The organism is Gordonia sp. CPCC 206044 (assembly GCF_048537895.1).
Classification (GTDB): Bacteria; Actinomycetota; Actinomycetes; order Mycobacteriales; family Mycobacteriaceae; genus Gordonia.
The window spans coordinates 1-57,671 of sequence record NZ_JBCLVL010000009.1 but is presented as its reverse complement, the minus strand read 5'-3'; the positions used below and the strand labels follow the sequence as shown (position 1 = coordinate 57,671).

At 66.3% G+C, this 57,671-nt stretch carries 52 protein-coding genes and 1 pseudogene (1 of these 53 running past the window's edge); 20 read left to right on the top strand and 33 right to left on the bottom strand.

From position 1 onward, the window contains the following. Positions 1-110: the 3' end of a TetR/AcrR family transcriptional regulator gene (locus tag AAFP35_RS15660; RefSeq protein WP_419222561.1), read on the top strand. Its footprint begins 475 nt before the window's first position; only the last 110 of its 585 coding nucleotides appear in the window; its start codon lies off the left edge, out of view; the stop codon is at positions 108-110. 219 nt (positions 111-329) lie between these two features. After that, positions 330-1,581 (top strand): annotated as a pseudogene (locus AAFP35_RS15655) (HNH endonuclease). Positions 1,582-1,899: 318 nt separating this feature from the next. On the opposite strand, the gene AAFP35_RS15650 reads toward AAFP35_RS15655, so the two are convergent. Then, positions 1,900-2,880 (bottom strand): AurF N-oxygenase family protein, encoded by a 981-nt coding sequence (locus tag AAFP35_RS15650; RefSeq protein ID WP_419222560.1) that lies wholly within the window; start codon positions 2,878-2,880, stop codon positions 1,900-1,902. Positions 2,881-3,035: 155 nt separating this feature from the next. Here AAFP35_RS15650 and AAFP35_RS15645 point away from each other — a divergent pair, with 155 nt between their 5' ends. From AAFP35_RS15645 to AAFP35_RS15635, 3 genes are read left to right on the top strand one after another with little or no spacing between them, the layout of a single operon-like run. Further along, the gene (locus AAFP35_RS15645) at positions 3,036-3,956 is read left to right on the top strand and encodes a metal ABC transporter solute-binding protein, Zn/Mn family (RefSeq protein WP_419222559.1); all 921 of its coding nucleotides are present in this window, start codon (positions 3,036-3,038) and stop codon (positions 3,954-3,956) included. A 4-nt stretch (positions 3,957-3,960) separates the two neighbouring features. Beyond that, positions 3,961-4,833 (top strand): metal ABC transporter ATP-binding protein, encoded by an 873-nt coding sequence (locus tag AAFP35_RS15640; RefSeq protein ID WP_419222558.1) that lies wholly within the window; start codon positions 3,961-3,963, stop codon positions 4,831-4,833. Beyond that, positions 4,830-5,705 (top strand): metal ABC transporter permease, encoded by an 876-nt coding sequence (locus tag AAFP35_RS15635; protein ID WP_419222557.1) that lies wholly within the window; start codon positions 4,830-4,832, stop codon positions 5,703-5,705. Before AAFP35_RS15640 ends, AAFP35_RS15635 begins: the two co-directional genes overlap by 4 nt. A 10-nt stretch (positions 5,706-5,715) precedes the next feature. Here AAFP35_RS15635 and AAFP35_RS15630 read toward each other — a convergent pair whose 3' ends face one another. Then, entirely contained in the window at positions 5,716-6,042 is a 327-nt protein-coding gene (locus AAFP35_RS15630) for a DUF2599 domain-containing protein (protein WP_419222556.1), read from the bottom strand. 294 nt (positions 6,043-6,336) lie between these two features. Between AAFP35_RS15630 and AAFP35_RS15625 the strand changes: the two genes are divergently transcribed. Further along, positions 6,337-7,440: a beta-mannosidase gene (locus tag AAFP35_RS15625; RefSeq protein ID WP_419222719.1), complete on the top strand. Its 1,104-nt coding sequence runs from the start codon at positions 6,337-6,339 to the stop codon at positions 7,438-7,440. A 10-nt stretch (positions 7,441-7,450) separates the two neighbouring features. Here AAFP35_RS15625 and AAFP35_RS15620 read toward each other — a convergent pair whose 3' ends face one another. The 4 genes from AAFP35_RS15620 to AAFP35_RS15605 are packed head-to-tail and all read right to left on the bottom strand — an operon-like array spanning position 7,451 to position 14,125. Then, positions 7,451-9,133 carry a glycosyltransferase family 39 protein gene (locus AAFP35_RS15620; RefSeq protein WP_419222555.1) on the bottom strand — a complete coding sequence of 561 codons (1,683 nt, stop codon included), beginning with the start codon at positions 9,131-9,133 and terminating at the stop codon, positions 7,451-7,453. Next, positions 9,133-10,647, bottom strand: coding sequence for a glycosyltransferase (locus AAFP35_RS15615; protein ID WP_419222554.1), 1,515 nt, complete (start codon positions 10,645-10,647; stop codon positions 9,133-9,135). The genes AAFP35_RS15620 and AAFP35_RS15615 overlap by 1 nt, the downstream gene beginning before the upstream one ends. Then, complete coding sequence (locus tag AAFP35_RS15610) at positions 10,644-12,170, bottom strand: hypothetical protein (RefSeq protein WP_419222553.1); 1,527 nt, start codon at positions 12,168-12,170, stop codon at positions 10,644-10,646. Before AAFP35_RS15610 ends, AAFP35_RS15615 begins: the two co-directional genes overlap by 4 nt. Further along, complete coding sequence (locus AAFP35_RS15605; RefSeq protein WP_419222552.1) at positions 12,167-14,125, bottom strand: hypothetical protein; 1,959 nt, start codon at positions 14,123-14,125, stop codon at positions 12,167-12,169. The genes AAFP35_RS15610 and AAFP35_RS15605 overlap by 4 nt, the downstream gene beginning before the upstream one ends. Positions 14,126-14,311: 186 nt before the next feature. Between AAFP35_RS15605 and AAFP35_RS15600 the strand changes: the two genes are divergently transcribed. Further along, on the top strand, positions 14,312-15,118 hold the full coding sequence (locus tag AAFP35_RS15600; protein WP_419222551.1) for an alpha/beta fold hydrolase: 807 nt from the start codon (positions 14,312-14,314) through the stop codon (positions 15,116-15,118). Between the two features lie 58 nt (positions 15,119-15,176). On the opposite strand, the gene AAFP35_RS15595 is transcribed toward AAFP35_RS15600, so the two are convergent. From AAFP35_RS15595 to AAFP35_RS15565, 7 genes are all read right to left on the bottom strand, one after another. Then, positions 15,177-16,724: a carboxylesterase/lipase family protein gene (locus AAFP35_RS15595; RefSeq protein ID WP_419222550.1), complete on the bottom strand. Its 1,548-nt coding sequence runs from the start codon at positions 16,722-16,724 to the stop codon at positions 15,177-15,179. A gap of 231 nt (positions 16,725-16,955) precedes the next feature. After that, positions 16,956-17,711: a LamB/YcsF family protein gene (locus AAFP35_RS15590; protein ID WP_419222549.1), complete on the bottom strand. Its 756-nt coding sequence runs from the start codon at positions 17,709-17,711 to the stop codon at positions 16,956-16,958. A gap of 376 nt (positions 17,712-18,087) precedes the next feature. After that, a complete protein-coding gene (gene rlmB, locus AAFP35_RS15585) occupies positions 18,088-19,038 on the bottom strand; it encodes a 23S rRNA (guanosine(2251)-2'-O)-methyltransferase RlmB (RefSeq protein ID WP_419222548.1) in 951 nt (316 codons plus the stop codon). Between the two features lies 1 nt (position 19,039). Beyond that, the gene (gene cysS / locus AAFP35_RS15580) at positions 19,040-20,434 is read right to left on the bottom strand and encodes a cysteine--tRNA ligase (protein WP_419222547.1); all 1,395 of its coding nucleotides are present in this window, start codon (positions 20,432-20,434) and stop codon (positions 19,040-19,042) included. 40 nt (positions 20,435-20,474) lie between these two features. Continuing rightward, complete coding sequence (gene ispF / locus AAFP35_RS15575; RefSeq protein WP_419222546.1) at positions 20,475-20,945, bottom strand: 2-C-methyl-D-erythritol 2,4-cyclodiphosphate synthase; 471 nt, start codon at positions 20,943-20,945, stop codon at positions 20,475-20,477. Then, on the bottom strand, positions 20,942-21,703 hold the full coding sequence (ispD, locus tag AAFP35_RS15570) for a 2-C-methyl-D-erythritol 4-phosphate cytidylyltransferase (protein ID WP_419222545.1): 762 nt from the start codon (positions 21,701-21,703) through the stop codon (positions 20,942-20,944). Before ispD ends, ispF begins: the two co-directional genes overlap by 4 nt. Before the next feature lie 40 nt (positions 21,704-21,743). Next, positions 21,744-22,232 (bottom strand): CarD family transcriptional regulator, encoded by a 489-nt coding sequence (locus AAFP35_RS15565; protein ID WP_419222544.1) that lies wholly within the window; start codon positions 22,230-22,232, stop codon positions 21,744-21,746. A 329-nt stretch (positions 22,233-22,561) separates the two neighbouring features. On the opposite strand from AAFP35_RS15565, the gene AAFP35_RS15560 reads away from it, so the two are divergent. Together AAFP35_RS15560 and radA are read left to right on the top strand one after the other, a co-directional pair. Next, a complete protein-coding gene (locus AAFP35_RS15560) occupies positions 22,562-23,197 on the top strand; it encodes a hypothetical protein (protein WP_419222543.1) in 636 nt (211 codons plus the stop codon). 214 nt (positions 23,198-23,411) lie between these two features. Then, on the top strand, positions 23,412-24,788 hold the full coding sequence (gene radA, locus AAFP35_RS15555) for a DNA repair protein RadA (RefSeq protein WP_419222542.1): 1,377 nt from the start codon (positions 23,412-23,414) through the stop codon (positions 24,786-24,788). 137 nt (positions 24,789-24,925) lie between these two features. Here radA and AAFP35_RS15550 read toward each other — a convergent pair whose 3' ends face one another. After that, on the bottom strand, positions 24,926-25,474 hold the full coding sequence (locus tag AAFP35_RS15550; protein ID WP_419222541.1) for a PaaI family thioesterase: 549 nt from the start codon (positions 25,472-25,474) through the stop codon (positions 24,926-24,928). A gap of 139 nt (positions 25,475-25,613) precedes the next feature. Between AAFP35_RS15550 and disA the strand changes: the two genes are divergently transcribed. Continuing rightward, a complete protein-coding gene (disA, locus tag AAFP35_RS15545) occupies positions 25,614-26,696 on the top strand; it encodes a DNA integrity scanning diadenylate cyclase DisA (protein WP_419222718.1) in 1,083 nt (360 codons plus the stop codon). Between the two features lie 208 nt (positions 26,697-26,904). Here the strand turns inward: disA and AAFP35_RS15540 are convergent, their stop codons facing one another. Together AAFP35_RS15540 and AAFP35_RS15535 are read right to left on the bottom strand one after the other, a co-directional pair. Continuing rightward, positions 26,905-28,035, bottom strand: coding sequence for a CaiB/BaiF CoA transferase family protein (locus AAFP35_RS15540; protein WP_419222540.1), 1,131 nt, complete (start codon positions 28,033-28,035; stop codon positions 26,905-26,907). Next, a complete protein-coding gene (locus AAFP35_RS15535) occupies positions 28,032-29,219 on the bottom strand; it encodes an acyl-CoA dehydrogenase family protein (RefSeq protein WP_419222539.1) in 1,188 nt (395 codons plus the stop codon). Before AAFP35_RS15535 ends, AAFP35_RS15540 begins: the two co-directional genes overlap by 4 nt. 127 nt (positions 29,220-29,346) lie before the next feature. On the opposite strand from AAFP35_RS15535, the gene AAFP35_RS15530 reads away from it, so the two are divergent. Then, positions 29,347-30,354: a LacI family DNA-binding transcriptional regulator gene (locus tag AAFP35_RS15530; RefSeq protein ID WP_419222538.1), complete on the top strand. Its 1,008-nt coding sequence runs from the start codon at positions 29,347-29,349 to the stop codon at positions 30,352-30,354. An 87-nt stretch (positions 30,355-30,441) separates the two neighbouring features. Here the strand turns inward: AAFP35_RS15530 and AAFP35_RS15525 are convergent, their stop codons facing one another. Beyond that, entirely contained in the window at positions 30,442-31,233 is a 792-nt protein-coding gene (locus AAFP35_RS15525) for a hypothetical protein (RefSeq protein ID WP_419222537.1), read from the bottom strand. 128 nt (positions 31,234-31,361) lie between these two features. Next, positions 31,362-32,018 (bottom strand): carbonic anhydrase, encoded by a 657-nt coding sequence (locus AAFP35_RS15520; protein ID WP_419222536.1) that lies wholly within the window; start codon positions 32,016-32,018, stop codon positions 31,362-31,364. Between AAFP35_RS15520 and AAFP35_RS15515 the strand changes: the two genes are divergently transcribed. Further along, positions 32,017-32,913, top strand: a complete 897-nt coding sequence (locus tag AAFP35_RS15515; RefSeq protein ID WP_419222535.1) for an A/G-specific adenine glycosylase — start codon at positions 32,017-32,019, stop codon at positions 32,911-32,913. The two genes, AAFP35_RS15520 and AAFP35_RS15515, sit on opposite strands and share 2 nt — an antisense overlap. 18 nt (positions 32,914-32,931) lie before the next feature. On the opposite strand, the gene AAFP35_RS15510 is transcribed toward AAFP35_RS15515, so the two are convergent. Beyond that, complete coding sequence (locus AAFP35_RS15510; protein WP_419222534.1) at positions 32,932-33,747, bottom strand: alpha/beta fold hydrolase; 816 nt, start codon at positions 33,745-33,747, stop codon at positions 32,932-32,934. 94 nt (positions 33,748-33,841) lie between these two features. Here AAFP35_RS15510 and AAFP35_RS15505 point away from each other — a divergent pair, with 94 nt between their 5' ends. The 3 genes from AAFP35_RS15505 (at position 33,842) to AAFP35_RS15495 (ending at position 36,513) form a co-directional block, all read left to right on the top strand. Then, complete coding sequence (locus AAFP35_RS15505; RefSeq protein WP_419222533.1) at positions 33,842-34,150, top strand: antibiotic biosynthesis monooxygenase family protein; 309 nt, start codon at positions 33,842-33,844, stop codon at positions 34,148-34,150. A gap of 50 nt (positions 34,151-34,200) precedes the next feature. Further along, positions 34,201-34,803 carry an LON peptidase substrate-binding domain-containing protein gene (locus tag AAFP35_RS15500; RefSeq protein ID WP_419222717.1) on the top strand — a complete coding sequence of 201 codons (603 nt, stop codon included), beginning with the start codon at positions 34,201-34,203 and terminating at the stop codon, positions 34,801-34,803. Positions 34,804-35,010: 207 nt separating this feature from the next. Then, complete coding sequence (locus AAFP35_RS15495) at positions 35,011-36,513, top strand: aldehyde dehydrogenase (RefSeq protein ID WP_419222532.1); 1,503 nt, start codon at positions 35,011-35,013, stop codon at positions 36,511-36,513. A 147-nt stretch (positions 36,514-36,660) separates the two neighbouring features. Here the strand turns inward: AAFP35_RS15495 and AAFP35_RS15490 are convergent, their stop codons facing one another. The 12 genes from AAFP35_RS15490 to AAFP35_RS15435 form a co-directional block, all read right to left on the bottom strand. Beyond that, positions 36,661-37,254, bottom strand: coding sequence for a hypothetical protein (locus tag AAFP35_RS15490; RefSeq protein ID WP_419222531.1), 594 nt, complete (start codon positions 37,252-37,254; stop codon positions 36,661-36,663). Continuing rightward, positions 37,254-38,351, bottom strand: a complete 1,098-nt coding sequence (locus tag AAFP35_RS15485; protein WP_419222530.1) for a hypothetical protein — start codon at positions 38,349-38,351, stop codon at positions 37,254-37,256. The genes AAFP35_RS15490 and AAFP35_RS15485 overlap by 1 nt, the downstream gene beginning before the upstream one ends. Beyond that, complete coding sequence (locus tag AAFP35_RS15480) at positions 38,348-39,772, bottom strand: MCE family protein (protein ID WP_419222529.1); 1,425 nt, start codon at positions 39,770-39,772, stop codon at positions 38,348-38,350. The genes AAFP35_RS15485 and AAFP35_RS15480 overlap by 4 nt, the downstream gene beginning before the upstream one ends. Then, entirely contained in the window at positions 39,769-41,022 is a 1,254-nt protein-coding gene (locus AAFP35_RS15475; RefSeq protein ID WP_419222528.1) for an MlaD family protein, read from the bottom strand. Before AAFP35_RS15475 ends, AAFP35_RS15480 begins: the two co-directional genes overlap by 4 nt. After that, positions 41,022-42,269, bottom strand: a complete 1,248-nt coding sequence (locus tag AAFP35_RS15470) for an MCE family protein (protein ID WP_419222527.1) — start codon at positions 42,267-42,269, stop codon at positions 41,022-41,024. The genes AAFP35_RS15475 and AAFP35_RS15470 overlap by 1 nt, the downstream gene beginning before the upstream one ends. A 13-nt stretch (positions 42,270-42,282) precedes the next feature. Continuing rightward, entirely contained in the window at positions 42,283-43,464 is a 1,182-nt protein-coding gene (locus AAFP35_RS15465; RefSeq protein ID WP_419222526.1) for an MCE family protein, read from the bottom strand. Then, positions 43,461-44,519, bottom strand: coding sequence for an MCE family protein (locus AAFP35_RS15460; protein WP_419222525.1), 1,059 nt, complete (start codon positions 44,517-44,519; stop codon positions 43,461-43,463). The genes AAFP35_RS15465 and AAFP35_RS15460 overlap by 4 nt, the downstream gene beginning before the upstream one ends. Next, positions 44,512-45,690, bottom strand: a complete 1,179-nt coding sequence (locus tag AAFP35_RS15455; protein ID WP_419222524.1) for an MCE family protein — start codon at positions 45,688-45,690, stop codon at positions 44,512-44,514. Before AAFP35_RS15455 ends, AAFP35_RS15460 begins: the two co-directional genes overlap by 8 nt. Before the next feature lie 6 nt (positions 45,691-45,696). Then, the gene (locus AAFP35_RS15450) at positions 45,697-46,548 is read right to left on the bottom strand and encodes an MlaE family ABC transporter permease (RefSeq protein ID WP_419222523.1); all 852 of its coding nucleotides are present in this window, start codon (positions 46,546-46,548) and stop codon (positions 45,697-45,699) included. 3 nt (positions 46,549-46,551) lie between these two features. After that, positions 46,552-47,316, bottom strand: coding sequence for an MlaE family ABC transporter permease (locus AAFP35_RS15445; RefSeq protein ID WP_419222522.1), 765 nt, complete (start codon positions 47,314-47,316; stop codon positions 46,552-46,554). Positions 47,317-47,402: 86 nt separating this feature from the next. Continuing rightward, complete coding sequence (locus AAFP35_RS15440; RefSeq protein WP_419222521.1) at positions 47,403-48,293, bottom strand: 3-oxoacyl-ACP reductase; 891 nt, start codon at positions 48,291-48,293, stop codon at positions 47,403-47,405. Positions 48,294-48,389: 96 nt separating this feature from the next. After that, on the bottom strand, positions 48,390-48,578 hold the full coding sequence (locus AAFP35_RS15435) for a ferredoxin (RefSeq protein WP_419222520.1): 189 nt from the start codon (positions 48,576-48,578) through the stop codon (positions 48,390-48,392). 162 nt (positions 48,579-48,740) lie between these two features. Between AAFP35_RS15435 and AAFP35_RS15430 the strand changes: the two genes are divergently transcribed. From AAFP35_RS15430 to AAFP35_RS15415, 4 genes are all read left to right on the top strand, one after another. After that, positions 48,741-49,943, top strand: coding sequence for an acyl-CoA dehydrogenase family protein (locus AAFP35_RS15430; RefSeq protein WP_419222519.1), 1,203 nt, complete (start codon positions 48,741-48,743; stop codon positions 49,941-49,943). A 300-nt stretch (positions 49,944-50,243) separates the two neighbouring features. Then, positions 50,244-51,371: an acyl-CoA dehydrogenase family protein gene (locus AAFP35_RS15425; protein ID WP_419222518.1), complete on the top strand. Its 1,128-nt coding sequence runs from the start codon at positions 50,244-50,246 to the stop codon at positions 51,369-51,371. 3 nt (positions 51,372-51,374) lie between these two features. After that, positions 51,375-52,898: a long-chain-fatty-acid--CoA ligase gene (locus AAFP35_RS15420; RefSeq protein ID WP_419222517.1), complete on the top strand. Its 1,524-nt coding sequence runs from the start codon at positions 51,375-51,377 to the stop codon at positions 52,896-52,898. Between the two features lie 101 nt (positions 52,899-52,999). After that, complete coding sequence (locus AAFP35_RS15415) at positions 53,000-53,509, top strand: N-acetyltransferase family protein (protein WP_419222516.1); 510 nt, start codon at positions 53,000-53,002, stop codon at positions 53,507-53,509. Positions 53,510-53,593: 84 nt separating this feature from the next. Here AAFP35_RS15415 and AAFP35_RS15410 read toward each other — a convergent pair whose 3' ends face one another. Then, positions 53,594-54,730, bottom strand: a complete 1,137-nt coding sequence (locus tag AAFP35_RS15410; RefSeq protein WP_419222515.1) for an NAD(P)H-dependent flavin oxidoreductase — start codon at positions 54,728-54,730, stop codon at positions 53,594-53,596. 19 nt (positions 54,731-54,749) lie between these two features. After that, entirely contained in the window at positions 54,750-56,369 is a 1,620-nt protein-coding gene (locus tag AAFP35_RS15405) for an acyl-CoA synthetase (protein ID WP_419222514.1), read from the bottom strand. 69 nt (positions 56,370-56,438) lie between these two features. On the opposite strand from AAFP35_RS15405, the gene AAFP35_RS15400 reads away from it, so the two are divergent. Continuing rightward, positions 56,439-57,260, top strand: a complete 822-nt coding sequence (locus tag AAFP35_RS15400; RefSeq protein WP_419222513.1) for a crotonase/enoyl-CoA hydratase family protein — start codon at positions 56,439-56,441, stop codon at positions 57,258-57,260. The last annotated feature ends 411 nt before the right edge of the window (positions 57,261-57,671 follow it).

Genomic DNA, 57,671 nt, shown 5'->3' with positions numbered 1-57,671 from the left:
CGCGATGGTTGGTGCGGGTGATCGTCTCGCTCCTGACCAGCCCCGCCGAAACCGTCGACGAGGAGCGAAAACTGCTGCGCAGCTTCGTGATCCCGGTCGTGCTGGGTTGATCTCGGGTACGCCGGGCGGCCGACGATCCGAGCGCTTGCCTGCCCGGAAGTCCTGGTGACACTGTTCGAGAGTTGTCAACACCCTTGTGTAACAACACCACTCACCACCCTGAACCTGTCAGAGGTCCCCGCTACAATTTCAGCAAGGCGACCATCGTGCCACCGAAATGCATTGCAGCCCAGTCGAATACCTGTGAATGAATACTTCCCGCCGAACGCATGTTCGACTACAATCGAGTCATGCCGTTGGACACCCTGATACCCCTGCTGCGTGAGGTGACGATCGACGCCGATGCGTCCGGTCGCCACGTCTTCGACACCACGAAGACATTGATGGACGTGCGTAACCTGGTCGATCATCAGCTGGCCGTGCACGCTGTGGCGATGGATCGTCTCGGAGTGGCACAGCGGTCCGGCGGCCGCACCCGACGACTGCTGATCGAGATGGGGGCTGCTCCGGCCGTCGCCGACCGCTGGCTACGCATCGGAGCCGCCCTCGACCGGTTGGAACGGGTGGCTGCTTACTCTGCGGACGGGGTGTTCTCCGGTGAGCACGTCGACGCCTTGGTGCGGGGGATGGCCCATATCGATCAACGGGCGCCGGAACCGTTGTCTGCGGGGTCGGTGATCGAACACGAGCTGGCGTTGATCGCCCAAGCGTTCTCCGGTGCCACCCCGCGTGAGGTGTTGGCGGTGGCGCGGTCGCGCGGCAATGAGATCGCCGATGACCAGGGTGGGGTGCCGGCGGCCGAAGACCGCTCGATCAACGAGGTGTCGACCACCTCGACTGCCGATGGCCGGTTGGAGGTGTTCGCCAACCTCGACATCGTCACCGGCGAGAAACTCGTCTCCGCCGTCGAACCCCTGTCCCGCAAACGGCCAGAACCCGACGGATCCGAGGACACCCGATCAGCCGGACAACGGCGCGCCGATGCGTTGGACATGATCCTCGATGCCGCGGCCAAAGCCACCAGAACAGGTGACGCCGACATGGTGGTCGCCCCGAAAACACAGGTGAGTGTGACCGTGCCGGCCGATCATCCGGATCGGGCAACCCTGGAATGGTTGGGGCTCCCAGACCACCGCACATTTGGTGGCGTGTGATTCCGCCGTCACGGTGTTCGACCTCGACGAGCACGGTGCACCCCTCGACGTGAGCAGCGCAGCGAGGCTGTTCACCGCGCAACAACGCAAAGCACTCATCGTGCGGGACCAATGCTGTGTGAAATGCGGAGCCGCCGCCGGATTCACCCAGTGTCACCACATCATCTACTGGTCACACGGGGGCGCCACCGGCATCGACAACGGCTGCCTGCTGTGCACCGCCTGCCACGCGCAGATTCACGCATCAGACTGGGAGATCACCATGGGCGCCGACCGACACCCCTGGCTGATCCCACCCGTCGACGTCGACCCCACACGCACACCGCTACCGGCCTACAACCGGCGCACCATGACCCTCGCCGCCTGACGCCATCAGGGATGCGTTCGGCATCCAATCCGCGCCCTTGACACCCACCCACCGCCGATCGAGTAGCCCGCGAGGCGCAAGCCGAGCGAGCGTATCGAGATCACCCTCCCGACATCGCCATATTCATGGCCATCGAAACAGACTGACCCACCAGGACTTTCACCAAGCCTAAACCAGCGACCCGGGACACCTGGGACGTGCACGACCCTTGACAACTCCACAGCGTGAAATAGGAAACCCTTCGGGTGCCCGCTGAGCAGTGAACCGGCGGGCACCCGACGGTGCCCCACTCGACCCGTCGCCCCGGCACCTCATCCGTCAGGCAGCACTCGGGTGATATTGCGGTTCACTGCGATAGCGAGAGGATCGACCCGCGATGCCCAGGCGTCGCCAGGTCCACCGTGACACCGGGTTCATCAGCCCCGATTGGTCGGCGAGCATGCGCACATCGCCGAAGACGCCTGCCAGCATCGACCGTGATTGCGGTGCATCCCAGAACATCTCCCGGAAGACGTCGTCGGGGATGTCGAAGATACGCCGGAAGCGACGCGGAGGGACCATGATCACGCCGCACAGCGTGCGCATGATGATCGGCAACATCAGCGAGAGAACCCACCGCGACACTCGCCCTTTCTCCGGAATCGCCGCGCGGATGTACTCGTGGGCGAACGAGATGTGCCTGGCCTCTTCTGCCACATGCAGTTCGAAGATGGCAGCGGTCGCCGGATGCAGTTCCGTGTCACCTCGCAGCAGATCCTTCTGCACGTGGTCGATCGGCTCCTCGCCGGCCAACACCCCCATGAAGAAGATCGTCGGAAACGCCGTCGCGGCAAGGGGAATGAACGGTGAGATGCGCCGGAAGCCACGTCGCGCTCCGGGCACCTGCACCCCGAGCCGGTTGATGTACTCCTGAAACATCAACGTGTGGTTGCACTCCTCCTTGGCCTCATGCGTGCAGTAACGGAACTCGCGGTCGCCGTTGCGCAACCGAAAGCTGTACTGCATCAGCCCACGGATGAGGATCGACTCGAACTGCAAACCCGTCTTCGCGATGTTCGCCATCCGCCACTTGCCGATCGCGATCTGCACGTCGAGCGGCTGTCGCCGATACCACTCGTGCCCACCGACCGGATCGCCGGCGGGCAATACCCAGCGCCTGTCGTTGTCGACGATCGCCATCGCCGGAGCATCCCAATCGATGTCGACGTACGGATCGAAACTTCGGTGAACCGACGCCACCGACAAGTCGTCGAGGACGTCGTCGTAGGAGAGCTCTGCGGCAGTCGCATGCGTGGACATGTGCCCAAGCCAAGCATCACCACCCGAGAGTGTCAATGATCATTGGCACTTTTACTGATGGCATTGTCGTGCCACCCCGAGCGCGCCCCCCACGGAACCCATCCCCTACACTGTTTTCGGAAACGATTGTCATTTGCGTGAGTGGAGATAACCCCATGAGGCGAACCCTGGCCGCTGCCGTGGCCACCATCGGCGTCAGCGCTCTTGTCCTGACCGGCTGTTCGGGCACCGATGACGGCACCGCGTCGGGCACTCCGAGCGTGGTCGCCTCCACCAACGTGTGGGGTGCGGTCGCGTCCGCAGTTGCCGGCGACAAGGCCGAGGTCACCTCGCTCTACACGAACGCCGAAGGTGATCCGCACGAGTTCGAGCCGTCTGCGGCCGACACCGCGGAGGTCTCCGACGCCGACGTCGCAGTTCTCAACGGCGGCCACTACGACGCCTACATGGAGAGCGCTGTCGCCGACTCCGACGTCACCGCGATCAATGCCTTCGATCTGCTCGGCAGTGACGGCCACGATCACGGCGATCCCGACTCGATGAACGAACACGTCTTCTACGACCTCGCCGTCGTCGGCCAGGTCGCCACCAAGGTCGGCGACGCGCTGGCCGAGAAGGACCCCGACAACGCCGCCGAGTTCCGGGCCAACGCGACCGCGTTCAACGAGAAGATCACCGGACTCCGGGGCGAGTTGGCCCAGATCAAACAGGCTCACGACGGCACGAAGGTCGCCCAGACCGAGCCGCTGGCCGGCTACATGCTCGACGAGGCAGGCCTCGTCGACGCGGCACCCGCCGGATTCGCCCAATCCGTCGAGGAAGGACAATCACCCTCGGCCGCCGACCGCGCCGCGATGGAGGACCTGCTCACCTCCAAGACCGTTCATGCACTCATCTACAACACCCAGGCCGTCGATTCGGTCACCGAAGCCCTGCTCTCCGTGTCCGAGCGCGCCGGTGTCCCGGTGGTGCGATTCACCGAGACGCTGCCCGACGGCGTCACGGACTACATCGCGTGGCAGTCCGGGCAGATCAACGCGTTGAGTGCCGCGCTGGGGACACATGCCGCACACTGACCTCATGGCACAACCCGATCGCGAGGCCTCTGCCGTCACCGACTCCGGACTCGACGACGGCACCGTTGCCCGCTTCGACCACGCACGCCTGGCCTTCGGCCCGCGCGCGCTGTGGGACGATCTGTCGCTGTCCATCTCGCGCGGCGAGTTCATCGCCGTCCTCGGGCCCAACGGATCCGGGAAGACGTCGTTCCTGCGCACACTGCTCGGGCAGTACGAGCTGAGCTCGGGACGACTACAGGTGACCGACGCGATCGGCTACATCCCGCAACAGCACGCCGACGACTCCGATCCGATGGCGCTTCGCGGACGCGACCTGGTCGGCTTCGGCGTCGACGGCCGCCGGTGGGGTCTCGGCTTCCGCGGCCGGGCCAACCGGAAGCGTCTCGTCGACGCCGCCCTCGCCGAGGTCGGCGCGACCGCTTATGCGAACGCCCCGATGGGTCTGCTGTCCGGCGGCGAACAGCAGCGACTTCGCGTCGCGCAGGCGCTGACCGGTGATCCGACATTGCTGCTGTGCGACGAACCGCTGTCGAGTCTGGACCCCACCAATCAGCAGTTGGTCGTCGATCTCATCGACCAACGCCGCCGCAATGCCGACACCGCCGTCGTCTTCGTCACGCACGAGATCAATCCGATCCTGCCGTACGTGGACCGGGTGCTGTACCTGGTCGGCGGCGCATTCCGGATCGGCACGCCCGACGAGGTGATGACCACCGGCACGCTGTCGAACCTCTACGGCAGCGAGGTCGAGGTGCTGCGCGTCAACGGTCGCCTCCTGGTGATCGGCGGCGAGGACGCCCACCACTGCGACCACCAACACGAACCCCCGACGACCCCCGTCCAGCGGGTCGACGGCGAGCGGGCCGCCCAGTGACGGACGGTCTCTCACTCGCGGCTGCCGAAGTCGAGATCAGCAAACTCTGGGACTTCGAACAGACCGCGGAACTGCTCAGTCGTGGCTTCGTCCAGCAGTCGTTGATCGCCATGGCCCTGCTCGGTCTGCTGGGCGGCATCCTCGGTCCGCTCATCGTGTCCCGCCAGATGTCGTTCGCGGTGCACGGCATCAGCGAATTGTCGGTCACCGGCGCAGCGGCGGCGTTGCTTCTCGGGATCAGCATCAATGTCGGTGGCGTCATCGGCGCCGTCGTGGTGGCCGCCGTCTTCGGGTTCATGGGTAACCGTGCACGCGAACGCGATTCGGTGATCGGCGTGGTGATGGCGTTCGGCCTCGGCCTCGGCGTGCTGTTCCTCTCGCTGTACGGGAGTGCGCGCACCGGCTTCGCGATGCTCACCGGACAGGTCGTCAGCATCGGTACCGCCGGACTCACGGCGATCGCGATCACCACGGTGATCGTCGTCGTGGGCATGGCGATCATCTACCGCCCACTGCTGTTCGCGTCGCTCGACCCGCGGGTGGCCCGCGCTCACGGTGTGCCCATCCGCACCCTGTCGGTCGTGTTCGCGGTCCTCATGGGTCTGGCGTGCGCCCAGGGCGTGCAGATCATCGGCGCCCTGCTGGTGATGTCGCTGATGATCACCCCGGCCGCCGCCGCGGCCCGACTCACCGCCAACCCGACGACGGTGCTGGTGATCTCGGTGGTGTTCGCGGAGGTCGCCGCGATCGGCGGTGTGATCCTGTCGCTGGCACCCGGTCTGCCGGTGTCGGTCTTCGTCACCACGATCTCGTTCGTGATCTACGTGATCTGTCGTTGGGTGGGTCACCGACGGCAGTACGCCACCCGCTGAGCAGGGCGCGTCATTCCTCGGGCGCTCCCGGGTTACAGCGGGTCGACACCATCTCCTGCTCGGTGACCACCGGGCGCGACGGTTCGATGTTCCAGCTGGGTTTCTCCGGCGCCACGAGCCGCGCAAAGGTCCAGTGACAGTCGAACTGTGCACGCATACCCGGGGTGTCGGCGTCCGGGTCCATCGCGAGCACCTCGCGCCATGCGACATCTGCACCGCGCGGATCCTCGGTGCGCCGCCCCGATTGGGTCGGGTGGATCTGCAGACTCGGCCCGACGGCGGTCTGTACCCACTCGGCGTGGTCCACGTACGGCGGCGGGTACGACGGTGTCGTCATCGGTGGTGTCGTCATCGGTGGTGCCGACATCGGAGACGACGGCACTGGCGGCGCCTCGGGCCTCGTCGAAGGCCCTGTCGTCGAAGGCTCTGTCGTCGAGGGTTTCGCCACCGACGACACCGTCGTCGGGGTCTCGTCGGACGCACAACCGGTCCCGACGGCGAGAACCGCACCACCGCTCACGGCCAGCACAGCACACCGCCGCCACGTGCCACTCCATCGCATTCCTCCGACGTTAGCGGCACCGCGACGTTCGTCCGGGGGTAACCTTCGCGTGTGCGATGGCTGCGGGCGATGGTTCTCCTCGGTTGCATCCTGATCACGACCGTGTCCCTGGCCACGGGCTGTGCGGCCCCGACGACGCCGGAACAGCCGACCTCGGTGCATCACGGCGATAAGGGGCGCGTCTCGACGACGGACACCGGACTGACACTCGATCGTCGACCGTGGTGGCCCGCCGGGTTCAACGCCTATCAGCTCGGCACCGACTGGTCGGTCAATCGTGGTTGCGGTGCCACCGTCGACCTCGACGAATACTTCGGTCAACTGCCTGCGCGCGCGTTGACGCGCATCAACCTGTTCTCCATGTTCGTGGTGAACAAGAACACGGGGCTCATCGACTTCGCCCCGTTGGATCGGGTCTTCGCCGCGGCCAAACGGCACCGACAGATGGTCCTGCCGGTGCTGACCGGCAGTTCCGGCGACTGCGAGGATCACGAATTCAAGGAACGTGACTGGTACGTCGACGGTTGGCAGCACGAGGAGTCACCGGGCGGCATGACCTTTGCCGACTGGATGACCACAGCGGTCACCCGGTGGAAGAACGAATCGACCATCGCCGGTTGGGAACTCGTCGGCGAGCCTGAAGCGAGCGTCTGCGGTCCGGGTGGCTGCGCATGGCAGAACAGGCAATGTCCGACAGGTGGTGCGCAGGTGTTGCGTACGTTCTTCGACACCGCCGGCGCGCGACTGCACGAACTCGATCCCGATCGAATACTGTTCGCCGGCTTCATCGGTGGCGACCAGTGCGGATTCGAGGGAGACGACCTCTCCACGGTAGGAGCCTCGCCTCAACTCGATGTCCTCGACTTCCACGACTACGGATCGGAGACCACGCTCTACGGCCCGGCGGGCAGCAATCTACCCACCCGCATCCGGCAGGCACGCGCCCTGCGTAAGCCATTGATGGTCAACGAGATCGGCATCCACGCCGGCTCGTGCCTACCTACGTCCACCCGAGCCGCACAGTTCCGGTCCCGCATCGCCGAGCAGCGCGAACTCGGCACCGCTGGAGCACTTCTGTGGGCATTCGTGCCCGACCCTCGACCGAACGAGTGCACCTACGACATCGGGTTCGACGACCCGGCCTGGCAGATCGTCGCCGACGTCGTCGACTGATCCTTGTGGTTCAGCGCTCCGCTCCCTCGAGCAGGGTTCCCGCGGACGTCACGCGGTAGATCCGCCAATTCGGCAGGTTTGCACCCTGATTGCGCGCCTCCAGGACCTGCACGGACACCTGCGCGCCGTTCTCGTACAGGGTCGGATACCGGATGTTCAGTGCATCCGACTCACCACGCCCGGTCTTGGGGACGGCGAGCATGAATCGCACCCCATGCGCGGCCGGGTCGTTGAGGATCTCCGAGAAATCCTGATCCGACGGGATCACGAACTGTTTGGGACGCGTCGACTGGGCGATGATCGCGAAGGCGTAGACGGTGTCGCAGAGTACGCTGCCGTCCGGGAGATTCAGCCGGTCCAGGTATTGCGCGATCGCCCGTTCGGTGGAGAACGATCGTAGTGTGCGTTGCGCATCGAGCGATTTCTTGTCCACCGCATCCGGATTCGGCCGCACCACCGACTGCAGTGCGAACTCCTGCGGCGCGTACTTGGTGGAGGTCATCCCGAGTGCGGTCACCGGCACGGCAACCACCATCGTGACCACGGCGGCGATGCCGAGAAGGCGGTGCCTGGTCGTCCGCGCCGCGACGAGGTCGGGCAGACGCGCCTGGGCGCCGAGCCGCCGGAAGGGAGTCGCACGACGCGCAGGCACGGCCACCAGTGCGACGATCGCCGCCAGCAGGATGACGGTGATGTAGAAGCGCAGGAAGCCGAACGTCGTTCCCCGTACGTAACTGAAGATCTGGAAGAAGAGCACAGCGCCGATCAGTGGAACAGGAGCCAGGATGGGCCCCATACGTCCCCATCGCCGCCGCGCGTTGATGACAACCACCAGCAGCAGAGGGAACAGCGGCGCGAGGATGAGCACCTCGACGACAGAGAAGGTCAATGCCGGGAACGGACCCGACGAACCGCTCCCACCCGAGAGTTCCAGGATTGTGGTATTGCCGTACTGCGAGGCCATCTGCGCGAAGAGATCGCCGGTGATCAACCAACTCGTGAACGCCCAGCCGAGAAACGCGACCGCGCTCGGTAGCGCGATCAACCCCATGTCCAGAATCGCCCGATTGACCCGTTCCTCGGGCACGCTGCGCCGATAACTCACCACCGCCACGACGATGCCCGCCGCGAGCGCTGATGCAGCGCCGTCGTACCGGGTCAGATAGGCGAAGCCGAGAGCCATACCGGCGGTGACCAACTCGTGGACGTCGTCGGTGTCCACCCAACGCATCCCGCGCCGCCCCGCCCACGCAAGAAAGAACAGGTAGGGCGCCTCGCTCATACCGTTCGCCGCGTAGAAGATGATCATCGGGTTCGCGGCAAAACAGACGATCACCGGTGTGGCGATCCATTTCTCGATGCCGCGATCGCGGGCGATCCCCCACACCTGCATCACCGCAGCCGCCATGAACCCCGACGACATGACCGCCGCGGACAGCGCCGACGTGGTCATCGACGGAAACAACGGTGTCAGGGCGGTCATCGGGAGCTGCACGATGGCGGTCAGCGGGGTGAAGATGAAGCCGATCGCCGACACGTGCGGATCGCGGCTGAACAGCACGCTCTGCGCCGATTGGACGCGCGAGAGCGAATCGCCCATGAAGAACCGGACATCCGCGGCCAGGTAGACGCCCACCACGAGGTAGATCAACCAGATGACCGCGAACAGTCCGATGACCTTGCGCCGACTCATCACTGGGTACCTGCGCCCTCGGCAGATGCGGCATCGTCGGTGTCCGCCGACTCCCCCGTCGCCGCGAGCCCGTGAAAGGTCTTCTCCCAGTACGACGGATTGAACAGCATCTGCCACATCCCCTTGATGGCGGCGACACTCATCATGACCCAGTACACCGGGACGATCAGCGCCGACCACATCAACTTGATGCGACCGTCTTCACGGATGGCGATGAGATTCATGTAGATGGCGGCACCGTTGCCGAAGATCAGCGAGATGAGCGACAGGTAGTAGATCGGTCCCGGGAACAGGTCGGCGAAGATCGGTGGCTGCGCCGCAATCCAGACGAGCATGATGAGCCAGAACACCATGTTCATACATGCGATGACCGGTGTGCCCGCAATCAGCACGGTGAACCGATACCACGCAACCGGTCCCAGTATTCGCCACAGGTCGACCGGGTGGCGCATGTGCACCAACCAGGTCTGCATGTAGCCCTTGTACCACCGCGATCTCTGGCGGACCCAGTTGATCGGATCAACATTCGCCTCCTCGAGGGTCAGCGAATCGAGCACCGCGGTCCGATATCCACGCCCCGCGATACGAACGCCGAGATCGGCGTCCTCGGTGACATTGAAGGGATCCCACGCTCCGATGTCGTCGAGCACCTCCCGCAGGAAGTGATTGGAGGTGCCGCCCAACGGGATCGGCGCCCGGCTGACCATGAGGCCGGGTAGCAGATAACTGAACCAGATGCCGTAGTCGGCGGTGAACCACTCGGTGAGCACGTTGTCGCGCGGATTGTGGAAGTTGAGCTTTCCCTGCACGCACACCACGGTGTCGTCGTCGACACTGCGGAACGCCGCCACCGCGCGGCGCAGCTGGAGCGGATCCGGCAGATCCTCGGCGTCGTAGATCGTGACGATGTCCCCGGTCGCGAAATGCAGACCGTAGTTACATGCCTTGGGTTTCGTGCGCGGTTGGGCGGCGGGGACCAACACCACCGTGACCATGTCGTTGGCCTCCACCTCGCGTGCGGCCTCGATAGTGGGCGCGTCGTCTTCCTCGAGCAGCAGCAGCACCTGCAATTTGTCCCGCGGGTACTCCAGCGACTCCATTGCCGCGATCAGGTCGCCGACCACTTCCGGTTCCCCGTACGCGGGGACCAGGACCGTGTACGGCGGCAGATCCGCATCCGGTATGCCGCGCGCGGCCTCGTCGTCGATCACGATGGCGCCGTTGACGAGTCCGCGACGGAAGATCACCAGCCGGTCGACGAGCGCGAGGATGTAGACGACCGTGGCGATCGAGATCAGTCCGGCCGCGGTGCCCACCGGAAAGAGCACCAGCAGCACTACCAGGACGACCACCGTCACCGCGCCGATGATCTTCTGCCCGCGGCTGAACGGAACCGACGCCGACATCTGCGGGTCGATGTCCCGAAGCCGCTCCACGGCGTCGTACAGCGACGACGCCCGATAGTCGGGATCGTCGAGCAGCGCGGCGATGTCGCGGCTGTCGCGCCCGGTCACGACGACGCCCTGTCGATCGCGTCGACCTGCGTGTCGATCAGGTCGGTTGCAAGGCCGACGAGCAGGTCACGGTCCTTCAACTGTGGTTCGAGGTCCACGGTCACCGAGTTTCCTCGAAAGAGCACCGTGAAGAAGGTGTTCAAGTTGCGCAGCACTGTCACATTCGGGGAGGGGAACGCGGCGTCGGGTTCGTGGTTGTCCACCGAGATCAAGATGACCCGTTGTGTCTTGTTTCCATCGGTCCACGACCAGTAGAGGCGGTTGTAGGTGAGGTAATTGGTGTCGTTCACGACGGTCTGCAGATAACCCGTCACGCCGTGCGGCAGGCTCACCGCCACCGGCGCACTGAAGCGTGCCCCGACGAGGTCATAGACGAAGAAGATCGGGTAGACGTCGAAACTCAACGGATTCGCGGTCTCGACGGTGTTCGCCACCACCTTGCGGGACCGTGCGAACTTGTCGAACTCCAGACTGCCCTTCGTCTGGAACAGGTCCTGGGCGAACATGACCGCTCCCGGTCCGTACAGTCGCGATACCCAGTTGTACTGCGCCACCGCCCCTTCCGACCATCCCGACGGAACGATCAGGGGCGGCCGGGTATCCAACCCGGGAACGTAGGTGTCGGCCCAGCGGCCATACGCCGGCGTCGGTACGAAGAACATCGCGATGGCGATCACCAGGATGAGCAGCGCAGGCCTACCGAATCGCGGCACCGACACCGCGATCAGCCGTCGCCCCAGGGGCGACCACGAATCAGTCTGTCGCCGATGGTAATCCACGTACAGCAATGCGCTGGCCACAAGCGCCGCCCCGAGCGCGGGCAGGGTCTGCAGCACCGCTTGCGCCGCATCCGGGAACACCACCCGCAGGAACACCAGGATCAGTACCCCTACCGCGGCGGCGATGCAACCACCGACGAAGGCTCGCATGGCGGTACGTCCCACCGCCACGGCGGTGGCGAATGCCCCGAAGACCACCATCACGAGCCCCGCGAGCGTCGGCGATCCTCCGAGCGAGAGCACGATCAGCCGGTAGGGCACGGGGAAGATGATCAATCCCAGCAGCCATACCCAGCGATACCGTGCCACCGGCCGCAGACCGAAAGCGAGACAACAACTTCCGAGGACAAACGCCCACAGGGCCAACAGGTCGATGTGTGTCGTCAGGTAAGCGCCCGAGTACCGACGGTTCGCCACATCCATGACCAGGGCCACCAGCAGGATCACCGCCCCGACGATGACGTCGGTCTGCCGGTCGCGGATGGGCAGTTCGGCGCCGCGTCGCCACGAGACGCCGATCGCCGCGATGATCACCAGCACGATCGCCGCGGGCAGATAGCTGATGAGCGTGCCCGCACTCATCTCGCGGGCGACCGCGACCAGCGTCTCCCAGAATCCGAAGACCGTCGCCGCCAGGATGAAGGCCCATCGCACGAACACCACGACAGCCGTGCTCTCCGGCAACCGTTCCCGCAGGCCCGGCCCCCGCGCCGACGGGGCCGGAGCCGCGTCGGTGACGGTCACGGTTGCTCCGGACGTCGCCTGCGCCGCATCAGCAACGTTCCGAGGACGATAAGACCCGCCACCACCGCGGCGCCGACGGCGATTGCGACGACGATCGGCCACGACGCGGTCCACCCGGAGTCGGTCTCGGGCGGGTTCACCTCATCGGTCGCCACCCGGACCGGCTCGTGGTCGGCGACCTGCATGATCGCGTCGCCGGACACACTGCCCCATCGATCGTCGGTGCCGAGCCATCGCAACAGCGCATCGAGATCGCCGGAATCCTCGGTAGAGGTCGCGACCAGCACCGTGCGGTTGTCGTCGCGGGCCACTTCTACTGCGCCGTATTGGATTCCGGGATTCAGGGTGACCGTCGAGGCCTGTCTCTCCCCGGACGATGACACCACGCTGAGCGTGCGATTGTCCGTCTGCAGGGGCAGATCGAGGTCGGGCAGTCCCGTGCCGTCGGCCGAGATCAGCACCGCAGGCTGTTCCGAGGAACCGGCCGTGTCGACCGACACGACATCGAAGCCGAGCGGCACCGCCGACAGCGACTGCAGCCCCGCACCTATTTGCACGGCACGCGACACGTCGCCGACATCCCCCTTCGTCCAGGCGAGTTGGGTACGCGGCATCAACGTCTGCGGCAGCGAGGCGAGGCCGCCGGGCTGGGGCGGATCCGCCTCGTCGGATCGGATCTCGCCGGAGGAGTTGAGACTCAACGTGCTGCGATGTCCGGTCCCGCAGCCCTCCCCGAGGTCACTGCGCTCCAAGGTCAACGTCACCTCGGTATAGCGGGTCAGCACGTCGTCGGGGATGTCCACCCACGTGTCGTAGGTTCCGGAGCCGTCCGTCTTGATCGTGTCGATGACGCGGTCGCCGACCCGAACGGAGATCGACGTGTTCGCGTCGCCCGGTCCGGGGCTGTACGAGCCGGACAACTGCACACGAACGCCTTTGGCAGACCTGCCCAGTCGGGTCTGGTCGATGCCGAAGGTGATGGTGGGCCACGCGGCCGACGTGACGGTCTGGTCGGTGACACCGAGATCGGCAAGCGTCTGTACGTCGGGCGCCAATTGCGGTGCGCTGTGCAACGTCCCCGCTACTGCGGAGGAACTGAGCGCGATCGACGCCAGGTTCGAGGTCAGGAACTCCGTCTGCGTGAGCAGTTCCTCCCCCGAGCCCCCGATCACCAGATAGCTGCTGCCGCGGCTTCTCTGCACGCTGACGCCGGGCGGTGCGTCGGAGTTGATGACGATCTGACGCTCCAGGGGTCCTGGGACCGACGGCGGTGTCATCGCCCCGCGCGGCAGTGCGACCGTCCTGATCGGCACCGGGGCCGTGCCGTAGTGCGCGACGACCGCTGTGGCGAGGTTGACCGCCGACGCCCCTTCGGCCTGCTGCACGTCGTCGGGGACGTAGATCGTCAGACCACGGAGTACGGGCGGAAGGAATTCCGCGACGGTCGTGGGGATGGCCTCTCGTCCGGTGTAGGTGATGGTGGCGTTGTTGATGCGAAACGAGGTCTCCGGATCGAACTGACAGATGCCCTCGACGCGCAGGTAGGCGCGCAAGGTCAGATCGGCCGCGTTCTCGCTGACCTCGACCCCGCGCAGCGGCAACTCGATGGGCGCGTTGGGACTCGGATTGATCGGCGTCCGGGAGATGAGTCGGTCACCCTGCAAGACATCGACGTTGCCGCCCGTGGCGAACGACGGCAGTTGCGTGGTCCCGCGCAGCACCGACGGCGAGAGATCCGGCGGCACGGGCACACTCAGACTGACTTCTCCCTGCTGGCCGGGAAAGGTGATCGTCGGTGATGCACCGATGTCACGCAGACTGAGCGGTGCAGGCGGGTCGCCTGGTACCGCTCTGGCGATCGCGGCGGGCCCCACCAGCACCGCGATCACGCTCACCACGGCGACCAACACCGCCGTCGTCGTGACATGCTGACCAGACTTCTGACGAACGTGCATCAGATCCCTTCGGACGTGCTGGTCGGCCCCCGTCGACCGGCAATTCTCGACTCAGAACGCGCTTCCTGGTAGCGAAGTTAATCCACCTCGACGGAGTTGTCCGGGTAACACCCCAGTTGAATGTCGTTGTGATTTCGAGTCACAACCGTTTCCCGATCCGTCGGGACGTCTGGAACGATGGCAGGGGTGTCCAGCGTGACGGCGGGAGAGCAGGTCGACGGAGGTGTCTACGTCGACGTCGGCGGACGTCAGATATGGCATTTCCGGGCGGGCGACCCGGCCGGACAGCCCACCGTGCTCCTTCACGGGGTGTTCGGCGCGGCGTCGACGTGGGGTGCCCAGATCTCCGATTTCGCCGACGCCGGGCTGGCCGTGTTCGTGCCCGAACGTCGCGGGCACGGGCACACCCCCGACCAGCCCGGACCGTTCGGATACGCCGACATGGTCGCCGAGACCATCGCCTACCTCGAACAGGCCGTGCGCGTGCCGGCCCATCTGGTGGGTTGGAGTGACGGCGGCGTCATCGCCCTGCTCGTCGCGCGAGAACGTCCCGACCTCGTCCGGCGCGTGGTCATGGTGGCCAGCTACATCAGCCGCGAGGGGGAGGTCCCCGGCGAGTTCTTCGACATGATCCGATCCCGCCATCCCGCGACGGTCGAGTTCCTACGCAGCGACTACGCCCTCACCTCGCCCGACGGCGCCGAACACTTCGAGATCGTCTACGACAAGACGCTGGCCATGATCGACAGCGAGCCGGACCGGCGATTCGACGAATTCGCCGGGGTCACGACGCCGACGTTGGTGTTGGCCGCCGACAACGGCGCCGCACGTGTCGAACACGCACTCGCCCTGTCGCGCGCGCTCCCCAACGGCAGGCTGGCGGTGCTGCCGGGCACGCACATCCTGCCGGTGGAGTCACCCGAGGTGTTCAATCCCCTGGTGATCTCGTTCCTGACCGCGGAGCCCCCGGCCCGGTGGACGCCGCACCACTGACGCCGTGCACCGTCACCGGATCTGACGGGGGGGGTTGCGTCCACCGGGAGCCGAGTCTTCACGCCCGGGCGTGCACCTTGCGCCACGCGGCACGACGTTCACCGTCGGGATCGGTCTCGATGTGGTCGGGATCGTCGATGACCAAGACCTTGCGGCGAGCGTCATAGGTCGGCCAGCCCACGCCTGGCACGCCCGCGGTCGCGAATGCGCCCCAACGATCCTGGACTGCAGCGATGACGCGACCGGTCGAGCGCCAGTCACCCACCGCCAGTCCCGCGCCGAGTGCGGTTCGATAGGCGCCGAACACCGCGAACAGCTCGGTAGCGTGCGTGGCGCGCATACCGGTGGCCGCCAGTAGCCGGGTGTGGAAGTCGTAGCGGTACATGTAGGTGGGCGCGACGGCGCTGTGCCCTTCCGCGAACGCCGTCGTCGGCGCCCAGAAGACGGAGTCCGCGGAGAGTTCGACCAGCCCCTCGTCGGAGCCGTTGTAGAGCGCAGCGATCTCCTTGCGGTCCTGCTCGTCGTTGACCCGCACGAGAGCCTTCTCCGCGTCGGGAAGGACGCTCCACAGCTTGCTGAACAACTGTCCCTCGGCCTGATTGGTGCCGATGACAAGCGGAACCGGGAGGGTCTTGCCCGCATTCGCCGCGTCGATCGGCGACAGCGGGAAATACGCACCGTCGATCACCGGACCGAAGGGGATCGGATCGCCCAGACCCGCCTTTTGCGCGAACTTCATCAGATGGTTGCCTGCGACGAGCAGATCGCGGGCCGAGGCGCGCGCCAGGAGACGTTGCGCCTCCTCCGCCGGGATCGGCTCGGCGTCGGGGTCGACGCCCGAGGCACGACGCTGCGGATCGCGGAGCAGGCGAAGGAACTCGTCGGCGTAGATCTGCGCCGACTCGGCCGAGATGGTGAGCTCGGGTGCCGGGCTCTCGGCAATCGCCCGGGTGAACAGCCCGTCGGCGGCCGGCGTGCTGAGCAACGACACCACCGACGTGCCTCCGGCGCTCTCACCGAAGATCGTCACGTTGTCGGGGTCGCCACCGAACGCGGCGATGTTGCGCTGCACCCACTGCAACGCCGCCACGTGATCCTTCAGCCCCACATTGGAGTCGAAGGTGCGGTCCTCGGTGGAGTAGGAGCTGAAATCGAGGAACCCGAACGGCCCGAAACGGTACTGCACCGTCACCACCACGACGTCCTGGGAACGGGCCAGCAGCGAACCGTCGTAGAGCGGCGTCGCGGCGGTCCCGAGGATGTAGGCACCTCCGTGGATGAACACCATGACCGGCCGTGGCGTCGACGACGTGCGATCGGGCGAGAAGACGTTGAGGGTCAGACAGTCCTCGCCGATCGGCTGATACCGGCCCGGGGCCACCGCGGTGAACCGTTTGTCCTGGATGGCCGCCTTGCCGAAGCGGGCGCACGACCGCACCCCCGGCCACGGATGCACCGGCTGCGGATCGCGGAAACGGCCCCCGGCCACGGGCGGAGCAGCGAACGGGATGCCCTTCCAACTGATGGTGCCGCGACGCGTCCGCTTCCCCCGAACCCCCTCGACGATGCCGTCGGCGGTGGTAACCCTGCTGTCGATCGGTGTCATGACAACAACATAGCTGCCGCGCCTCCCCGCGACAGCAACCCGTTTCCCCGCGACAGCAACCGGTTTCCCCGCGACAGCAACCGGATTTCCCTCGGCAGCAACCGGCCACGCGCCGACAGCAACCGGCCAGTCGCCGACGGCAACCTCCGCAACGCCGAGAGCAACCTGATTTCCGCTGAGAGCAACCGTTTTGTCGCCGACGGCAACCGCCCGTTCGAAGTCCTCGCCGCGTCAGCCTGCGGACACGCGAATCCCGGCCGCCGACAGAGCGGACTGCACCGCCCGGGCGTGGTCGACCGCACCGGGAGTGTCGCCGTGCAGGCAGATGGACTCCGCGTCGATTCTGACCAGTGAGCCGTCGATCGCGATGACGGTGCCCTCGGCCACCATGGTCACGACTCGACGGGTGATCGCCGCGGTGTCGGTGAGCACGGCCCCGTCGTCGGTGCGCGGCACGAGCGTCCCGTCGGGACGATAGGCGCGGTCGGCGAAGGCCTCGACAATCGTCGGCAACCCGGCCTCCGACGCCAGCCGCAACGACAACGACCCGGGCAACCCCATCATCGGGAGCCCACCGCCGTACTCCACGACCGCAGCGACCGTCGCCCGCGCCTGAGGCTCATTCTTGACGATCGAATTATAAAGCGCACCATGCGGTTTCACGTACGAAATCGTCGCGCCCACCGACCGCGCAATGCCTTCGAGCGCCCCGATCTGATAAAGGATGTCGGCCGTCAGCCGAGCGGGCTCGACATCCATGAACCGCCTGCCGAAACCTTCGCGATCGGCATATGAGACCTGCGCACCGATCCGCACGCCCGCCGCGGCCGCTGCCCGACAGGTCGCGAGCAGCTCCTCGGGGCTGCCTGCATGGAACCCACACGCGACGTTCGCACTCGAGACCACGCTCAGCATTGCCTCGTCGTCGCCGACACCTTCACCGAGATCGGCGTTCAGATCGATGACGAGACCTGACGATCCACTCATGCCATCGATCCTATTCTTCTGCGCATCGCCGAGGGCGTATGCCGTCGACCCACGTTGAGTGCTATCGACGCACAACCGGTTGCCGTCGCGCGGCGCGCGTTGCCGGCAGCGAGAGGAGGGTGCCGTCGATGCAAAAGCAGTTGCTGCCGCCAGCAGAAAGGTTGCTGTCGACGGAATACCGGGTGCTGTCGGCATCAAGCCGGCGCCATCGACGCAACGCGTGATGCTTTCAGCAGAAATCCGGTTGCCGTCAGCAACAAACTGGTTGCTGTCGCCAGCAGAAAAGGTTGCTGTCGGCGGAAATCCGGTTGCCGTCGGCAGCAGAAAGGTTGCTGTCGGCGGAATACCGGGTGCTGTCGCGACGGTACCGCGGCGGTCAGAGCCGCCGTTGCCGGGCGAACTCGGCCAGCACCACGCCGGCAGCGACCGATGCGTTCAGACTCTCGACCTCACCGGCCATCGGGATGGAGAGGATCGAATCGCAGGTCTCGCGGACCAGACGGGACAGCCCCTTGCCCTCAGAGCCGACGACGATGACGGTCGGCGCCGTGCCGTCGTAATCGTCGAGGGTCACGTCGCCCTCGGTGTCGAGACCGACGAGCTGCGCACCCTCTGCGGCCCAATCCTTGAGCGTCCGAGTGAGATTCGGCGCCTGCGCAACCGGGAGCCGCGCCGCCGCACCGGCACTCGTGCGCCACGCGACCGCGGTGACGCTGGCGCTTCGCCGCTGCGGGATCAGCACCCCGTGACCACCGAATGCGGCGACCGACCGGATGACGGCGCCGAGATTGCGCGGATCGGTGATGTTGTCGAGCGCGACGAGCAGTGGCGGCGTCCCGCTGGCGATGGCGTCGCGCATCACGTCGTCGGGATGGGCGTACTGGTACTCGGGCACCTGCAGCGCGATCCCCTGGTGGAGCCCGTTCGACGACAGCCGATCGAGTTCTTGCTTACCCACCTCGAGAATGGAGATGCCCGCGTCACCTGCGTACTGCAACGATTCTGCCACCCGATCGTCGGGTTCGGAGTTCGTCGCGATGTAGAGGGCCGTCGCCGGGACACCCGCGCGCAGACACTCGAGCACCGGGTTGCGACCGAGCACGTACTCCGGACCGTCGTCCTTGCGGGTACGGGCACCACGACCGCCGGACGACTTCGCCGCGGCCTTGGCTCGCTTGTGTGCGGGGTGGTACGGACGATCGACGGCCTTCGGGGTCGCCCCCCGGCCCTCGAGCCCGCGCCGGCGCTGACCGCCCGAGCCGACCGTCTGCCCCTTCTTGGTGCCTGTCTTGCGCACCGCGCCTTTACGTTTCGAATTACCGGCCATGTCAGGATGTTCCCTTCAGCGACCATTGCGCACCGTCCGGTGTGTCGGTGACCTCCACGCCCGCCTCAGCGAGCCGGTCCCGCACCGCATCTGCTGTGGCCCAGTCCTTTTCGGCACGAGCCTGCGCTCGACGGTCCAGCTCGGCACGCACCAGCACATCGAGTGCGGTGGTGGCGGCCGAATCGTCGGCACCTTCGTCTCGCCAGTGCTCGTCGAGCGGGTCCACTCCGAGCACGCCCATCATCGCGCGCACCGACGACGCCGCCGCGAGTGCCGCAGCCCCGTCGCCGGATTCCAGCGCCGTATTCCCTTGTCGCACCGTGTTGTGGATCGCCGCCAGTCCGGCAGGGACGCCCAGGTCGTCGTTCAACGCGTCCGCGAACTCGCTCGGGACCTCGCCGACGACGACCTCGCCGACACGGGAGGACACCCGGGCCACGAACGATTCGATGCGCCGATAGGCCGCGGCGGCCTCGGTGAGCGCACCGTCAGAGTACTCGAGCATCGATCGGTAATGGGCACTACCCAGGTAGTAACGCAGCTCGACGGCACGGACCCGTTGCAGCATCGCCGGGATGGCCACCACGTTGCCGAGCGACTTGCTCATCTTCTCGCCGCCCATGGTGACCCAGCCGTTGTGTAACCAGTAGCGCGCGAACGGATCACCGGCACCATGCGCCTGCGCGATCTCGTTCTCATGATGAGGGAAGATGAGATCCATTCCACCGCAATGGATATCGAACTCGGCGCCGAGCAACGATGTCGCCATCGCCGAGCATTCCAGATGCCACCCGGGACGTCCTGGCCCCCAGGGCGTCGGCCACGACGGTTCGCCGGGCTTCGCGGCTTTCCACAGCGTGAAGTCACGAGGGTCCCGTTTGCCGGTCCCGGCGCTCTCACCCTGGTGGACGTCGTCGAGCTTGTGACCGGACAGCGCACCGTAGTCGGGCAGGCTCATCACGTCGAAGTACACGTTGCCGTCGGCCGCATAGGCGTGACCACGCTCGATGAGGCGCTGCATGTACTCGACCATCTGCGTGACGAATCCGGTCGCCCGCGGCTCACCGGACGGTGGGAGCACGCCGAGCGCATCGTAGGCGGAATCGAAGGCACGCTCGTGGGTTGCCGCCCACTCCCACCACGGCCGGTCGGCTTCGTCTGCCTTGCGCAGGATCTTGTCGTCGATATCGGTCACGTTGCGTACGAACAACACGTCGAGCCCCTGCTCGGCGAGCCAGCGCCGCAGGACGTCGAAGGCGATACCGCTGCGCACATGGCCGATGTGCGGGACCCCCTGCACGGTTGCGCCACACAAGTACACCGATGCCTGGCCCGGGTGCAGCGGCACGAAGTCGCGCACCTCGCGGGTAGCGGTGTCAAAAAGGCGCATTGTCACGACGTGCAATCTTACCTGGTCGACTTTCGTGACCCGGGCCTCATCGGTCCGACGACTCCACCAGCGCCGTCGCGACCGCCGCGACCCCTTCGCCCCGTCCGGTCATGCCGAGCCCGTCCGTCGTCGTCGCCGAGACCGACACGGGCGCTCCGATCGCCTCACCGAGCACCTGCTGTGCCTCGGCGCGACGTGGCCCGATCTTGGGTTGATTGCCGATCACCTGGACGGCCGCGTTGACGACCCGCAATCCGGCGTCGGCGAGCAACCCGCGGACGTGGCCGAGCATTGCGGTTCCCGAGACGCCTTCCCATTCGGGACGTCCCGTACCGAAGACGGATCCGACGTCGCCGAGCCCCGCCGCCGACAACACCGCGTCGCACAGCGCGTGAGCGCCGACGTCACCGTCGGAGTGGCCTTCGCAGCCGGGCGTGTCGGGAAAGTGCAGACCGACCATCCAGCACTCGGTGCCGGGTTCCACTCGGTGCGCGTCGGTGCCGATACCGACTCTCATGAGCGCCTTTCCTCGGATGATTCCGTCGAGCCGAGCTCGTGATGCGGCGAGTCCTGACGAACCGCCGCCCGATAGGCGGTACCCACTCGATCGGTGTCGGCGACAATGCTACGAGCGATGCGCAGATCCCATGGCGTGGTGATCTTCATGGCCAGCGGGTCACCGGTCACCACATGGACCGGGATCCCGCAGCGTTCCGCGAGTCCCGCGTCGTCGGTGGCGAGCCCGGAGGCATCCGCGTGTGCACGCAGCAAGGTGTCCCGGGTGAATCCCTGCGGGGTCTGGATGGCACGCAGCGGTTCGCGATCCACCGTCCGCACCACGATTTCCGGACCGGGATTCGGAAGAACCTCTTTGAGCGTGTCCGCCACCGGCAGCCCGGGCACCACCGCCGGATGTCCACCGCGGATCGCCTCGACCACCCGGCCGAACACGTCCGGCGGGGTCAACGGGCGGGCCGCGTCGTGAACGAGCACGATGTCCGAATCGCCACCGGCGGCAGAGATGCCGGCACGTACCGACTCAGACCGATGAGCCCCACCCGCGACGACGACGGCGTCCGGAACCAGACGGCGTGCGTCGTCGACGAGTTCGGCGGGAACCACCACCACCACATGCTCGGCGACCGCGGCATCGACGATCCCAGCCACGCAGACCTCGAGAATCGTCTGCCCGCCGAGATCGACGAAAGCCTTGGGAACCGCTTCACCGAGCCGGCTACCGGAACCAGCCGCCGGCACGATCACGCTCACCGTCATACCGGCCTCGCCGGAACGGCAGTCACGTGGATGACGGAGGTCAGGACGCTGCGGCCAAGACCTCGTCGAGAATGGTGGTGGCCTTCTCGTCATCGGTGTTCTGAGCCAACGAGAGTTCGTCGACGAGAACCCGCCGTGCACGGGTCAGCATGCGCTTCTCGCCTGCCGACAGACCGCGGTCCTGCTCACGTCGCCACAGATCGCGGACGATCTCTGCCACCTTGATGATGTCGCCGGAGATCAGCTTCTCCTGGTTCGCCTTGAACCGCCGGGCCCAGTTCGTCGGCTCCTCCGTATGCGGGGCGCGGAGCACCTGGAAAACCTGATCGAGACCCTCCTCGCCGACAACGTCGCGCACACCCACGTACTCGAGCTTTGTCGAGGGGATCTGAACGGTCATGTCGCCATCGGCAACCTTGAGGACGAGGTATTCGATCTGCTCACCCTTGATGGTTCGGGTCACGATGTCTTCGACCCGAGCAGCACCGTGATGGGGGTAGACAACGGTGTCGCCAACTTTGAAGTTCAATGTTCTATGCCCCTTTCGAGTACAGCCAGTCTAGCACGGGCGTCCGAGAGGCCCTACACAACGGCGCAGGTCAACGCACTGAACTGGCCAGTTGACCATCCCGCCGGGCAGTAACGGACCAGCGTAGAGCGGCCCCCGATCGCCCCGTGACCGGGCCCACAACGGGTGTTGAAAAGCCCCTCGGGCACACCTGCCGCCGATGGGTTCTCGACACCAATCGGGCACCCGAGGGGACTTTTGCGCGCGGCGCCCACTACGCTCCGTAGTGCAGGGTTCACGACGCCGTGTCCGACCCTGCGTGTCAGCCCTTGATGACCTGGGAGGAACGGGTGTCTGTGCTTCGGAAAACCGCTCGGCGTTCGCTTCGGCTGTCGGCCAAGGCCACTGCGGTCGCCGCGGTCGGAGTCGCGATTGCACTGGGCACCACCGCGTGCGGTGCCGGTCAGATCTCGCAGACCGCAAACCAGGAGCCGGCGGTGAACGGCAACATGGCCAATCTCGGCTCCATGCAGCTTCGCAACGTCCAGATCATCTACCCCGCACAGAAGGCCGACGAGGTCTTCGACAACGGCGGGCCGTTCGAGGTCTCGTTCGTGGTCAACAACGTCGACCCGGTGGAGAACGATCGACTGCTCGGCATCGATGCGCCGAAGGGCGGGTCGGTGACCATCGTCGGTGACACCACCGTCAAGCCCGGACAGGCACTGCGTGCGGGCAAGCCGATCGGGCTGCTCGAGCCCGAGGAGATCCAGGCCACCGACGAGCAGGATCGTCTCACTGTGCGGCTCAACGACGCGGGCGATTCCGTGGCGGCCGGGCTCACCACGCCACTGACCTTCCGCTTCGAGCGCGCCGGATCGGTCACCATGAACACCCCGGTGGATGCCGGCACCTACATGACGCGCCAGGACAAGATCCGCGAGGCCGAGCCGCCTGCCGACGAGCACGCCGGCGAGGAGCACTGAGCCCGCGCGCAACCGATCTGGAAGAACTCCCGTCGACACCCGGTGTCGACGGGAGTTCTTCGTTTGTCGGCAGCACGGGGTCGTCGGCGTGCGCCGCGGTGGGTGACCGGACGCCGGGATCGGAGTGGGCGGATCGGCCCGAGCCCGCACACAGTCACATTGCGACGAACGTCCCCGCAGACGGTGTGTCACACCACGCCCCTAGGCTGTCCCCGTGGCCAAACCGAGATCGTCATTCCGCTGTGGTGCATGCGGACACACCGTCGCCAAATGGGTCGGCCGCTGTCCCGAATGCGGCGAGTGGGGCACGGTCGACGAGGCGGCGACGATCAGCACCCGCCCCAACGGGGTCGGGGGCATCACCCCGAGCAGTCCGGCCAAACCCATCACCGAGGTCGACGCGAACTCCTCGGCTGCGGTCGCAACCGGGATCGGCGAACTCGATCGCGTCCTCGGCCGCGGCGTGGTGCCCGGTTCGGTGATCCTGCTCGCAGGTGAACCCGGCGTCGGCAAGTCGACGCTGCTACTCGAGACCGTCAAGCACTGGGCGCACCGCGGCCAGAAGGCGCTCTATCTCACCGGCGAGGAATCGGCCGGGCAGGTGCGCATGCGGGCCGAGCGCACCGACGCGGTCCACGAGAACGTCTATCTCGCAGCCGAAACCGACCTCGCGACGATCCTCGGACACGTCGATGCTGTGAATCCCTCACTGGTGGTTGTGGACTCGGTGCAGACGGTGGTCGCCACCGGCACCGACGGTGTCACCGGAGGGGTCACCCAGATCCGCGCGGTGACAACGGCATTGGTTTCGATGGCCAAGAACCGTGGCATCGCGGTGGTGCTCGTGGGCCACGTGACCAAGGACGGCGCGGTGGCCGGACCGCGCTCGCTGGAGCATCTCGTCGACGTCGTGCTGTCGTTCGAAGGCGACCGGCATTCGAGCCTCCGGATGGTGCGCGGCATCAAGAATCGCTTCGGCGCCGCCGACGAGGTGGGTTGCTTCGAACAGCGCGACGACGGCATCCATCAGGTCACCGATCCGTCCGGGATCTTTCTCCATCAACGCGACGCAGATGTCACCGGATCGACCGCGATGGTCACGATGGATGGAAAACGCGCCCTCGTCGGCGAGGTCCAGGCGCTGGCCAACAAGTCCACGATGGCCACGCCTCGTCGCGCGGTCTCCGGCCTCGACTCGGCACGCGTCGCGATGGTGCTGGCCGTGTTGCAAAGCCGGCTCGGCGCCCCGCTGGGCGACCACGAGATCTACGCGGCCACCGTCGGCGGGATGAAGGTCACCGAGCCGGCGGCCGATCTCGCCATCGCACTGGCGGTGTCATCGGTGCTGCAGAACACGCCCGTCCCGCACCGGACGGTCGCCATCGGCGAGGTCGGGCTGGCCGGCGAGGTGCGCCGGGTGTCCGCGGTCGCCCGACGAGTCGGCGAAGCCAAGCGGCTCGGCTTTCGCCACGCCATCGTCCCGGCGGGTACCGACGAGAATCTTCCGTCGGGCATCCGGGTGACGCGCGTGAACGATCTCCAGGATGCCGTCCGGGCGGCGTTGACCAGTACCGTTGACGCCCCGTTCTGACCGCCGTCCACGCCGCCGCCCCGCACCGAGCGGCCCATGGATCACCGACGAACGCCGCGCCCTGCGCGCTCAGGACCGACGACGGTCACAGCACCGTCGTCGGGAGCTGCGAGCGGCTTCGAAGGATCGGTAGATCCTCACGGTCGGGACAGTCGGTCCTTGTATTCGTCGGAGAGTCCGCTGTTGGCGACATGATCGGCGAAGTGTGCGCGCGAATCGATGCTGACGAAGATCGCGTGGGCCTGCGCGACGATCTTCTCCGGGTCGCCCAGATGCGCCGTCGAGCGTGTGTAGAGCTTGCGTCGCTGTCGGCCGAGGAGTTCACCACGAAAATGCAGTGTCGAACCGATCGGGATCGGCTCGGCGAAGTCGACCTCGAGGTGCACGGTGACCGCCGACGGCCCGATCAGCAGCGGAACATTGCCCATGACCTCGTCGAATGCGGTGGTCAGCACGCCTCCGTGGATGACTCCGGGGCCGCCTTCCATCCGGGGTTCCGCGGCCATCGTCGCACTGACCGTGAATCCATCGCCGGCGATGATCTTCAGGTGCAACCCCTGCTCGGATTGATCACCGCAGCCGTAGCACATCGGGTGATGCCGGTTGAGCTTCTCGCCCGGCCCGGCAGCCTTGGGGTGACGTTCCACCGGGTCGAGGTCGGTGGGCACCGTAAATCCGCTCTTCACGTCCCGTTACCCTAGTCCGAGTACATATGTGCACGGCGAGGTGGCGGTCCCGCACCGACGACAAGGTCGGCCGGTCGCACGGTACGCCCACCCAGGGCGCTCGGCAGACGGACCGTGGCGTCCGATGAGAAGAGGCGAGATGGTCGACATCGCGAAATCCGAGCTGACGCGGGAAACGCTGGCACGGGTCGCGCCCGGCACGGGCCTGCGAGACGGCCTCGAACGCATCCTGCGTGGCGGCACCGGTGCGCTCATCGTGCTCGGCCACGACTCCGACGTGGAGAAGATCTGCGACGGCGGATTCCACCTCGACGTCGAGTTCGCGCCCACCCGACTCCGCGAGCTCGCGAAAATGGATGGGGCCGTGGTGCTTTCGACCGACGGAAAGCGCATCGTCCGTGCCAACGTGCAGTTGGTGCCGGATCCGTCGATCCCGACCGAGGAGTCCGGCACCCGGCACCGCGCTGCCGAACGCACGGCCATCCAGACCGGACACCCGGTGATCTCGGTGAGCGCATCGATGTCGATCGTCAGCGTCTACGTGCACGGTGCCCGCCGGGTCGTCGAGAGTCCGGATCCGATCCTGTCCCGTGCGAATGTCGCACTGGCCACGCTCGAGCGCTACAAGATGCGTCTCGACGAGGTGATCGCCGGGCTCTCTCGCGCCGAGATCGAGGACTATGTGCTGTTGCGCGACGCCATGTCGACGGCGCAGCGGATGGAGATGGTGCGCCGGGTGTCGGTGGAGATCGAGGAATACGTCCTCGAACTCGGCGTCAACGGCCGGCAGGTCAGCCTGCAGCTCGAGGAACTCATCAGCGACAACGACACCATGCGCGAACTACTCGTCCGCGACTACTACGCCACCCCGGAACCCGCGACCGCCGAGGACGTGCGGCAGACGTTGGAGACCGTCGAGCAACTGTCCGACGTCGACCTGCTCGACCTCACCCTCATCGCCGGGGCCTTCGGCTATCCGACGACGATCGAGGCGCAGGACACCGCGATGAGCCCCCGCGGCTATCGACTGTTGGCACGGATCTCACGACTGCAGTTCGCGCACATCGATCGTCTGGTGCGCAGTTTCGGCACACTTCAGGCACTGCTCGCGACGAGTGCAGCCGATCTGCAGGCCGTCGAGGGCATCGGCAGTATCTGGGCGCGCCACATCCGCGAAGGACTCTCCCGCCTCGCCGAGAGCAGCATCGAACGTTACGAGTAGCAGCCGCCACGTGAGCGGTTCGATCGAAATGCGCCCTGGATAAGCGCCCTCACCGGAGCACTCATCGCGCTGTGGGCGACGACGGCGGTGGGGAGGGCACATTTCCAGGGCGCATTTCGATCGGGGCACATTTCCGTCGGGGCACATTTCGATCAGGGCGCATTTTCGATCGGGGCACATTTCGATCGGGGCACATTTCGATCGGCGACTACGCCCCGTCCCCGCCCTCATCAAGCCGTGGCGGTGCGGACCGATAGGTCGGTGGCGTCGCCGAGAGTCGAATCGGGTTGGCCACCTGTCGAATCGGATCGGCGCGCCGAGGGTCGTCGATCGTGATCACCGGTTCGAGCCCCAACCGCTCCGCCAGCGCGATGGCATCGGCGATGTCGTTGAGCGGCCCGCACGGCACTCGCTTGGCGGTGAGCGCCGTGAACCACGCATCCGCGGTGTCCGCGGCGAGCGCCTCGTTGAGCATCGCCGTCAGCACCTCACGGTGGGCAACACGTGCCCTGTTGGTCGAAAAGCGTTCGTCCGAGGCCAATTCGGGTCGCCCGAGCACGTCGGCGAGGGCCGCGAACTGACGGTCGTTGCCGATGGCGAGAACCAGCGGCCGATCGCTCGCGGCGAACACCTCGTAGGGAGCGATGCTCGGATGCCGGTTGCCCATCGCGTGAGGCACCACTCCCGCCGCCACATAGGCCGACGATTGATTCGCCAGCGCCGAGAGCAGCGACGACAGCAGGTTCACCTCGATCCGCTGCCCCTCACCGGTGCGGTCCCGATGACGTAGGGCGGCCAGGATACCCACGGCCGCATGCAGTCCCGTGATGATGTCGACCATCGCGACACCGACCTTGGTGGGTGTCCGCGGGTCCGGACCGGTGATGCTCATCAGTCCGCCGACCGCCTGGATGAGCAGGTCGTATCCCGGAAGTTGGTTCTGCCCACCGAATCCGGTCACCGAGCAATACACGACGTCGGGGTTGAGATCACGCACCGCGTCGTGGCCGAGTCCGAGCCGGTCCATGGTGCCCGGCAGGAAGTTCTCCACCACGACGTCGGCACGGGCCACCAGTTCACGGGCGGCATCGAGTCCGGTGTCGTCGGTGAGATCGTAAGCCACCGAACGCTTGTTGCGGTTGACCGAGAGGAAGTACGACGACTCGTCCCCCACCCACGGCGGGCCCCAACTACGGGTGTCGTCGCCGACTTCGGGCCGCTCGACCTTGACCACCTCGGCGCCCAGGTCGGCGAGCAGCATCGTCGCGTACGGTCCGGCGAGGACCCGGCCGAAGTCTGCGATGACCAGCCCGTCCAACGCGCCGGTACGGAAGGTCACCGGAACGCGGCCTCGCCGGTCAACGCCTTGCCGATGGTCAGCTGGTGCACTTCGGAGGTGCCCTCGTAGGTGAGTACCGATTCGAGGTTGTTGGCGTGCCGGATCACCGGGTATTCGAGGGTGATCCCGTTGGCGCCCAGGATGGTTCGGCACTCGCGCGCGATCGCGATGGCCTCACGCACGTTGTTGAGCTTGCCCGTGCTGACCTGCTCCGGGGTGATCTCCCCACGGTCCTTGATACGGCCGAGATGATAGGCCAGCAGGTGCGCCTTGCCGACCTCGAGGGCCATGTCGGCGATCTTGGCCTGGGTCAACTGATACCCGGCCAGCGGCTTGTCGAAGACCTCCCGGGTCTGCGCATAGTCGACGGCCACCTCGAGGCAATCCCGGGCGGCGCCGACCGCACCGAAGACGATGCCGAACCGCGCCTCGCCCAACGCCGTCAGCGGGCCCCGCAGACCGCGCGCCTCGGGCAGCATCGCCGACGCCGGCAGACGCACGCCCTCGAGCACCAGTTCGGAGGTCACCGACGCACGCAACGAGATCTTCTTCTTGATCTCCGGCGCCGAGAATCCCGGGGTATCGGTCGGCACGACGAAACCGCGGATCCCCTTGGCGCCCTCCTCGAGGTCGGTCTGCGCCCAGACCACCGCGACGTCGGCGATGGAGCCGTTTGTGATCCACATCTTGGTGCCGTTGAGCACCCAGTCGTCGCCGTCGCGTTTGGCGTGGGTGCGCATACCCGCCGGGTTCGACCCGAAATCGGGTTCGGTCAGGCCGAAGCAACCGATGGCCTCGCCGGCCGCCATCCGCGGCAACCACTCGAGCTTCTGTTCCTCACTGCCCCAGTGATGGATGGAGAACATCGCCAACGATCCCTGCACCGAGACCAGGCTGCGGACACCCGAATCCACGGCCTCGAGTTCGAGGCAGGCGAGCCCGTACGCGGTGGCACTGGTCCCGGGGCAACCGTATCCCTCCAGGTGCATGCCGAGGGCACCGAGCGAGCCGAGTTCCTTGGCCAACTCACGCGCCGGCAGTTCGGCATTCTCGAACCAGTCACCGATGTGGGGCCGCAGTCGCTCGGCACCGAACTTGCGCACGGTGTCGCGAATCGCGATCTCCTCGGGATCGAGAAGTGCGTCGAGCGCGAAGAGTTGGGTCAGGGTCTGGGCGTCAGCCATCGGTTCCTCCGGTGTAAGAACGTTTGCGAGAACGTTTGCATCCACTAAGCTAGGCACAACCGGCGCAGTTCGTCAACAGCGGGAGCACCAATGCACCCGCGGACGCGAGGAAAGGTAGGTCCCGTAGATGTCAGGTGGGCATCGGGCTCCGACCCTCAGGGAGATCGCCGAACGTGCCGGGGTCCACGTCTCCACCGCGTCACGGGTCCTGCGACAGCCCGAACCAGCCGACGGGTGGTCGGCATCGGCGCAGCGGGTCCGCGAGGTCGCACGCGAGCTCGGCTACCACCCGAATCTGTGGGCGGCGAGTCTGCGGACCCGCAAGACCACCACACTCGGGGTGGTGATGACCCGACTCACCGACGGTGTGGTCGCGACGACCTATCAGGGCATCGAGGAAGCCGCCACGCGCGCAGGCTATTCGGTCCTGCTGTCGAGTCCCCCCGACGACCCCGATGCACAGCGGCGGGCCATCGAACTCGTCGTCGGCCGTCAGGTGGACGGTCTGCTGCTCGGTGGTCTGCACGCTCCCGGTCACGCGTTCATCGAATCGCTGTCGATCGGAGACGTGCCGCTGCTCACGGTGACCCGGCACGGCGACGCCGATCTGCCGTTCGTCGGCGGCGATGATCGACACGGCGGCCGCCTCGCGGCTCGCCATCTGCTCGACCGGGGATTCGACGATCTCGCCGTCATCGCCGGGCCCGCCCATGCGACGACGGCCCGTGACCGACTCACGGGGTTCTGTGCGGAATTGGCCGATGCCGGAGTCAATCTGCCGTCCGAACGTATTGTCACGTCGACCTTCGAGGTCGCGGGCGGGATCGAGGCGGGCCACCGCCTCCTCGGTGACGGCCACCGACCACGCGCGATCTTCACCGTCTCGGACACCATCGCGGTCGGCGTGCTCGGCGTGGCCCGCGATCTCGGTCTTCGTGTGCCCGACGATCTGGCCCTGGTCGGCTACAACGACATTCCCATCGTCGCGCAGCTACCGGTACCGCTCACCACGGTCCGTTCACCTGCCCACCAGATCGGCGAGACCGCGACACGTCGACTCCTGGACCTTGTCGAGGGACGCGAGGTGGAGACCGCGCGGCTACCGGTGGAATTGATACCGCGGGCCACCGCATAGGGCGGGACGGCGATCCGGCCACCTGGAGTCCAGGCCACGTCATACATCGCCTGCGGCCCACTCACGGCCGATCGATGCAGCGACGGGTCAGGGCTGCGCCGGAGCGACGACGTTGAAGGTGATCGGCGCGGACTCCTTCTCGCCGATCTTGCCGATGGCCTGGTACGCGCCCACCGGAACCGCGACGCGCGGCTTGTCGCAGCCGGGGTTGCTGGTGGTACCCGACCACGTGATGGTGTCGCGAACCTGCTGCGAGGGCTTGAGGGTCACGTTGTTCACCGTCTGCAACGGCGAGCAGTCGCGGGCGGTCCACAGGGTGCGTGTGCCGTCGAGCGTGCGGACCACGACGTTCTGCGCGGACTTGCCGACGTCACGCGTGCACTCGGTGAGGCCCGCATTGGTGGTCACGATGGTGAACACCGGCTGATCGCCCGTCGAGTAGGTCGGCTTGTCGGTGTAGAGAACCACCGAGATGTTCGAGTCCGGGCACAGGCCGGACGCCGGCACCGGCCCGGGGGCCGCCCCCGCCGCGCTCGGGGCGACGGGTGTGCCACCGGGCGCCGCAGATCCGCCGGGCACCGACGATGCCGCCGCTCCCGACTCCCCTGGTGCCGCCACGGCACCACCTCCGCCATAGCCGCCGCCGGAGGCATCTGCGGATTCGCTGGACGAGGGCTCCGACGACTCGGTCGGCGTGGACGGGGTCGTGGAACTCACCGACGACCCGGCCGCGGTCGGAGCGGGCTTGCCGTCGTCACCGCCGGTCGCCCAGATGATCAAACCGATGATCAGCCCGACCACGACGACCAGACCACCGATCGCGACGACTCGTCGTCGCCAGTAGATCTCGGGTGGTAACGGGGCCTGCGGATCGATCACGGGGCCCACGCTATCGGCCGGGACACAGCCACGGTCCGACGTCGCTCGGCGTGTCGCACAAACAGGCCCTGACCGGCCAAAAGTCTAAAGTTCGGGTTCAGCCCGAGAGTGCCCCGCCGGCCGCGTGCTCAGGCAGACTTGGCGCTCTGCTCCACCGGAACGTTCGGCGTGTCCCCGACCTCACCGTAGACGCCGCGCAACTGCACCCGCCCCTCGCTGAGCTTGTAGGTGAGTCCGACGATGGCGAGCTTGCCGGTCGCGACGCGATCGGCGATGACACGGCTGCGCTGCATCAGGAGACGACCGGTCTCGACGACGTGGCGGGCCTCGAACTCGTCGACCCGGGTGAGCCCCTCGCTGCGTCCGGCCAGGATGCTGGGCGACACCTTCTCGACGACATCGCGGATGTACCCACCCGGGATCTGCAGGTCGTCGAGCGCGTCGAGCGTGGCCTTGACCGCCCCGCAACTGTCGTGCCCGAGGATCGCGATCAGCGGCACCTGCAGGACCTCGACCGCGTACTCCAGGGACCCGAGGACTGCAGAATCGATGACCTGGCCCGCGGTGCGGACCACGAACATGTCCCCCAGCCCTTGGTCGAAGATGATCTCCGCGGCCAGTCGGGAATCGGAACATCCGAACAACACCACGTGCGGGTCCTGTCCGGACGCGAGCCGCGCCCGGTCCTCGATACCCTGACTGGGATGTTGAGAATCACCCGCGACGAAACGATCGTTACCCTCGCGCAGAACCTTCCACGCAGCCTCCGGCGTCACTGTGCTCATGTCGACTAGTGTGCCATCGGCCGAGCTGCTCGGCTGGTTCGACCTTCACGAACGCGATCTGCCCTGGCGTGAGCCGGGATTGTCGGGCTGGCAGATCCTCATCAGCGAGATCATGCTGCAGCAGACGCCGGTCTCGCGGGTGATCGGACCGTGGCGGGAATGGGTGGACCGCTGGCCGGTGCCGTCGGCGATGGCCGCGGCGTCGCCGGGCGAGGTGTTGCGCGCCTGGGGCAAGCTCGGTTACCCACGCCGCGCCATGCGCCTGCACCAATGTGCGGGTGTGCTCGCCGCCGAGCACAACGATCGGGTCCCTGACGACGTCGCGACGATGCTCACCCTGCCCGGCATCGGCGATTACACCGCCCGCGCGGTGGCGTGTTTCGCGTACGGACAGTCGGTTCCGGTGGTGGACACCAACGTTCGTCGGGTCATCGCTCGCGCGGTGCATGGACGCGAACAGCCCGGCAACCCGTCACGCACCGATCTCGACGACGCATCGGCGCTGCTCCCCCGCAACCCCGACGACACTGTCGCCGCGTCGGCCCCACGATTCTCCGCAGCGCTGATGGAGCTCGGCGCGCTCGTCTGCACGGCGCGTAAACCCGACTGCGACGCATGCCCACTCACCGAGTGCACGTGGGTGCGACTCGGACGTCCCGCGCACAGCGGACCGCCACGCAAGGTGCAGAAGTTCGCCGGCACCGACCGGCAGGTGCGGGGCCTGCTCCTCGATGTCCTGCGCGGCACCGACAAACCTGTCCTACGCGACCGTCTCGACCTGGCGTGGACCACCGACACCGCGCAACGTGACCGCGCATTGGACTCACTGCTCGTCGACGGGTTGGTCGAGATCACCGCCGACGGTCGGTATTGCCTTGCCGGCGAGGCGGATTGACAGACCTTCAGCCCCGACTCACGCCGGCAATCCGCACAGGAACGCCTCGACGGCCCCACGGTACTCGTCCGGCGCATCGTCGTGGACCAGGTGACCCGCGCCGGCAACCCGTAGGTGAGCGGCGAAATCATTGAGCGAGCACATCTTTCGCATCTGATCAGGTGGGGTGACGGTGTGCTCGGCCTCTATCAACAGCGTCGGCACCCGCACCGACGACCACTGCGTCCAGAAATCCCTGCCACCCCACTCCTCGGCGATGTCGGCCCAGACCTGCAGACTGCCGTGCAGACGTCCGTCGTCGAACGCCTCGAAGAAGTACCGGCCCGCGACGTCGCCGAACATCGCTCGTGCGTCGTCGATGGACGCGAAGCGTTCGGGCCAGCTCTCGAACCACGGCGTCCAGTCGCCTGTCGTGCGTCCCCGGAAGTCCGGGGCCATGTCCTCGATCACCAACGCCGACACCATCTCCGGATAAGCGGCCGCGGTGCACCAGGCGTGCTGGCCGCCCATCGAGTGGCCGATCAGCACGGCAGGTCCCTGATCGATCCACACCAGGATCTCCGCGAGGTCGGTGACGAAACGTTCGGTTGCCAGCTCACTCGCGGAGGTGGGCACGGGCACATCCGCGCCCGTGTGGAACGCCGCATCGAAGGTGAAAACCCGACCGTGGCGGCGCAGCCAGGGGATCTGGCGACGCCAGGTCCGGCCGCGGCCCATCAGTCCGTGCAACAGGACGATCGGACCGACCCCACGCAGCGGTGCGCCGTCGGCGTCCACCGGGCCGCCGTGATCGATGAGACCGGTATCTGCGTGAACCTCGGGGAGAGCCGTCACGGACTCCAGGGTATGGCAGCGATGTCTCCTAGTGGCGTGTCAATGATCCGCACAAGCGACGCGGGGCGACGCGTCCGACCAGTAGGCTGACCGCATGGCAGTTGTGAAGATCAATGCGATCTCGGTACCCGAGGGTGCCGGACCCGAACTCGAGAAGCGTTTCGCCAACCGGGCCCATTCGGTCGACGGCTCCCAGGGATTCCTCGGATTCCAGTTGCTGCGACCGGTCAAGGGCGACGATCGGTATTTCGTGGTGACCCAGTGGGAATCGGAGGAGGACTTCCAGGCGTGGGCTTCCGGTCCGGCCCGGGAAGCGCATTCGGGTGAGCGCGCCAAGCCGGTGGCCACCGGCGCCGATCTCCTGGAGTTCGAGGTCGTCCTCGACGCCAAACCCACCGCCTGACTCCGTCGATGAACACCGCCGACAGCGGGGCGGGTGTGTCGGTCACGCCGATGTTCCCACTGGGCACCGCCCTGCTGCCCGGCGAAGTGTTGCCGCTGCGGATCTTCGAGCCCCGCTACCGACAGATGCTCGGCGACGTTCTCGACGCCGACCGCGGATTCGGCATCGTGCTGATCGCCCGCGGGCACGAGGTCGGCGGCGGTGACGTCCGCACCGACATCGGCACCTTCGCGCAGATCGACGAAGTCGAGCGCGCGCCCGACGGCCGTGCCGCGCTCATGTGCACCGGCAGCGAACGATTTCGAGTGGTCGAGTGGCTGCCCGACGATCCGTATCCACGCGCCGTGGTCGAGACGCTGCCCGAACCGGCGGGCGAGGCCGCCGACGACGTGCGTCTCACCGAACTGCGAGACGCGTTGACCTCGTTCGTCGACGAGGTCGCCACCCGACGACCGGCCGCGATCGCCGACGGACTCCCCGTCTTCGACACCACCGACCTCTTCGCTCACGGCGTGTTCGGATGGGCCACCCGGTTGCCCATCGGTGCCGCCGACCGCCAGAAACTCCTCGAGTGCACAACCGTCGCCGCGCAGGTCGGAGTGCTGCACGAGGTCGTCGCGGGCCTGTCGGACATGATCCGTTTCGGACTCTGACTCACCGCGTCCACCGAAGTCCGATGCTCTGGCCTCGGCGCGTCTCGGATTCGGCGGGCGCCGGCTCCGATGCGGCGGATGCCCTGTTTTCCGTCGTCTGTGCAGTCATTTTCGGCACCCGGTCGCCGGGGACCCCTGGCCCACAATTAGAACGTGTTCTAGTATCGGGTGTGGAGTAGTTCACACCACCACCCAGGAGCACAATTCATGACCGAGACCGTCGAGTCCCGCCCGGCAGCCGCCCTCGTCGGCGCCGGCGACCAACCGCAGTTGTTCATCGGTGGCACGTGGGTCGATCCCCATTCCAGCGAGACCCTCGAGGTCTTCTCGCCGGCCACCGGCGAACGGGTCGGATCGGTCCCGCTGGCCGACGAGGTGGACGTCGACACCGCGGTGAAGACCGCCCGCGCCGCGTTCGAGTCCGGCGTCTGGCGCGACAAGACGCCCGCCGAGCGCGCCGCGGTGCTGAACCGCGCAGCCGACCTGATCAACGAGCGGACCGCAGACATCACCAACCTCGTGTCCGCGGAGATGGGCGCCACCCCCACCGATGTGGCCACCCTGCAACAACTCCCGGCCACCGGCGTCCTGCAGGGCTACGCCGCGGCGGCGACCGACTTCCCGTGGGAAGAGCGTCGCACCGGCCTGTTCGGTGAGACCCTGGTGACCCGTGAGGCGGTCGGCGTCGTCGGCGCGATCATCGCATGGAACGTCCCGTTGTTCTTGCTGTGCAACAAGTTCGGCCCCGCACTCGCCGCCGGTTGCTCGATCGTGCTGAAGCCGGCACCGGAAACCCCGCTCAACGCCAACCTGCTCGCACAGATCTTCGTCGACGCGGGCGTGCCCGAGGGCGTCATCTCCGTCGTGCCGGGCGGAGTCGAGGCAGGCAAGACGCTCGTCGACCACCCCGACGTCGACAAGATCACCTTCACCGGCTCGACCGTCGCCGGCCGCGCGATCGCCGCCCGCTGCGGCGAGACCCTCAAGCGCTGCTCACTCGAACTGGGTGGCAAGTCCGCTGCCATCGTCCTCGACGACGTCGACCTGGCCGCGAACATCCACATGCTGGTGTTCTCGGCCGGACTGATCAACGCCGGTCAGGCGTGCGTCGCGCAGACCCGCGTCCTGGTGCCCAAGTCGCGTCACGACGAGATCGTCGAGGCGATCGTCGAGACCGCGAAGTCGTTCACCCCGGGTCTGCCCACCGCCGAGGGAACCACGCTCGGACCGATCATCACCGCCAAGCAGCGCGAGAAGGTCGAGGGCTACGTCGCCAAGGGCAAGGAAGAGGGCGCGACCGCCGCACTCGAGGGCACGCGGCCCGACGGGCTGGAGAACGGGTTCTACGTGACGCCCACGGTCTTCACCGGCGTCACCAACGACATGACCATCGCGCGCGAAGAAATCTTCGGCCCGGTCATCAGCGTCATCGCCTATGACACCGTCGACGAGGCCGTCAAGATCGCCAACGACTCCGATTACGGTCTGGCAGGGTCGATCTGGACGTCCGACGTCGAACGGGGCATCGAGATCGCCAAGCAGATCCGCACCGGAACGCTCGGGATCAACTGGTATGCCATCGATCCCGCGTCGCCGTTCGGCGGGTACAAGAACTCCGGCATCGGTCGCGAAAACGGCCGTGAGGGTCTGGAGTCCTACCTCGAGCACAAGTCCATCCTCATGCCGATGGGGTACACCTCGGAGTCCTGAGGTCGAAAAACCTGCTCTCTCACAGGAGTCCGGGGCCGGTCACCGCGAGGTGACCGGCCCCGGCGCTGTTGTGGGATCGAGTGCGGGACAACACCGACAGACAGGCAAGCCCCACGCCTTGGCGTGGGGCTTGCCTGTCTCGGATGGTCAGCCTGTGGGTTTCGGCGCACCGGAGCTGGGCGCGGGCAGCGGGATCGCCCCTGGCGGCGGGGTGTCGGTCTGCTGGATGCGGCTGCGGAACGAATCGTCGGTGATCACATCGATCCCGTTGATGAGCCAGTCGCCATCCTGTTTGACCATCGTGAACGTGAGACGGCTGGGATCGAGGCTCACCAGGTCCTTGCCGCCCCGGGTGACCGACTGGTTCATGAAGATCAGCACCGTCGAAGAGTCCCGGGTGTTGGTGACGACACCTGCATCCTGGATGGTCACGTCAGAGACGACCTGCTGTTTACGGACCTCGTCGACCAGATTGTTCTTGGTCACGAGATCGTCGTAGGTTGGCTTGGCCCCTCCGGTGAGCACCTTCTTCGACTGTGCCACATGCTCTTCGACGTTCTGCGGGTTGTATCCGAACATCGTCTGCGCGTACTGCTTGGCGGCGTCGAGCGACGAGTCGCGGGCCTGCTCGGTGCCGTGCACATCCCAATAGCGGTAGCCGAGAAATCCGGCGGCGACGGCCGAAGCCACCAGCAGGACACCGAGGATCGCTGCCACCAATCTGCTTGCGGTCAGCTTCATCAGGTCACCCACTCGAAATCGGTCATCTTCAGGTCGTCGTTGATGCGGGTGATCTGAACGCGCCACCGGAAGGTCTGCACGATCATCTCTTCCTTCGGGTTCTCCGGCTTCATCTGCCACCCGTAGACGAGGATCACCGTGCCTTCGTCATCGGTCGCGTGGGTCACCGCGTCGGAGAGGACAGTCGATTTGGTATCCAGCTTCTGGTCGCGGACCAGACTGGTCGCCTGCTTCATCGAGTTCTGCATCTGCTGATGCGCGCGACCACTCGTCTTGTCCTCCAACGTCTTCATCGCGTCGTCGACGTTGTCGGCGTTGAGGGTGGTGAGGTCGACGACCATCTGGCGGGCGAACGTCGAATACTGCGCGCGCAGATCCTGTTTGTGCTCGTCGCGGCCGATCCCGATCGCGAACACCGCGGTCGCCACGAGACAGGCGATGATGACGATCGAGCAGGCGGCGATCGCCGCGAACTTCTTCGCACCGCCGCGCCGAGCGCCCCGGTAACGAACCTTGCCCTCGCCCGTGGCCGCAGCGGCCGCCGACGATCCGCTCTCGCGCCGACGACGCCGTTCCCGATAGGTCAGGCCTCGCTCGAGGTCTTCGGGATCCGGCGCGACCGAGTTGTCGGAGTCGGCGGTGTCCGAAACCGCTGGGTCCGAAACCGCTGCGTCCGAAACCGCTGCGTCCGAAACCGCGGTGCCGGAACCTCCGTCGACATCAGCGACCACATCACCGGACGACGTGCCCGCTGCCGAGACCCACTCGTCGGACGAGCCCTCGGCGGCCTCGGTGTCCGCTGCGCTCGAACCTTCTGCGCCCAAACCTTCTGCGCCCGAACCTTCTGCGCCCGAACCTTCTGCGCCCGAACCTTCAGCGCCCGATTTGGTGACGTCACCGGTCGGCGACTCGGTCGCCGCGCTATCGGTCGCCGCGCTATCGGTCGCTGCGCTCTCGGTTGCCGTCTTGTCCCCGACCGTGCCCTCGGTGTCGGCGGTGTCGGATTCGACGGACTGTGCCGACGTCGCCTTGCGGCGGCCGAACCGGCGCATCGGGGCCGATCGGACGGGTCCGTCTCCTGGGCTCCGCTCACTCATCCGTGCACGGTTCGGCTGATCATGCTCTGCCATGTGCTTTTCTGTCCTTGCGAATTCTGTCCGGTACCGGCGTTGTATGTCTTGCCGTCCGGACCGATGAAGTCTCCCGACTTCGGATCGTACGTGGTGCCGTAGACGGCCGGTCCGGCCTCATGGTTGGACGGCGTTCCCTGAGTGACGTACCCAGCGGGTTCGTTGGGCAGCTTGATCCCGGGCAGACCGTTGGGAAACGCGTCGTTCGAGCCGGGCACCGACTTGTAGCCGGTGCGACATTCCTCGGGTGTCGGCGCCCGCCGACCCGGGAACTCCACGCAGGGGTAGTTGCGTGCACCGCGGACCGCGACCTGCGCGTTCTGCGGCACCCGGCACAGCATGCCGGGAGGGAGTTCGCGTGCCGTCTGCGCGGACGCGTTTCGCCATTGCGACCGCGGCAGGAAGCCGACGGTGCACGGTGGCGGATCCTGGAATCCGAGCGAGAACATCACGCTGGGCCCGTACTCCGGGTCGCCCACGTTGAGGGCGGTGAGCAGGGCGTTGATCAGGCGCGGGTAGATCACCAGCACCTGCTTGAGATTGGGCAAATAGACGGCCAACGTCTTCGACGCCACACCGAGATTCGACAGCAGCATCGGCAGGGTCTCGTCCATCGACGAGAACAGGTCCTGCGCCTGCGACGCCGTCGACGGCCCCTTCTGCAGGATGTCGGTGATCTCCGGGTTGTTGGCCCGCAGCTGATCGGTCACCTTGGTGACGTCCGACGTCCACGAACGGATCGCGTCCGCGGTGTTCGACTGGGTGGCCAGCAACGGTCCGGCCTGCCGGACCAGATCGATGGTCACATCGGAGTTCTTGTCCGCGTCGTCGACGAGCAGCATCATCGAATCCAACAGTCGGCGCAGATCCTCGGCCGTGCCGTTGAACGCGGTGAACGCCTCGTCCATCAGCGACCGGAGTTTCGTGTCGCCGACCTTGTCGAGCAGTTGGTTGGCCTGGTCGAGCATCGAGGAGATCTCCACCGGGACGTCGTCGCTGCTCACCACCGAACCGTCGTACAGGTCACCGCTGGGCCCATCCGGCTGCGGGGTGAACTCCACGTACTGCTCGCCCACGGCGGACACGCTGCGGACCGCGGCCGCCGACGATGCCGGGATCTTGCTGGAACTGTCGATGGACAGGGTCGCCTGGACACCGGATTCGGTGAGGTGCACCGAATCCACCTTGCCCACGTTCACGCCGCGGAAACTGACGTTCGCGTTCTCGTACAGCCCACCTGAGCTGGGCAGATTCAAATTGACCTGATACCGCCCGATGCCCGCCATGGCAGGCAGCCGGATGTAGAAGATGGCCATCGCGACCATCGCCACCACGGTGACGATCGCGAAGATCGTCAGCTGAATCCGGACGAAGCGGGTGATCTTCATCGGTGACCACCCCCTGGCAGCAGATCTTGGATCTTCGGCAGCACATCGGTCGCCGGCACCGGGTTCTTGCTGTCCGGCCGCTTCTCACCGCCGGGCTTCAACGGCGCTGTGAACGGGTTCATGCCCTGCTTGGCCGCACCCGCGGGCTTACCCGCGACCCCCTCCGGGCCGACCACGCTGACCGACCGGAAGATGCTGCTGTTGAGTTTCTCGAAGGTCAGGTCCAACACGAGGTCGGAGTTGACGTAGTCACCCTTGACGATCTGCGGGATGGTCTCCTCGAGGAACGGGAAGGTCAGCAGGATCTTCAGCGACGCGGGCAGCGAGGGCCCTGCCGCCGCGAGCTGCGCCAGCGCGGGCTTCAGATTCGCGACGATGGTCTTGATGTCCTGGCTGTTGGCGTCGAGCACGTCGTTGGCGGTCACCGACAGCTTGCGCAACGAGTTGAGCGCCGTCACGAACTGCTCGCGCTGATCGTTGAGCAGACCGAGGATCTTGGGACCGTCGGCAAGCGCTTTCTCGATCGTGGCCGACTGCTGGTTGACCGTCCCGGTGAGTCGATCGAGCCCCTGCATCGCGGCGACGATGTTCGATGTCTGACCGTCGAGGTCGGCGACGAGGGTGTTGAGCCGTGGCACCAACTTGGTGATGGTGTCCTGGCGCCCGTCGAAGATCTGATTCATCTCGTGCACGATGTCGCCGAACTGCGACAGGCCGCCTCCGTTGAGCACCACCGACAACGAGCTCAGCACCTGCTCGGTGGTCGGGTAGGAACATCCCGGCACCATCTGAGCCGAGTTGATGTCGGCCACCGGCGCCGCCGTCGGACGGTCGATGTTGTTCTGCTGCGGGCATTTCGGCAGTGGGATCTGGTCGCCCGCGGCGAGGTATCCGTCGGACTTCTCCGGCTGCACGATCTCCAGATGTGTGGAGCCGAGCACACTGGTCATGCCGACCATGACGTGAGAACCCTTGCGCACCTTGGTCCCTGCGTCGAGACGGATCGGCACCTCGGCGTTCCAGTTCTGCACCTGGATCTGACCGACGCTGCCGACCGTGACGTCGTCGATCATCACCGGAGCGTTCGGGACGAGCCCGGCTGCCGACGGTATGACCGCACTGATCTCGTAGGAACCGTTGTCGGTGCCCTGGGCACCGGGTACCGGCATGCTGTTGAGGGTCGGGATCCCACACGCCGCGGCCACGGCGACGATCACGACCAGTACGAAGGCCGCGCGTAGTCTCCGCATCATCCTTCACCACCCCATGGGACGAGCAGGTCGCCGAGGCCACCGCCGCCGTTGTCACGACGCGTCTGGGCGTCCTGCGCACGCACCCCCGCCTGTGCTCGCGCCTTGACGCTCTGATCCTGGTAGGTCACCTGGCCGGGCGCCGCGTTGGCTCCCGTCACCGGATTGGCCAGGAACGGCGGGTATGCGACGGCGATGGACGACAGCATCGGCCCGAGCACGTCGACGCACTTCGCGACATCCACATGGCTCTGACCGGGGCGATTGTTGGCTTCCATGGTCCCGCACAGCAGCGTGATCAGATTGTTGCCCATGCCCAGGCCGAAGACACCGGAGAGCGAACCGGTCAACGGGTTGTAGATGTTGTAGAAGTTCGCCAGCTGGTTCGGCGCCGAATGCAGGACCCCGCGGACCTTGTCGTCCTTCTCCGCCAAGATGCGGGTGGTGTCCTGCAGGTGACTCACCGACGACACCAGCGCGTCCTTGTTCTGTCCGATGAACCCTTGGATGTCGCCCATCGCAGAGTCCAGGTTGTGCAACGCGTCGTCGAGGGCATTCGAGTTGTCGGCGAGCACGTCACTCACCGAAGCGATGCGTCCGTTGAACTGGACGAGCTGCTCGTGGCTGGTCTGCAGTGCGTCGGTGAGCTTCTGCAGACTGCGGATCGTGGCGAACAGGTCACCGCGGCCTGCCGAGAGCGTGCCCATCACGTCGGACAGCTCGGTGATCGACTGATGGATCGCCTCACCGTTGCCGCCGAGGTTCTTGTCGAAGACATCGATGGCCCGGGCGGCCGACCCCTCCTTGGCGCCTTCCGGACCGACGGCCTTCGTCAGCTGGGTCAGCTGCTTCTTGACGTCGTCCCACTCCATCGGTACGGCGGTGCGTTCCATCGGGATCGCATTGCCGTCCTCGAGCTGGGGGCCGCCGGCGTAGACCGGGGTGAGCTGGATGAACCGGCCCGACACCAGGCTCTGCGCCACCACGACGGCTTTCGCGTCGGCCGGGATCGGGGTGTCCTTGTCGACGGTCAGCTCGACCTTGACATCGCCCTCGCGCGGGGCGATCGACGACACGTGTCCCACGTCGACGCCGAGCACCCGGACCGGGTCACCGTTGTAGAGACCGGTGACCGACGGGAAGTATGCGGTGATCGTCTTCTCGGTCGCCGCGCGGAATCCGTAGTAACCGCCCGTGACCGCCAGAGCCACCAGCACCACGATCGCGATGATCGTCCAAAATCGCATGCCAAGTCTCATGTCAGCCCCCTGACCTGGGTGTCTTTGCCGACGGCCCGGTGCGCTTGGCCTCGCTCCACGCCTGCGGCAGGAGCGGGAACCCGCTGTAGTTGAACGCCTTCCATGCCTCTGGGTACTTCTGCTGCAGCAGCTTCATGAAGGTCGCGGTGTAGTCACCGAACGTACTGACGCCCACCAGTGAGTCGAAGTTGGGACCGTTGGCGACCGCTTCACCGAGCGCGTTGGCGAACGGACCGAGGCGATCGATCGTCTCCTTCAGACTCTTCTCGTTGTCGGTGAGGATCTCCGTCACCCGATCGAGCTTGTTCAGAACGGGTTTCAGCTGTTCGTTGTTGTCCTTGATGAATCCGGAGATCTGGGTGGAGACATCGCGGGTGCCGGTGATGAGTTCCGAGATCGCCGACTGCCGGAACTGCAGTTCGCCGAGCAGCGAGTTGGCATCGACGAGGAGCTTGTTGATCTGCTGGTTGCGATCACCGAGGATCTTGGTGACGTCGTTGGCCTTCGCCAACAGCTCGCGCAACGCGTTGTCACGGTCGGCGACCGACTTCGACAGTCGCGCAACACCGTTCACCGCACCCCTGACTTGATCCGGGGTGTCGGAGAACGTCGCCGACAACGTGTCGAGGGCCTCGTTCAGCTGGCCGGTGTCGGTTTTCGACAGCGTCGACGTCGCGTCGTCGAGGGCGTCGGTCAGCGAGTAGGGCGCCACCGTGTTCTCGTTGGCGATCTCGTCTCCCGGCGCGATCCGGCCCGGACCACGCGGCACGATCGTGAGGTTGCGTCGGCCCAGCACAGTCTCGGTCTTGATCGCGGCCTGGGAGTCGACACCCATGGCGATCTGATCCTTCATCCGGAACTTGACCGCAGCCTTGGTGCCGCGATCGGTGGGCGCGAGGGAGATGCCCTCCACCGTGCCGACGTCCACGCCGGACACCGTCACGATGTCGCCCTTGACCAGACCGCCCGCGTCGTCGAAGTAGACGGTGTAGGTGCTGATCGGAGAGATGTAGGGCAGCTTGTCCATCTGCATGGCCACCACGACCACCATGGCCAGGATGACCACACCGATCACACCCAGCTCGGAGCGGCTGCGTCCGGTGCGCTTCTCCTCGCGCGCGGCATCGGCCTCGTCGGAGTCACTGCGTCGGACCGAGAACAGGCCGCTGAACGGTTTCGTCATTGCGCCGAACACCGCCCGCCTGCCTTGGTGGTGTCTCCGAGCACGTCGTTGGACGTGAAGAAGTACTCCTTGCCGCCGGGGCCCGTGAGTAGCAGGCGGATCCGGCAGAAGTAGATCTGCAGCCACGATCCGTAACTACCGAGGTTCGACAGCTTCTTGTAGTCGGTGGGCAGCCGCGGCAGCAGTGACCGCAGGTACGGTTCGGCGTTCAACAGTTCCTGTGAGGCGCTGCCGGTGTTGGCCACCATCTGCTTCATGTCCGGCCGGGTCGTCTGCAGCAGGTCTGCCAGACCCGTGGTCGTCTTCGACGTCTCGGTCAGCGCGTTACCGATGGTGCCGCGCTGCGCCGACAGGCCACTGACGAGTTTCTGTAGTTGGTCCACGCTGGTGTCGAGTCCCTTGCGGTCGCCCTCGAGGGTGCCCAAGGTGGTGTTGAGATTGTCGATCACGCTGCCGATCAATTGGTCGCGGTCGGCGAGGGCGCTGGTGAACGACGCCGTGTCGCCGAGGAGTTTGTTCAATGCCGGGCCCTGCCCCTGGAAGACCGCCACCAACGACGCGGACAGATCGTTCACCTCGTCGGCGTTCAGCGTGCGGAACAGCGGCTTGAATCCGCCGAGCAGCTTGTCCAGGTCGAGCGCGGGTTCGGTCTGGTCGATGGGGATCTCGCCGCCTGCCGGCAGGAACTCGTCGGCCGAGCCTGCGCCCTGCTGCAGTTCCAGGTACCGATCGCCGGTCAGGTTCTCGTAGCGGATCAACGCGTGTACCGACTTCGGCAGCCGGTACTTGTCGTCCACGGAGAACTTGACCTCGGCCTCGTTGTCCTGGTTGAGCGACACGTTGCCGACGCTGCCGACCTCGACGCCTGCGATCTTGACCTTGCTGCCACCCTTGATCGCCGACGCGCTGCTGAACAGCGCCCGGTAGTCGTCGGAGCTGCCGGAGCGGTAGTTGCTGAACACGATGACCAGGCCGGCGAAGACCAGCACCATGACCACGGCGAAGGCGCCGAGTTTGATCAGTGTCGCGCGGAATGCGCGTGCGCGGTTATCCACGTGGCGGCTCCCCGAACAAAAGTTGGAACAGCTTCTCGCGGTTGGCCTTCGGCTGCTGCCGCGGCTGGTACGGAACCTGCGCGTTGTCGGTCACATAGAACTTCGAGTGTTCCTTGCTCGTCGGATCGCTGAGACCGCCCGCACAGGTGGGTGGTCCTTCGGCGCCCACTCGCGGCAGACTCTGCGGATACCGGTAGGGCTCCTTACCCGGCAGCAGACCCGCGTACAGCAGCAGCGTCCCGTTCTTGCCACCCATGTACGGCTTGGCGATGTCGGCGGCCTTCGCACTGGTGGTGAGGAAGCACTTGATGCCGGGCGACTGGTAACCGATCAACCGGGAGACCGGATCGAGATTCGACAACGTCGAGATGAGGTTCTTCTTCGACGGCGCGATGACGCCGTTGATGGTGTCGGCCATCCCGGTCGCGTTGATCAGCAAGGCGTCCAGGTTCGCCGAGTTGTCCACCAACGTGTCACCGATATGGGTGAAGTTGTCGATGGTGCGCATCAGGTCCGGTGCCGAATCGGCGTACACGTCGGTGGTGGTGACGAGTTCGCTCAGCATCCGATTGAGTTCGGGCAGATGCTTGTTGGTCTTGCCGAGCAACCGGGAGAGTTGGTCGATCGACTTGCCGATGTTGTCCCCGTTGCCCGACAACGCGGTGTCGATCGCACCGACCGTCGCGTTGAGCTTCTCCGGCTGCAGTTTCGCCAACACACTGACGAGCTGCTGGTAGACCGAGTTCAGTTCGACGACCACGTGTTGGGCATCGATGGTCTGTCCCGGTTGCAGCGTTCCGGCGGGGCCGTCGTCGGGCACCACGAAGTTGACCGCCTTGGCACCGAAGATCGTGTTCGACTTGATGTCGGCACTCACGTTGCCCGGGATCTGCGACATCTGATCGGACGCGATGTCGAGGTACAGAACGGCGTGACCACCGCTCTCACTGATCGACTGGACCCGCCCGACCTCGACGCCGCGCAACTTCACCTTGGCGTCGGGGCTCATCACCAGGCCTGCTCGCGGAGCCTGCAGGGTGACGCGCTGGGTGGAGTCGAACCAGCCGAGGAACTGTCCGGCCGCGGCCGCGATGATCGCGACCAACGAGCCGACCATGATCACTGCCGCCGTGCGCCGGACCGCCCGGCTGCGCTCCTGTCGTTTTGCCATCGTCGTCTATCCCGCCAGGTTGAACTTGCCATCGGCGCCGTAGATGGCGAGCGAGGTGAGCAGTGTGATCACGACCACAACAACGAGGGAGGCGCGGACCGCGTTCCCGACCGCGACGCCGACGCCCACCGGCCCGCCGGAGGCGTTGTACCCGTAGTAGGTGTGGATGAGCATCACCGCGACCGCCATACAGATCGCCTGCACGAACGACCAGAGGATGTCCGACGGGATCAGGAACGTGTCGAAGTAGTGGTCGTAGACACCGGGCGACTGTCCGTAGAGCACCACCGTCGCAAAACGGCTGGCGACGAACGAGGCCAGTGATGCCAGTGCGTAGAGCGGGATGATCGCGATCAATCCGGCCACGATACGGGTGCTGACCAGGTACGGAATGGAGGAGATCGCCATCGTCTCGAGCGCGTCGATCTCCTCGCTGACCCTCATGGCACCGAGTTGCGCCGTCGCGCCCGCGCCGATCGTCGCCGCGAGCGCGATGCCCGCGATGACGGGGACCGCGATGCGCACGTTGATGAACGCCGAGAAGAAGCCGGTCAGCGCCTCGACACCGATGTTGGCCAGCGAACTGTAGCCCTGCACCGCGATGGTTCCGCCGGTGAACAGAGTGAGGAAGCCGACCACCACGACGGTGCCGCCGATCATGGCCAGCGCACCGGTGCCCATCGAGATCTCCGCGATGAGGCGCAGGGTTTCCTTCTTGTAGTGCTTGATGGCACGGGGGATCGCGACGAGGCTGTCCCAATAGAAGAAGGCCTGATCGCCGATCTGATCCCAGTCTTCGCCTGCGCGCTTGACCGCGATGCGGGCAGTACGGAGCCGGGTGGTGAAGGGAAGAACCATGCCTCAGCCCGCCGTTGCCTTGAGTCCGACCGCCGTGACGACGACGTTGACGACGAACAGCGCCATGAACGAGTACACGACGGTCTCGTTGACGGCGTCGCCGACACCCTTTGCGCCGCCCTTGACGTTCAGTCCCTGATAACAGCCGACCATGCCGGCAAACAGGCCGAACAACGCCGCCTTGACCATGGAGATCATCAGCTCCCCGAATCCGGTCAGCAACGTGAGGTTGGCGATGAATGCGCCGGGGTTCACGTCCTGCAGGAACACCGAGAACATGAAGCCACCGCCGATACCGATGGTGCAGACGAGGCTGTTCAGCAGCACGGCGACTCCGGTGGACGCGATGATGCGCGGCACCACGAGGCGATGAATCGGGTTGATACCCAACACCTTCATCGCGTCGATCTCTTCGCGGATCGTCCGGGCACCGAGGTCTGCGCAGATCGCGGTGGCACCGGCGCCTGCGACGATGAGCACGGTGACGATCGGTCCGATCTGTGTGATCGTGCCGAGCGCCGCGCCCGCCCCCGAGAGATCCTGCGCACCGATCTCGCGCAGGAGGATGTTCAGGGTGAAACTGACGAGGACCGTGAACGGGATGGCCACCAGCAATGTGGGCACCATCGACACACGGGCGATCGCCCACGACTGCTCGACCGTCTCACGCCACTGAAATGGACGACGGAGCAACTCCCTCGTCGATTCGACCCCCAGTGAGACGAAGTCCCCTACGCCTGACATAGGCGCGGCGAGCTTCTCTAACACCAGCACTCCTTACCCCCCGGGTACCCTAGGCCGCGGTGCTCGCACGGAGCATCGCGAACCTATCACGCACCCCTACTCAGATCTGGTCAGTTGACCAGTTCACTCGCCGAGAACATTCGGTTGGCGTCTCGACCGGCAAAGTAGCTGGTCAAAGTCTTCGTCAGAGCACTGGAGTCCCACGCGTCACCGACCGCGGTGAAGGTCTCCTCCACCGTCGGAGCAGCCATCAGCATCACCTTGGGACCATAGACCACGAACACCTGACCGGTGACGTCGTCGGCCTCGGCGGACGCCAGGAAGTTCACCAGGCGAACGACGTGCTCGGGGGACAGCGGATCGACACCGTCCGTCGGGGCCTCACCGAAGACCGCTTCGGTCATACCCGTCCGCGCACGCGGGCAGATGGCATTGGCCCGCACGCCGTACCGCCGCAGGGCACGCGCCGCCGACAACGTGAGGGCGGTGATACCCGCCTTGGCCGCCCCGTAGTTGGCTTGCCCCTCCGGCCCGAGCAACCCGGCCTCCGACGACGTGTTGATGAGTCGGCCGTAGACCGGGCCGCCTGCCGCCTTGGAGGCGGCACGCCAGTGGCTCGCCGCGTTGCGGTTGAGCAGGAAGTGTCCGCGCAGATGAACACGGATGACCTGGTCCCACTCGTCGTCGGACATGTTGAACAGCATCTTGTCCCGGGTGATCCCGGCGTTGCTCATCACGACGTCGAGGCCGCCGAGATCCTCGGTTGCGGTGCGCATGATCTCGGTCGCGGTCGCCGAGTCCGAGATGTCACCGGCGACAGCGACCCCCCGGCCACCATCGGCTGCGATGACGTCGAGGACATCACTTGCCTCCAACGAACTCGCGAGATCGTTCACGATCACCGATGCGCCTTGCGCGGCAAGGCCGATGGCCTCAGCTCGCCCAAGACCCGCACCGGCTCCGGTGACGACCGCCACACGTCCATCCAACGACCGACCCACGCCAGTTCCTTTCCCGAGGCTGCAGAAAAACTAGAACCTGTTCTAGCATGATCGCGCTCAGACCGGAACCGGTTGGTCAGAATTGGTGCGATGTCGTCACTCGAGACTCAGCGCCGACTTCGGGCAACTCGCGACAACCTGACGCAGCTCCTCTTCACGCTCGGTGGGGATGTCCTCCTGAAGAATCACCAGGTAGTCGTCGTCGTCCAGGTCAAAGACATCAGGTGCCATACCCACACAGATGGCGTTGGACTCGCACAGGTCGAAATCTGCCTTGATTCGCATACCGATACTCCTTCTCCCGACTGATCGTCTGGTTGACGGGCTGTGTTGAACAGGTTAGAACGTGTTTCAGAAGTTGGCGAGCATGTGTTCGCCGCCACAGGGCTGTCCGCAGCGTTTCACCACCAAATATCTCATCCATCCGAAAAGGACACGGAGACCCCGATGCGCATCGCATACACCGAACAACAGGCCGAACTCCGTCGGGAGTTGCGCTCGTACTTCGCAGCGCTGATGACCGACGACCGTCGCGCCGCACTGAGCGGAGGCGACGGGGAGATCGGCGAAGGGGACGCGTACCGCGATGTCGTCGCCCAGATGGGATCCGACGGGTGGCTCGCGTTGGGCTGGCCGACCGAGTACGGCGGCCACAACCGCTCGATGATGGACCAGTTGATCTTCACCGACGAGGCCGCCATCGCCGGCGCACCGGTGCCGTTCCTGACCATCAACTCCGTGGCGCCGACGATCATGCACTACGGCACCGACGAGCAGAAATCGTTCTTCCTGCCCAAGATCGCCGCCGGTCAGTTGCACTTCTCCATCGGCTACTCGGAACCGGGCGCGGGCACCGATCTCGCTGCACTGCGCACCACCGCGGTTCGCGACGGCGACGACTACGTGATCAACGGCCAGAAGATGTGGACATCGCTGGTCGCCTACGCCGACTACATCTGGCTCGCCTGCCGTACCGATCCCTCGACCCTCGAGGCGGGCGGCAAAAAGCACAAGGGCATCTCGATGCTGATCGTGCCCGCCGACTCCGAGGGCTTCAGCTACACGCCGGTGCACACCATGGCCGGCGTGGACACCAGCGCCACCTATTACCAGGACGTGCGCGTGCCGACGTCTGCACTCGTCGGCGAGGAAGGTGGCGGCTGGGCGCTGGTCACCAACCAGCTCAACAACGAGCGCGTGGCGCTGTGCAGCGCGGCGCCCATCCAGACCGCCCTGCGCGAGACCATCGCGTGGGCGCAGCAGACCAAGACCGGCGACGGTCAGCGTGTCATCGACGCACCGTGGGTGCAGTCGAACCTGGCCCGCGTGCACGCCAAGGTCGAGTTCCTGAAGCTGATCAACTGGAAGATCGCCTCGCAGGCCGCGTCCGGCGACGCACCGAGTCCGGCCGATGCGTCGGCCACCAAGGTCTTCGGCACCGAGTTCGCCACCGAGGCGTACCGGCTGCTCATGGAGGTCGTCGGTCCGGCCGCGACGCTGCGTCAGGGCTCCACGGGAGCACACCTCAACGGACGCCTCGAGCGGTTCCAGCGCACGTCGCTGATCTTGACCTTCGGCGGCGGCACCAACGAGGTCCAGCGCGACATCATCGGCATGCTCGCCCTCGGTCTGCCCGCCGCCCGCCGCTGACCCGCACCGCCGGTCGAGTGGCGCCCCGCCCCCGCCGCATCCCCGCCGGTCGAGTAGCGCCCCCGCCGGTCGAGTAGCGCCCCCGCCGGTCGAGTAGCGCCCCCGCCGGTCGAGTAGCGACGAGCGAGCTTGCGAGCCCGACGCGTATCGAGACCACAGGCACCACCGATCGAGCCAGCATCCCCGCCGGTCGAGTAGCGACGAGCGAGCTTGCGAGCCCGACGCGTATCGAGACCACCACCGACGACCACCAACCCGCCGACCACACCCCACCTCGAGAACCGAAAGAAGCCCCACACCATGGATTTCACACTCCCCGAATCCGGCGAGGACGTCCGCGGTCTCGCCCGCGACATCGCAGGCAAGGTCAGCACACCCGAGCGCGTCGCCGAACTCGAGACCACGTCCGCCCCGATCGACGACACGCTGTGGCGTGAGCTCGGCACGGCAGGTCTGCTCGGCCTCGAGGTGCCGTCGTCGCTGGCCGGAGATCGCGGCGGCGACCTGGGCCCGATCGAGAACTCCGTCGTCACCGAGGAACTCGGCCGGACCCTGGCGCGAGTCCCGTTCGGTGCGCACGCCTTCGCCGCCCTGCCCGTGCTGGCGGCCCGCGGTACCGCGGCGCTGCACAACTGGGCGCTCGGTGCCGCTGCCGGTGGCGAGATCGTCGTGACGGTGGCCTTCGAAGAAGACCTCGGCGTCGACGTCACCACTCCCGCGACAACGCTCGGAGACACCCTGTCGGGCACCAAGGTCGACGTCCCCTACGGCGAGGCCGCCGACGTCTACGTGGTCAACGCGTCCGGCCCCGACGGCCCGGTCGCCGTCGTGGTGCGTGCCGACGACCCCGGGGTACGCGTCACCGCCACGCCGACCACGGGCCGCATCCCGACCGCGCAACTCGACCTGTCCGACGTGCCGATCGACGCCGATCGCATCCTCGGTGGAGGGCTCACCGCGGTGGTCGAGCTCGCCGACCGCATGACCCTCGCGATCTGCGCCGAGCAGGCGGGAATCGTGTCGCGCGCACTCGAGCTGACCGCGGAGTACGCCCGCGAACGCGAGCAGTTCGGTCGGCAGATCGGCTCGTTCCAGGCTGTCGCGCAACGTCTCGCCGACGGCTACATCGACGCACAGGGCCTCTCGCTGACCACAACCCAGGCCGCCTGGCTGTTGTCACAGACCGGCGACAGTGCCGGCGCCGACGTGGAGATCCACACCGCGATCGCGACCGCCAAGTTCTGGGCCGCCGAGGCAGGCCACCGTGTCGCCCACACCACGGTGCACGTCCACGGTGGAGTCGGCCTGGACACCAGCCATCCGGTGCACCGGTACTTCTTGCGCGCCAAGCAGAATGAGTTCGCTCTCGGCTCGGCACCGGTCGTGCTGCGTGCCATCGGCGCCGAGCTCGCGGCAGCCCCGGCCTGATCCATGACCACCGACACCGCGGCGGCCACGCTGACCTCGCTGCTGACACCACTCGCCGACGTCGACGATCGAGGGCTGTGGTTCGAGGGGCAATTCGTCTCCTGGCGGGACCATCTCGGTCACGCGGGTGCCGTGGCCGCTGCGGTTCGGGGCCTGCTGAGCGACGACGGACCACCGCATGTCGGGGTCCTGCTGACCAACACACCCGAGTTCGCATCGCTGATCGCCGGGGCAGTCCTCGACGGCTACGTGATCGCCGGACTCAACACCACGCGGCGCGGGGCATCGCTGGCCGCCGACGTCGCACGGGCGGACTGCCAGGTCGTGTTCGTGTCCGACGACACCGCCGCGCTGGTGGACGGCCTCGATCTCGGCGTCCCGGTGATCAACGTGGACTCCGACCGGTGGCAACGGCAGGTGGCCACCCACGTCGGCCCGTCTGCGCCGCACCGGGCCGATGTCGACGGCGACGACCTGCTCATGCTGATCTTCACCTCGGGCACCACCGGCGATCCGAAAGCGGTCCGGTGTACCCACCGAACCTTTGCCGCCGCGGGCAAGATGCTCGCCGACAGGTTCGAGATCGGCGCCGACGATGTCGTGTACCTGTCCATGCCGATGTTCCACTCGAATGCGATGATCGCCGGCTGGACGGTCGCGGTGGCCGGCGGAGCGTCGATCGCCTTGCGCCGCAGCTTCTCTGCCCGCGGCTTCGTCGCCGATGTGCGACGGTACGGCGTCACGTATGCGAACTACGTCGGCAAACCGTTGAACTACATCCTCGCCACCGAGGCATCCGACGACGATGCCAAATGCTCGTTGCGCATCATGTACGGCAACGAGGCGTCCGCGCGTGATCGCCGACGGTTCGCCGAACGCTTCGGCTGCCGGGTGATCGACGGCTTCGGTTCCACCGAGGGCGGGGTGGCCATCACCCGCACCCCCGACACACCCGACGACGCCCTCGGCCCTCTTCGTGCGCCGACCGCCGTCGTCGACCCGGAGACCGGCGCGCCGCTCGGACCCGGCGAGGTGGGAGAACTCGTGAACACTTCTGGGCCCGGACTTTTCAACGGGTACTACCGTGACCCCGATGCCACCGAGGAGCGATTGCGCGACGGCGTTTACCACACCGGCGATCTGGCATGGGTCGACGATGCGGGCTACATCTACTTCGCGGGCCGCCTGGGCGATTGGCTCCGAGTCGACGGCGAGAATCTCGCCACCGGACCGATCGAGCGAATCCTGCTGCGCCATCCCGCGATTCGTCAGGTTGCGGTCTTCGGTGTGGCGGTGGAGATCGGTGACGAGATCGAGGCCGTCCTCGTTGTGCAGGGTGCTCTCACCGCGTCCGAGTTGACCGACTTCCTCGCCACACAAGGCGATCTCGGCCCGAAACAATGGCCCCATCGGATCCGCATCGTCGACGCGCTACCCGAGACCGCCACGTTCAAGACGGTCAAACGCGTCCTGCGCGACGCCGCCGAACCGCCCACCTGGGTACGTGAGGGCCACACCTACCGCTAGCGGTGAGAACCCGCCCTGTCCCGCGGGCGGGTGAAGGTCGTCGTCGGATGGATGTCGGTATTTCGGTCGACCGCACACCTGAACTCTGACACGATTCGTGCATGCTCGTCGTACGCGGGGCCACCCCGGACGACGCGATCGGCGTCGCCCGAGAACATGTGCGCGCATGGCAGACGGGTTACCGGGGCCTGCTGCCCGATGAGGGCCTCGACGGGATGCGGCCCGCTGATCGTGCCACTCGCTACACGTTCGGCCTCACCGGGCGTGACGACCCGCAGACGCTTGTCGCGGCCGACGAAGTCGGAATGATCCACGGACATGTGACGCTGGGCCCGGCGCGGGGTGTCGACAGCCGAGCGGTCGGCGAGATCTGGTCGTTCTACGTGGATCCGGATTCCTGGGGACTCGGCGTGGGCCGGGTACTGATGTCCTCCGCGCGCACCAGGCTGACCGAACTCGGACGTACCGAGGCGTTCTTGTGGGTACTCGCGGGAAACGAACGTGCACAACGCTTTTACCTGCGTGACGGATGGACCCCCGATGGAAGCCGACGCACGGACGAGATCTGGGGAGCCACCGTCCAGGAGCTCCGGTTACACACCCGACTCTGAACGCGGAGCGGGCCGCCACGACATCATTTGTCGCGACGGCCCGCTCCGGTAGCGGCGGTGTGGGACCTCAGCCCCACGTTCTGTTCAACCCAGCGTCTTGTTCAACCTCGCCACCGCCTGTTCGTACTCGCTGACGATGTCGGCGATCATGTCGGCGACCGGCGTGATCTCGTTGCAGCGTCCGACGATCTGACCGGCCGGCATGGCGACCACCTCGGGGTCGTCGGCCGCCGAGATCCGAGCATGCGCCTCCGCAACGAGCAGATTCTGCAACGGCATGGGCAGCGCGTCAGGGGCTCCGGGCGCATCCCAGGCGTCGGTCCACTTGGTCTTGAGCAGTCGCGCCGGTTTGCCCGAGTAGATCCGGCGGCGCACCGTGTCGCGCGACGTCGCGCTCAGCAGCGCGCGCTGCACCGTCGACGGCCCCTGTGCACCGGGCTCGATTCCGAGCTTGTACTCGGCTGCGGTCAACCAGTAGGTCCCCATCCAGACCCCTTGTGCACCGAGCGCGATCGCTGCGGCGACCTGCCGCCCGCTGCCGACACCGCCGGCTGCGAGCACCGGTGCGCTGTCGCCGACAGCATCCACCAACTCCGGCCAGAGGATCATCGACGTGACCTCACCGGTGTGTCCACCACCCTCGTATCCCTGCGCGATGACGATGTCCACACCCGCCTCGACATGGCGTAGCGCATGGTCTTTCGCACCGGCGAGCGCCGCCACCGCGACACCGTTGTCGTGTGCGGTCGCGATGACGTCGGCCGGCGGGGAACCGAGCGCGTTGGCGATCAGCTTGATCTGACCGTACTTACGGGTGTGCTCCATGGCGACGTCGACGTGCGAACGCGCCACCGAGTGCAGCCACCCCAGGACACCGGCGTCCACGCGCTCCCCATTGGGCAACGGCGGCACACCCAGATCTGCGAGGGTGCGTTCCACGAACGCCTTGTGTTCCGGCGGGATCATCGAGTCGAGGTCCACCTTGCTGCCCTCGGTGGGGATCTTTGCAGGCATCACGATGTCGACGCCGAACGGCTTGCCGTCGGTGTTCTCGTGCATCCACTCGAGGACCTCGTCGAGTTCGTCTGCGTCGTTGAAACGCACACAACCCAGCACGCCCATACCGCCCGCGCGACTGATCGCGGCCGCCACGTCCTGGCTCGGAGTGAACCCGAAGATCGGGTAGTCGATGCCGAAGCGCTCGGCGAGTTCGGTACGCATTGTCACTCTTCTCCGGCGCCTACAGCGCCTCGTCCGCGGGTCGTTCCTGGGTGATGCCGGCACCCCACCGGTAATCGGGTTTGCCTGCCGGCGACCGCTTGATCTCGTCGACGAACCAGACGCTGCGCGGGCACTTGTAGCCCGCGAGTTCCTTGCGCACCACGTCATTGAGGTCGGCCAACGCGGGCCGCGCGCCGTCACGCGTCGCGATGACCGCGGTCACCCGCTGCCCCCAGCGCTCGTCGGCGACGCCGACGACGACGGTGTCGAAGACGTCGGGATGGGCCTTGAGGGCCGCCTCGACCTCCTCCGGGAACACCTTCTCGCCGCCGGTGTTGATCGACACCGAACCGCGGCCGAGCATCGTGATCGCACCGTCGGACTCGATCTGCGCGAAATCGCCGGGCAGCGAATAGCGGACCCCGTTGAACTCCTTGAAGGTCTTGGCCGACTTCTCCGGATCATTGTGATAGCGCAGCGGGATGTGGCCGGTACGGGCCAGTACGCCGATCTCGCCGCTGCCCGGTTCGACCGGGGTGCCGTCTTCACGGAGCACATGTGTCTCGCTGTCGGCGTTCACCCGTGGCCCGCCGGTGTGCGGCGAATCCTTCGACGCCACACCGAGACCGCCGAATCCGGTCTCCGACGACCCGATGGCATCGATGATCACCGCATTCGGGAACCGATCGATGAACTGTTCCTTGACGCTCGGCGAGAACAGGCACGCCGACGATGCGATGGACACCACGCTGCTCAGGTCGTGGTCGTCGTTGTCGGCCAGCGCCTCGATCATCGGACGCCCCATGGCATCTCCGGTGATGAACACGACGTTGACCTTGTGCTTCGCGATGATGTCCCAGGCGCGATCTCCACTGAAGTCGGGATACACCACCGCTTTTCCGCCACCGAACAGCGCCTGGAAGATCGCCCACTGCGAGCCACCGTGAATGAACGGCGGGATCGGGAACCGCACGAGTTGCCCACCGTCGGCGCCCTCGCGGGCCAACTGCCATTCGTCGGCCACGGGAGTGCTGGTGTACCAGTCGATTCCACCGCCGAGAACGCGCCACACGTCCTCCTGGCGCCACACCACGCCCTTGGGCTTACCGGTGGTGCCGCCGGTGTAGAGCATGTACAGGTCGTCGTCGGAACGCTCCTCGAAGTCGCGCGCGGTCGACGATTCCGTGATCGCGTCCTCGTATCGGATCGCACTGTCGAGGCCGGGGGCTTGCGCGTCGCTGCCGTCCTCGACGACGATCCGATGCCGGATCGACGGCGCTTTCGGCAACGTGTTCCACACCCGGTCGGCGTACTGACGCTCATGGATCAGCACACTCATCCCGGAGTCGGTGAAGATGTGCTCGAGTTCGGCTTCCACATACCGGTAGTTGACGTTCACCATGACCGCGCGGGCCTTGAAGATGGCCACCATCGACTCGACGGCTTCGATGGTGTTTCGGCTGTACAACCCCACTCGATCCCCCGGCTGCACACCGAGGTCGCGGAGTTTGTGGGCGAGCGCGTTGGAACGCGCCTCGAGTTCGGCGTAGGTGCGACTCACGCCGTCGGATTCCAGGGCCGTCCGCTCGGGGACGAGGTCGACGGCATGCTCGATGAGGTCGGCAATCGTATAGGCCATGGCTTCAAAATTAGAACGTGTTATCGTTCTGAGCAAGCAGCAATCATCCATGGATTCGCGAGGACGACGATGACCACACTTGCCGGTTCCGACAACTCCACCGACCAGGCTCCGCACTGCCTCGTCGAGAAGCGCGGCCACGTTCTGATCGTCACGATGAATCGGCCGGAGGCCCGTAATGCGCTGTCGGCCGAGATGATGTCGATCATGGTCGACGCCTGGGACCGCGTGGACAACGATCCCGAGATCCGGGTGGCCGTGCTCACCGGTGCGGGCGGCGCGTTCTGCGCCGGTATGGACCTCAAGGCGATGAACAAGAACTCCCCCGGCGACACCGTCGATCAGGGGTCCTGGAATCCCGCCAGCCTGCCCGCCCTGCTCAAAGGTCGACGCCTGACCAAGCCGCTCATCGCCGCGGTCGAGGGGCCGGCCATCGCGGGTGGCACCGAGATCCTGCAGGGCACCGACATCCGCGTCGCAGGCGAGAAGGCCAAGTTCGGCGTCGCCGAGGCACGCTGGGGCCTGTTCCCCTTGGGCGGCAGCGCAGTTCGCCTACCCCGACAGATCCCGTACACGATCGCCGCAGACCTGCTGCTGACCGGCCGGCACATCACCGCGTCAGAGGCCAAGGAATACGGACTGATCGGCTACGTCGTCCCCGACGGCTCCGCACTCGACAAGGCGCTGGAGATCGCCGAGAGCATCGCCGCCAACGGCCCGTTGGCCGTGCAGGCGATCCTCAAGACGATGCGCGACACCGAGGGCATGCACGAACTCGAGGCCTTCGAGCTCGAGTCCAAGCTGGGCATCTCGGTGTTCAAGAGCAAGGATGCCAAGGTGGGCCCGAAAGCGTTCGCCAACAAGGAGAAGCCGGTCTTCACCGGCGAGTGACGTAAGCACGTTCTCCGTTTCGCCGGTCGCTCCCCGCGCCGGTGACCCACACGCCGGTCACTCCCCACACGCCGGTCGAGTAGTTCGAGGCGCAAAGCCGAGAACGTATCGAGACCAAGCCCCAAGGCCTCGATACGCTCTCGCCTAGCGGCTCGAGCTACTCGACCATCACACGGCTCGAACTACTCGACCACCAGAACCCTCGCGCACCACGCCGGTCGCTCCACACGCCGGACACCCCCACACGCCGGTCGCTCCTCCTCGCCGGTCGCTCCTTCTCGCCGGTCGCTCCTTCTCGCCGGTCGCTCCTTCTCGCCGGTCGAGTAGTTCGAGGCGCAAAGCCGAGAACGTATCGAGACTGTGAGAATGAGGTCAGGTGTTCGCCGCGGTGTGGCGAGCGCCAGTGACGGC

Coding starts and splice junctions, on each gene's coding strand:
- AAFP35_RS15415 (WP_419222516.1), top strand. CDS start 53,000: ATGCTCGTCGTACGCGGGGCCACCCCGGACGACGCGATCGGCGTCGCC.
- AAFP35_RS15590 (WP_419222549.1), bottom strand. CDS start 17,711: ATGAGTGGATCGTCAGGTCTCGTCATCGATCTGAACGCCGATCTCGGT.
- AAFP35_RS15625 (WP_419222719.1), top strand. CDS start 6,337: ATGGTTCTCCTCGGTTGCATCCTGATCACGACCGTGTCCCTGGCCACG.
- AAFP35_RS15450 (WP_419222523.1), bottom strand. CDS start 46,548: ATGGTTCTTCCCTTCACCACCCGGCTCCGTACTGCCCGCATCGCGGTC.
- AAFP35_RS15490 (WP_419222531.1), bottom strand. CDS start 37,254: ATGAAGCTGACCGCAAGCAGATTGGTGGCAGCGATCCTCGGTGTCCTG.
- AAFP35_RS15500 (WP_419222717.1), top strand. CDS start 34,201: ATGTTCCCACTGGGCACCGCCCTGCTGCCCGGCGAAGTGTTGCCGCTG.
- AAFP35_RS15465 (WP_419222526.1), bottom strand. CDS start 43,464: ATGACGAAACCGTTCAGCGGCCTGTTCTCGGTCCGACGCAGTGACTCC.
- AAFP35_RS15605 (WP_419222552.1), bottom strand. CDS start 14,125: ATGCACGTTCGTCAGAAGTCTGGTCAGCATGTCACGACGACGGCGGTG.
- AAFP35_RS15595 (WP_419222550.1), bottom strand. CDS start 16,724: ATGACACCGATCGACAGCAGGGTTACCACCGCCGACGGCATCGTCGAG.
- AAFP35_RS15515 (WP_419222535.1), top strand. CDS start 32,017: ATGTCGACTAGTGTGCCATCGGCCGAGCTGCTCGGCTGGTTCGACCTT.
- AAFP35_RS15645 (WP_419222559.1), top strand. CDS start 3,036: ATGAGGCGAACCCTGGCCGCTGCCGTGGCCACCATCGGCGTCAGCGCT.
- AAFP35_RS15640 (WP_419222558.1), top strand. CDS start 3,961: ATGGCACAACCCGATCGCGAGGCCTCTGCCGTCACCGACTCCGGACTC.
- AAFP35_RS15505 (WP_419222533.1), top strand. CDS start 33,842: ATGGCAGTTGTGAAGATCAATGCGATCTCGGTACCCGAGGGTGCCGGA.
- AAFP35_RS15480 (WP_419222529.1), bottom strand. CDS start 39,772: ATGAAGATCACCCGCTTCGTCCGGATTCAGCTGACGATCTTCGCGATC.
- AAFP35_RS15435 (WP_419222520.1), bottom strand. CDS start 48,578: ATGCGAATCAAGGCAGATTTCGACCTGTGCGAGTCCAACGCCATCTGT.
- AAFP35_RS15535 (WP_419222539.1), bottom strand. CDS start 29,219: ATGGCTGACGCCCAGACCCTGACCCAACTCTTCGCGCTCGACGCACTT.
- disA (WP_419222718.1), top strand. CDS start 25,614: ATGGTCGACATCGCGAAATCCGAGCTGACGCGGGAAACGCTGGCACGG.
- ispF (WP_419222546.1), bottom strand. CDS start 20,945: ATGAGAGTCGGTATCGGCACCGACGCGCACCGAGTGGAACCCGGCACC.
- AAFP35_RS15650 (WP_419222560.1), bottom strand. CDS start 2,880: ATGTCCACGCATGCGACTGCCGCAGAGCTCTCCTACGACGACGTCCTC.
- rlmB (WP_419222548.1), bottom strand. CDS start 19,038: ATGGCCGGTAATTCGAAACGTAAAGGCGCGGTGCGCAAGACAGGCACC.
- AAFP35_RS15470 (WP_419222527.1), bottom strand. CDS start 42,269: ATGCGATTTTGGACGATCATCGCGATCGTGGTGCTGGTGGCTCTGGCG.
- AAFP35_RS15495 (WP_419222532.1), top strand. CDS start 35,011: ATGACCGAGACCGTCGAGTCCCGCCCGGCAGCCGCCCTCGTCGGCGCC.
- AAFP35_RS15620 (WP_419222555.1), bottom strand. CDS start 9,133: ATGAGTCGGCGCAAGGTCATCGGACTGTTCGCGGTCATCTGGTTGATC.
- AAFP35_RS15410 (WP_419222515.1), bottom strand. CDS start 54,730: ATGCGTACCGAACTCGCCGAGCGCTTCGGCATCGACTACCCGATCTTC.
- AAFP35_RS15420 (WP_419222517.1), top strand. CDS start 51,375: ATGACCACCGACACCGCGGCGGCCACGCTGACCTCGCTGCTGACACCA.
- ispD (WP_419222545.1), bottom strand. CDS start 21,703: ATGACGGTGAGCGTGATCGTGCCGGCGGCTGGTTCCGGTAGCCGGCTC.
- AAFP35_RS15630 (WP_419222556.1), bottom strand. CDS start 6,042: ATGACGACACCGTCGTACCCGCCGCCGTACGTGGACCACGCCGAGTGG.
- AAFP35_RS15475 (WP_419222528.1), bottom strand. CDS start 41,022: ATGCGGAGACTACGCGCGGCCTTCGTACTGGTCGTGATCGTCGCCGTG.
- AAFP35_RS15425 (WP_419222518.1), top strand. CDS start 50,244: ATGGATTTCACACTCCCCGAATCCGGCGAGGACGTCCGCGGTCTCGCC.
- AAFP35_RS15405 (WP_419222514.1), bottom strand. CDS start 56,369: ATGGCCTATACGATTGCCGACCTCATCGAGCATGCCGTCGACCTCGTC.
- AAFP35_RS15400 (WP_419222513.1), top strand. CDS start 56,439: ATGACCACACTTGCCGGTTCCGACAACTCCACCGACCAGGCTCCGCAC.
- AAFP35_RS15530 (WP_419222538.1), top strand. CDS start 29,347: ATGTCAGGTGGGCATCGGGCTCCGACCCTCAGGGAGATCGCCGAACGT.
- AAFP35_RS15455 (WP_419222524.1), bottom strand. CDS start 45,690: ATGGCAAAACGACAGGAGCGCAGCCGGGCGGTCCGGCGCACGGCGGCA.
- AAFP35_RS15485 (WP_419222530.1), bottom strand. CDS start 38,351: ATGAGTGAGCGGAGCCCAGGAGACGGACCCGTCCGATCGGCCCCGATG.
- AAFP35_RS15520 (WP_419222536.1), bottom strand. CDS start 32,018: ATGAGCACAGTGACGCCGGAGGCTGCGTGGAAGGTTCTGCGCGAGGGT.
- AAFP35_RS15430 (WP_419222519.1), top strand. CDS start 48,741: ATGCGCATCGCATACACCGAACAACAGGCCGAACTCCGTCGGGAGTTG.